We start from the raw sequence: 56815 nt of genomic DNA on the forward strand, positions 1-56815 counted from the left end.
GGAATCCACCAGGCGACGGTCGTCGGCCTGGTCGCCCACGTTGAGCGGCAAGGCGCCGAACACGCTGCCGGCGGACACCCGCTGCAGGCCGTTGACACGAATATCGGAGATGGTGAAGGACTCGGCGTGAACTTCAGCGATCATCAGTGCGGACATGACCGCAGTTAGCAGCAGACGTTTCATGAAGTCCTTTTATTCCAACTGGCAATAAACAACCCGCCGCATGGAGGCGGCCGGTTCGCAATTGAGCGAAGCTTTTATAGTCGACCCAGATCGTTGATCAGGGCGAGCAACATCACCCCTACGACCAAACTGATACCGATCTGGACCCCCCAACCTTGCACCCGATCCGACAGCGGACGACCGCGCGCCCACTCGACAAGGTAAAACAGCAAATGCCCCCCATCCAGTACCGGGATGGGCAGCAGGTTAAGAACCCCAAGGCTTATGCTCAGGTAGGCCAGGAAATTCAGGAAATCCCCCACGCCGGACTGGGCTGAAGCGCCCGCCACTTTAGCAATGGTTATCGGTCCACTCAAGTTTTTTACCGAGAGCTCCCCGAACAGCATTTTCTTCAGCGATTCGAGGGTCAGGACGCTCATGTTCCAGGTCCGCGACAGGCCCTCGCCCACCGCGTCCAGCGGCCCGTAACTGACCTCGCGGAGCATGTTGGCCGGCCATTCGGCACCTTTCACACCGGCGCCCAGGTAGCCACCAACCGCCTTGCCCTCGCCCTTGCGGGCCAGGGTGACGGGAACATCCAGTGCCGCGCCATCACGCTCGACACGCAGCACCACCTTGGCGTCGGGCCGGGCGCGCACGCTGTCGACCACCTGCTGCCAATCGCCAAGCACGGTGCCGTCGAGGGCCAGCAGCTTGTCGCCGGTCTTCAGGCCTGCAGCCGCGGCCGGGCCCTTGGGATCGATCTCGGCCAGCACTGGCGAGACCGCCGGGCGCCATGGGCGCAGGCCCAGGGACTGGATCGGGTCCGGTTCGTCGGCGCCCTTGAGCCAGCTGTCGAGCTTCACCTGCAACTGACGCTCGGCGCTGGCGCCCTCGTCGCGCACGCCGACCAACAGCGTGCCACTCTCGCCCAGGCGGCGAACCAGCTGCAAATTGACGGCCGACCAACCATTGGTCGCCTTGCCATCAATAGATACAATTTCCTGACCAGCGGCCATCCCGGCCGACGCCGCGAGGCTGCCCGACTCGACCGCGCCGATCACCGGACGGACCTGCTGGGTGCCGAGCATGGCCAGCAGCCAGAAGAACACGATGGCCAGCAGGAAGTTGGCGATCGGGCCAGCGGCGACGATCGCGATCCGCTGACCAACCGACTTGCGGTTGAAGGATTGGCCGGCCAGCGCAGGCGGCACGTCGCCCTCGCGCTCGTCGAGCATCTTGACGTAGCCGCCCAACGGAATCGCCGCCACCACGAACTCGGTGCCATGGCGGTCATGCCAGCGCAGCAGCGGCGTGCCGAAGCCCACGGAGAAGCGCAGCACCTTGACGCCACAGCGGCGGGCGACCCAGAAGTGGCCGAACTCGTGGAACGTGACCAGTACACCCAGGGCCACCAGGGTGCCGACAATCATGTAGAGCGCAGTCATATCCTTCTCCGAATGACGTTCAGCGAAACCCCTGGCACGCCAGGGTCAGCGACCGTGGCGTCGCAGCCACTCCCGGGACAGTTCCCGGGCGCGCTGGTCGGCGGCGAACACCGCATCCAGCGAGGGCAACGGTACCACCGGTTCCTGTTCGAGCACCTGCTCGATCATACCCGCGATCTCCGGGAAGCGGATACGCCGCTGGAGAAATGCCTCGACCGCAACCTCGTTGGCCGCATTGAGCACCGCAGGCGCACTGTTGCCGGCCTCGGCAGCCTGACGCGCCAGGCGCAGGCATGGGAAGCGCTGTTCGTCGGGGGCCTGGAAGTCCAGGCGGGCGATGGCGAACAGGTCCAGCGGGGCGACCCCCGAGTCGATCCGCTCGGGCCAGGCCAGGGCGTTGGCGATAGGCGTGCGCATGTCCGGGTTGCCCAACTGGGCCAACACCGAACCGTCGACGTAGTCCACCAGCGAGTGGATCACGCTCTGCGGGTGCACCACCACTTCGACCTTGGCCGGGGTCGTATCGAACAGCCAGCAGGCCTCGATCAACTCCAGGCCCTTGTTCATCATGCTGGCCGAGTCGACCGAGATCTTCCGGCCCATGGACCAGTTGGGGTGGGCACAGGCCTGCTCCGGAGTGACGTCGGCCAGCGCCGCCTGCGGCGCTTCGCGGAACGGGCCGCCGGAGGCGGTCAGCAGGATACGACGCACTCCCACCTGGCTCAGGCCGCGGGCATAATCGACCGGCAGGCACTGGAAGATCGCATTGTGCTCGCTGTCGATCGGCAGCAGGACGGCGCCACTGCGGCGCACGGCGTCCATGAACAGCGCGCCGGACATCACCAGCGCCTCCTTGTTGGCCAGCAGCACCTTCTTGCCCGCCTCGACGGCAGCCAGGGTCGGGCGCAGGCCTGCAGCGCCGACGATGGCCGCCATCACGGCGTCCACCTCCGGGGCGGACGCGACCGCACACAGGCCCGCCTCCCCTTCCAGCACCTCGGTGGCGCAACCGGCAGCGGCCAGGCCATCACGCAGGCGCGCGGCTGCCTCGCTGCCCGGCACCGCGGCATAGGCCGGACGGTGCCGCAGGCACAGCGCCAACAGCTCCTCGATACGCGAGTAGCCACTGAGGGCATGCACCTGATAGCGCTCGGGATGGCGCGCAATCACATCAAGGGTGCTGAGGCCGATCGAACCGGTAGCACCCAGCACGGTAATACGCTGCGGCGCGCTCACATCACACCCCATTCTGCGGCCCACAGCAGCACGGCGAAGATCGGGATGGCCGCGGTCAGGCTGTCGATGCGGTCGAGCACGCCACCATGGCCCGGCAGCAGGTTGCTGCTGTCCTTGATGCCTGCGCGGCGCTTGAACATGCTTTCTGTCAGGTCACCGACCACCGACGACATGACCACCAGCGCAGCCCCCATCAGGCCCAGCAGGATCTGGCCGAAACCCCAGTCGCGGCTGATGCCCACCACCAGGGTGATCACCAGGCTGACCGCCAGGCCGCCATACACGCCTTCCCAGCTTTTACCCGGGCTCACCTGCGGGGCCAGCTTGCGCTTGCCGAACGCACGGCCGGAGAAATAGGCACCGATATCGGCAGCCCACACCAGCGCCATGACCGACAGGATCAGCCAGTTGCCCAGTGGCCAGTGCTTGAGCAGGATCAAGCCCTGCCAGGCCGGCAGCAGGATCAACAGGCCGATCAGCAGCTTGCAGGCGGCACTGGCCCACAATTCGCTGCTGCGTGGATAGGTCAGCACCAGCCAGGTGGCCAGCGCCCACCAGATCACCGAAGCGCCGAGCACCCAGGGCGCCAGGTCCGGCATCAGGTGCAGCAACATCAGCGCCCCGGCTACCACGGCGGCGTAGGCGATGCGCAACGGCTGGGCCATCAGCCCGGCCAGGCGCGCCCACTCCCAGGCACCGAGGGTGACCACGAAGCCGATGAACAGGGCGAAGTCCCCGCCGTTGAGCAGGAAGAAACCACCCAGCGCGATCGGCAACAGGATCAGCGCGGTAATGATGCGTTGTTTAAGCATTAAGCACGAGCTCCAGCCTCGACCTGCTCGCTGGTCTTACCGAAGCGGCGCTGGCGCGAAGCGAAATCGGCCAGGGCATTGCGCATGGCCTCGTGTTTGAAGTCCGGCCAGTACAGGTCGGAGAAGTACAGCTCGGCGTAGGCCAGCTGCCACAGCAGGAAGTTGCTGATGCGGTGTTCGCCACCGGTGCGGATGCACAGGTCCGGCAACGGCAGCTCACCGGTGGCCAGGCAGGTCTGCAACAGGCCGGGGGTGATGTCGTCCGGGCGCAGGTGGCCGGCCTGGACTTCCCGCGCCAGGCGCTGGGCAGCCTGGGCGATATCCCACTGGCCGCCGTAGTTGGCGGCGATCTGCAGGATGAAGCGATTGCTGCCGGCGGTCAGGGCTTCAGCCTCGCGCATGGCGGCCTGCAGCTCAGGATGGAAGCGCGAACGGTCACCGATGATGCGCAGGCTGATGTTGTTCTCGTTGAGGCGCTTGGCCTCGCGGCGCAGGGCCGAGAAGAACAGCTCCATCAACGCACCGACCTCTTCGGCCGGGCGCTGCCAGTTTTCGCTGGAGAACGCGAACAGGGTCAGTACCTCGACCCCGGATTTCGCACACACCTCGATGACTGCGCGCACCGCATCGACGCCGGCCTTGTGCCCGGCAACGCCGGGCAACAGGCGCTTTTTCGCCCAGCGGTTGTTGCCATCCATGATGATCGCGACGTGACGCGGCACCGAGGACGGTGCCGCCAACTTGGACTTTTCCATTAAAAAACCCCGGCCTTAGACGGCCATCAGGTCCTTTTCCTTGGCTTTGTAAGCAGCATCGACTTCAGCAATGAACTTGTCGGTCAGCTTCTGGATCTCGTCCGCGGCACGACGCTCTTCGTCTTCGCTGATTTCCTTGTCCTTGGTCAGCTTTTTCAGGTCGCCCAGGGCATCGCGACGCACGTTGCGCACAGCCACCTTGGCGTCTTCGGCAACACCGCTGGCCTGCTTGGTGTAGCCCTTGCGGGTTTCCTCGGTCAGGGCCGGCATCGGCACGCGAATGGTGGTACCGGCGCTGGATGGGTTCAGGCCCAGGTCGGAGGTCAGGATGGCCTTCTCGATGGCAGCACTGAGGTTCTTGTCGTGGGCGACGATCTTCAGGGTACGGGCATCTTCGACGGAGATGGCCGCGACCTGGTTCAGCGGCATCTCGCTACCCCAGGCAGTGACCTTGACGGTATCCAGGATGCTCGGGTGAGCGCGGCCCGTGCGGATTGCCGCCAGGTTGCGACCCAGGGCCTCGAGGGACTTGGTCATGCGCTCCTGCGCGTCTTTCTTGATGTCGTTGATCATTTTTGAACTTCCTCGATCAGAGTGCCTTCCGCGCCGCCATGCACGATGTTCAGCAGGGCGCCGGGTTTGTTCATGTTGAAGACGCGCAGCGGCATCTTGTGGTCGCGGCACAGACAAATTGCCGTCAGGTCCATTACCCCCAGCTTGCGATCCAGCACTTCATCGTAGGTCAGATGATCGAACTTCTCGGCATGCGGGTCTTTGAATGGATCTGCAGTGTATACACCATCGACCTTGGTTGCCTTCAATACCACGTCGGCATCGATTTCGATGGCGCGCAGGCAAGCGGCGGAGTCGGTGGTGAAGAACGGGTTGCCGGTACCGGCAGCGAAGATAACGACTTCCTTGGCGTTCAGGTGGCGCATGGCCTTGCGGCGATCATAGTGATCGGTGACGCCAACCATGGAGATCGCCGACATGACGATGGCGGTGATGTTCGCCCGCTCCAGCGCGTCGCGCATGGCCAGGCCATTCATCACGGTGGCCAGCATGCCCATGTGGTCACCGGTAACACGGTCCATGCCGGCAGCACTGAGCGCCGCGCCACGGAACAGGTTGCCACCGCCGATCACCAGGCCTACCTGGACACCGATGCCGACCAACTGGCCGACTTCCAGCGCCATGCGATCCAGGACTTTCGGGTCGATCCCGAACTCTTCCGAGCCCATCAGGGCCTCGCCGCTAAGTTTGAGTAGAATGCGTTTATAGCGAGCCTGATGACCACTGCCCTGCTGAGCCATTGCGAATCTCTCCTGCGGCGTTTGTAAAATTCTGGCGGGCTGCGTAAGCCTGCATGTAACTCTAACGTGACGCAGCGACTGCGTCAGCGAACAGCGGCTTGGTAAACCGCTCCCGCTTTGACAAAGAGGCTGCGCGCGTGAGCGGGCAGCCTCTTCGGGGCGACAGACGGGACTGTCTTACTGCTTGGCAGCAGCTACCTGGGCAGCAACTTCGGCAGCGAAGTCGTCAACCGGCTTCTCGATGCCTTCGCCAACCTTGAAGTAGGTGAAGGAAACGATTTCAGCACCGGCTTTCTTGGCCAGCTCGCCAACTTTGACTTCTGGGTTCATGACGAAGGCTTGCTCTTTCAGCGAGGCTTCGGCCTTGAACTTGGTGATGCGACCGTTGATCATGTTCTCAACGATGTTTTCCGGCTTGCCGGCGATCTTGTCAGCGTTCAGCTGCAGGAAGACGCCCTTCTCGCGCTCGATGGCCTCGGCGGAGATTTCCGACGAATCCAGGAACTCCGGGTTCGAAGCGGCAACGTGCATGGCGATGTTCTTGGCCAGCTCGACGTCGCCGCCTTTCAGGACAACGGCAGCGCCGATCTTGTTGCCGTGCAGGTAGGCACCGACGACGTCGCCTTCAACGCGCACCAGGCGACGGATGTTGACGTTTTCGCCGCACTTGGCGACCAGGGCTTCACGAGCAGCTTCACGCGAGGCGATCAGCGGAGCAGCGTCGGTCAGCTTCTGGGCGAAGGCTTCTTCCAGGCTTTCGGCCACGAAGTTCTTGAAGTCGTCTTGCAGGGCCAGGAAGTCGGTCTGCGAGTTCACTTCCAGCAGAACGGCGACTTTGCCGTCGGTCTTGACGGCGATAGCGCCTTCAGCAGCGACGTTGCCAGCCTTTTTGGCGGCCTTGATGGCGCCCGAGGCACGCATGTCGTCAATGGCTTTCTCGATGTCGCCGCCGGCCTTTTCCAGGGCCTTTTTGCAATCCATCATGCCTTCGCCGGTACGCTCGCGCAGTTCTTTGACCAGCGCCGCAGTAATTGCTGCCATTTCAAAATCCTCTTGGAAAGTTTTTCAACCATTCCACCCGTTCGACACGGGCGTTAAATTCTGCAAATCGCTGCCTTCATGCCAGCTCGCCCATGATGCGGGGCCGTTGCTGACAGCAGGATTTCAAGGTGGCAAAAAGGGGGCAGAGCCCCCTTTTTGCGTGCCAAGCAGACGCTAGCGTCTATTACTCGGCAGCAGGTGCAGCCGCTTCTTCAGCGTAGACTTCAGTGCCGCCGGCAACGTTGTTGCGGCCGCGGATGATGGCGTCAGCCATCGAAGTCATGTACAGCTCGATGGCGCGGATGGCGTCATCGTTGCCTGGGATCACGTAGTCAACGCCTTCTGGGCTGCTGTTGGTATCGACAACGCCGATAACCGGGATGCCCAGCTTGTTGGCTTCGGTGATGGCAATGCGCTCGTGGTCAACGTCGATCACGAACAGGGCATCAGGCAGGCCGCCCATGTCCTTGATACCACCCAGGCTGCGGTCCAGTTTTTCCAGATCGCGCGAACGCATCAGGGCTTCTTTCTTGGTCAGCTTGGCAAAGGTGCCATCTTCGGCCTGGGTTTCCAGGTCGCGCAGACGCTTGATCGAGGCGCGGATGGTTTTGTAGTTGGTCAGCATGCCGCCCAACCAACGGTGATCAACGTATGGCGAACCCGCGCGAGCAGCTTGCTCGGCGACGATCTTGCCGGCGGAACGCTTGGTGCCGACGAACATGATCTTGTTCTTGCCCTGGGCCAGACGCTCTACGAAAGCCAGAGCTTCGTTGAACATTGGCAGGGTTTTTTCCAGGTTGATGATGTGGATCTTGTTACGCGCGCCGAAAATGTACTTGCCCATTTTCGGGTTCCAGTAACGGGTCTGGTGGCCGAAGTGCACACCGGCCTTCAGCATATCGCGCATGTTGACTTGGGACATGATAGTTCCTTGATAAGTCGGGTTGGGCCTCCACGCATCCCAATGACCAACCCACGGACGAATCCGGGGCACCCAGGCCATCGTGTCGACACGTGTGTGGGTTCAGGCTGACGGGGTCGTCCCCGAAAGCGGCGCATTTTATACCACAGACCGCGAGCGAACGGAACCCGGATAAGGTTGCGTCCGTCAGCGGCTTTTGCAGCACCCCGGCAAACAGGCCAGAATGCCCCCTATAGACAGCAGCATGGCCGCCTTTATCCCGACAGAATGCCGCCCCGCTCTGTTAGAATCCGGCCTTTCCCGTTTGTTCGCGCCGCCTGCGGCGCCGTAGAGAGCCTGTAATGACCGTCACCATCAAGACTGCAGAAGACATCGAGAAGATGCGCATCGCCGGCCGCCTGGCCGCCGACGTGCTGGAAATGATCGAGGAACACGTCAAGCCCGGCGTCACCACCGAAGAGCTCGACCGTATCTGCCACGACTACATCGTCAACGTCCAGCAGGCGATCCCGGCACCGCTCAACTACAAGGGCTACCCGAAGTCGATCTGCACCTCGATCAACCACGTGGTGTGCCACGGCATTCCCAACGACAAGCCCCTCAAGGACGGTGACACGCTCAACATCGACATCACCGTGATCAAGGACGGCTACCACGGCGACACCAGCCGCATGTTCCACGTCGGCACAGTGCCGCTGTGGGCCGAGCGCCTGTCGAAAGTCACCCAGGAGTGCATGTACAAGGCCATCGAGCTGGTCAAGCCGGGCTGCCGCCTGGGCGATATCGGCGAAGTGATCCAGAAGCACGCCGAAAAGAACGGTTTCTCGGTGGTCCGCGAATTCTGCGGCCACGGCATCGGCAAGGTGTTCCACGAAGAGCCGCAGATCCTCCACTACGGCCGCGCCGGCACCGGCATGGAACTCAAGGAAGGCATGACCTTCACCATCGAGCCGATGATCAACCAGGGCAAGGCCGACACCAAGGTGCTGGGCGACGGCTGGACCGCCATCACCAAGGACCGCAAGCTCTCGGCCCAGTGGGAGCACACCCTGGTGGTGACCGCCACCGGCTACGAGATCTTCACCCTGCGCAAGGACGACACCATCCCGCGCACCTCGGCCTGATTGCACCCGAGGCGACTTCTCAGACAGGACGCGACGCGATGCCCCAGGTGGATCCCGAGCTGTTCGACCGCGGCCAGTTCCAGGCGGAACTGGCCCTCAAGGCGAGCCCCATCGCCGCCTTCAAGAAAGCCATCCGCCAGGCCGGCGAGGTGCTCGACAAGCGTTTTCGCGCCGGCGCCGAGATCCGCCCGCTGATCGAAGCGCGCGCCTGGCTGGTCGACAACATCCTGCAGCAAGCCTGGAACCAGTTCGACTGGGGCGCATCGAGCGGCATCGCCCTGGTCGCGGTGGGCGGCTACGGCCGTGGTGAACTGCACCCGCATTCGGACATCGACCTGCTGATCCTGCTCGGCGGCGCCGAGCACGAGCAGTACCGCGATGCCATCGAGCGCTTTCTCACCCTGCTCTGGGACATCGGCCTGGAAGTGGGCCAGAGCGTGCGCAGCATCGACGAATGCGTCGAGCAGGCCCGCGCCGACCTGACGGTGATCACCAACCTGATGGAAAGCCGCACCGTCGCCGGCCCCGAAGACCTGCGCCAGCGCATGCTCGACGCCACCGGCACCACACACCTGTGGCCAAGCCGGGAGTTCTTCCTGGCCAAGCGCGCCGAACTCAAGGCCCGCCACCACAAGTACAACGACACCGAGTACAACCTCGAGCCCAACGTCAAGGGCTCGCCCGGTGGCCTGCGCGATATCCAGACGGTGCTCTGGGTTGCCCGTCGCCAGTACGGCACGCTGAACCTGCACGCCCTGGCGGGCGAGGGCTTCCTGCTGGAAAGCGAGAACGAGCTGCTCGCTTCCTCCCAGGACTTCCTGTGGAAGGTCCGCTATGCCCTGCACATGCTCGCCGGCCGCGCCGAGGACCGCCTGCTGTTCGACCACCAGCGCAGCATCGCCGCGCTGCTGGGCTACAGCGACGAAAACCCCAAGCGCGCCATCGAACAGTTCATGCAGCAGTACTACCGGGTGGTGATGAGCATCAGCCAGCTGTGCGACCTGATCATCCAGCACTTCGAGGAAGTCATCCTCGCCGATGACGACAGTGGTACCACGCAACCGCTCAATGCCCGCTTCCGCCTGCACGACGGCTATATAGAAGCCGTCAGCCCGAGCGTGTTCCGGCGCACCCCGTTCGCCATGCTGGAAATCTTCGTGCTGATGGCCCAGCACCCGGAGATCAAGGGCGTGCGCGCCGACACCGTGCGCCTGCTGCGCGAGCACCGGCACCTTATCGACGAGACCTTCCGCAACGATATCCGCAACACCAGCCTGTTCATCGAGCTGTTCAAGTGCGAGATCGGCATCCACCGCAACCTGCGGCGGATGAACCGCTATGGCATCCTCGGCCGCTACCTGCCGGAGTTCGGCCTGATCGTCGGGCAGATGCAGCACGACCTGTTCCACATCTACACGGTCGATGCGCACACCCTCAACCTCATCAAGCACCTGCGCAAGCTGCAGTACACGCCGGTGTCCGAGAAATTCCCGCTGGCCAGCAAGCTCATGGGCCGCCTGCCCAAGCCCGAGCTGATCTACCTGGCCGGGCTGTACCACGACATCGGCAAGGGCCGCCAGGGCGATCACTCCGAGCTCGGCGCGGTGGACGCGCAGAAGTTCTGCGAACGCCACCAACTGCCGGCCTGGGACAGCCGCCTGATCGCCTGGCTGGTGCAGAACCACCTGGTGATGTCGACCACCGCCCAGCGCAAGGACCTGTCCGACCCGCAGGTGATCAACGACTTCGCCCTGCACGTGGGCGACGAGACGCGCCTGGACTACCTCTACGTGCTGACCGTGGCCGACATCAACGCCACCAACCCCAGCCTGTGGAACTCCTGGCGTGCCAGCCTGCTGCGCCAGCTCTACACCGAGACCAAGCGCGCCCTGCGCCGGGGCCTCGAGAACCCGCTGGACCGCGAGGAGCAGATCCGCCAGACCCAGTCCGCGGCCCTCGACATCCTCGTGCGCGAAGGCACCGACCCGGACGACGTCGAGCAGCTGTGGTCGCAGCTGGGCGATGACTATTTCCTCAAGCACAACGCCGCCGACGTGGCCTGGCACAGCGATGCGATCCTGCAGCAACCGGCCGACGGCGGGCCACTGGTGCTGATCAAGGAAACCACCCAGCGCGAATTCGAGGGCGGCACGCAGATCTTCATCTACGCGCCCGACCAGCACGACTTCTTCGCCGTGACCGTGGCCGCCATGTCGCAGCTGAACCTGAACATCCACGATGCGCGGATCATCACCTCGAGCAGCCAGTTCACCCTCGACACCTACATCGTGCTCGACAACGACGGCGGCTCGATCGGCGACAACCCGCAGCGGGTCCGGCAGATCCGCGACGGCCTGACCGAAGCGCTGCGCAACCCCGAGGACTACCCGACCATCATCCAGCGCCGGGTGCCGCGCCAGCTCAAGCACTTCGACTTCCCGCCGCAGGTGACCATCCTCAACGATGCCCAGCGGCCGGTGACCATCCTCGAGATCACCGCGCCAGACCGCCCCGGCCTGCTGGCGCGCCTGGGGCGGATCTTCCTGGAGTTCGACCTGTCGCTGCAGAATGCCAAGATCGCCACCCTGGGCGAGCGCGTGGAAGACGTGTTCTTCATCACCGATGCCGACAACCAGCCGCTGTCCGACCCACAGCTGTGCAGCCGCCTGCAGGAAGCCATCGTGCAGCAGCTGCAGGCCGGCCAGGCCAGCGACGCCAGCCCGACCCGCGTGACCTTTTAACGACTAGACGATTGACGAGACCTTGCGCCGATGAACCATGCCTTGACCCAGCTTCAGCCCTACCCGTTCGAAAAGCTCCGCGCCCTGCTGGGCAGCGTGAAGCCCGCGGCGGACAAGCGCGCCATCGCCCTGTCGATCGGTGAGCCGAAGCACGAATCGCCGGCGTTCGTCGCCCAGGCCATGGCCGACAACCTCGACAAACTGGCCGTGTACCCGAGCACCCTCGGCCTGCCGGCCCTGCGCCAGGCCATCGGCCAATGGTGCGAGCGCCGCTTCGGCGTGCCGGCCGGCTGGCTGGACGCCGACCGCCACATCCTGCCAGTGAACGGCACCCGCGAAGCACTGTTCGCCTTCACCCAGGCCGTGGTCAACCGCGCCGACGACGGCCTGGTGATCAGCCCCAACCCGTTCTACCAGATCTACGAAGGCGCGGCCCTGCTGGCTGGCGCCACCCCGCACTACCTGCCGTGCCTGGAAGACAACGGCTTCAACCCGGACTTCGACGCCGTCCCGGCCGAGGTGTGGCAGCGCTGCCAGATCCTGTTCCTGTGCTCCCCGGGCAACCCTACCGGCGCCTTGGTGCCGATGGACACCCTGAAGAAGCTGATCGCACTGGCCGACGAGCACGATTTCGTGATCGCCGCCGACGAGTGCTACAGCGAGCTTTATTTCGACGAGGACGCGCCGCCACCTGGCCTGCTGACCGCTTGCGCCGAGCTGGGCCGCAGCGACTTCAAGCGCTGCGTGGTGTTCCACAGCCTGTCCAAGCGCTCCAACCTGCCGGGCCTGCGTTCGGGCTTCGTCGCCGGTGATGCGTCAATCATCAAGCCGTTCCTGCTATACCGCACCTACCACGGCTGCGCCATGCCGGTGCAGACCCAGCTGGCCAGCATTGCCGCCTGGCAGGACGAGGCCCATGTGCGCGAGAACCGCGACCAGTACCGCGCCAAGTACGATGCCGTGCTGGATATCCTGCAGCCGGTGCTGGACGTGCAGCGTCCGGATGGCAGCTTCTACCTGTGGGCCAAGGTGCCGGGCGACGACGCCACGTTTACCCGCGACCTGTTCGAGGCGCAGCATGTGACCGTGGTACCAGGCTCGTACCTGTCGCGTGAAGTGGACGGGGTCAACCCGGGCGCTGGCCGGGTGCGCATGGCGCTGGTTGCGCCGCTGGCCGAGTGCATCGAGGCGGCGGAGCGGATTCGCGCCTTCCTGCAAAACCGCTAACTGCCTTACGGCCCATTCGCGGGTAAACCCGCTCCCACAGATACTGCACCGCTTGTTCGGCTTGTGCTGTACCTGTGGGAGCGGGTTTACCCGCGAATGGCCCTAAGCAGATCTATCTGACCTGCCCCAGGTTCGCCTCGCTCATATCCAGCTCCCCCAGCACCTGCCTGACCACCTCATCCCCCACCAGATGCTGGCGATGCAGGTTATACAACTCAAGCCGCTGCGCCCGCAGCGCCCGCAAGCGCAAACGCCGCTCCAGCAAATCCATCTGCTCGGCCAGTGCCCGTGCCTCGGCCGTGTCGTTGTAGCTGTCCAGCTCATCCCGGTATTCGGCCATCAACCGCGCCTTCAGCTCGGTTGCCATGGCTGCCTGTGCCGCATCCTGGGGTGCGCTGGCATCGATCACTTCTTCCGCCTCCAGTGCATGGATCGCCGCCTCCGCAGTACGTCGCCAGGCCTCCTGCACCTCCTGGTGCAAACGTTCGTCAGGGCTCTTGGTAATCCCGCGCAACAACAGCGGCAAGGCAATGCAGGCACTGATCAGCGAAAGCAGGATCACACCCGCAGCAATGAAGATCAGCAGGTCACGCTCGGGGAACGCCTGCCCCGCGCCCATCAGCAAGGGCACCGACATCACGCCCGCCAGGGTCACCGCCCCGCGCACACCGCCGAGGGTCAGCAGCCAGCAGGAGCGCATGGTCGGCATCATCACCAGCGCCGGTTTGCCGCGCCAGCGGCGAATCACACCGATCGCGCGCCAGATGCTCTGCACCCAGACGAAGCGCAGCAGGATCAACGCCGCGAAGATCGCCAGCACATCCAGGCAGCGCCAGGCCAGGGTTGGCCAGACGGTAGCCTCATGGCTGACCACGGCCTTGATGATGTCCGGTAGCTGCAAGCCAAGCAGCAGGAAGATCAAGCCGTTGAACGCGAACTCCAGCAGCGACCAGACGCTGCGATTGAGCAGGCGGGTGCTGGTCTGCCGGGGCAGCAGGTCGAGCCAGCTCTGCATCATGCCGGCGGCCACCGCCGAGAGGATGCCCGACACGCCCAGGCGTTCGGCCAGCACATAGGCGGCGAAGGGCAGCAGCAGCATGAACACCACGTGGGTCGCCGGGTCATCCCAGCCACGGGCGATCATCCAGGCGCGCAGGCGGCCGATCAGCCAGCTCAACGCCACCCCTACCGCCAGGCCGCCGAGGGCGACCAGGACGAAGCTGAAACTGGCATCGGCCAGCGAGAACGCCCCGGTGATGGCCGCCGCCAGGGCGAACTTGAAGGTCACCAGGCCCGAGGCGTCGTTCATCAGCGCCTCGCCTTGCAGCATGTGCATCAGCGGGGTGGGCAGGCGATCCTGGGTGATCGCCGACACCGCCACGGCGTCGGTCGGCGACAGCACGGCAGCCAGGGCAAAGGCCACCGGCAGCGGGATGCTCGGCAACAGCCAGTGGATGAAGTAGCCCGCGCCGACCACGGTAAACAGCACCAGGCCCACGGCCAGGGCCACCACCGGGCCACGAATGCGCCACAGCTCGCGCTTGGGAATGCGCCAGCCGTCGGCGAACAGCAGCGGCGGCAGGAACAGGAACAGGAACAGCTCGGGGTCCAGGGCAACGTGCAGGCCCAGGGTTGGCCAGGCCAGCAGCGCGCCGGCGGCGATCTGCACCAGGGGCAACGGCAGCGGGATCATGCGCCCGACCAGTTTCGACACGCTTACCAGCGTCAGCAGGATGAGGACGGTGTAGGCGGACTGCATCCGTGAGGGCTTCCTTTGTGAACCTAGAACGATGGACAGGGCGAGAGATCGCCATTGAAACAATATGTTAGCGGGGACAGATGAATCGATACCGCTGCACGATAGTCGCAGGTGGCGGGTGAATATGTAACATGATGATACTTCGGCCTTGTGGGTTGTGCAGATTTGGCCACCTATTGGTCTGGAGGCATGCACACCCGTGGCGCTCAAACAATCGTTCCCGCATAATCCCGCGACTGACATTCGGAAATGGAGAGATTGGGGCAGCCTGTGGCCTCAATGCACACGATGACCTATACGCTCTACGGCATCAAAGCCTGCGACACCATGAAAAAGGCACGTACCTGGCTCGAAGACCAGGCCATCGCCTACGAATTCCACGACTACAAGACCCAAGGCATCGACCGTGACAGCCTGAACCGCTGGTGCGACGAACACGGCTGGGAAGTCATCCTCAACCGTGCCGGCACCACCTTCCGCAAGCTCGACGACGCCAGCAAGGCCGACCTCGACCAGGCCAAGGCCGTCGAACTGATGCTGGCCCAGCCGTCGATGATCAAGCGCCCGGTGCTCGACCTGGGCGAACGCACCCTGGTCGGCTTCAAGCCCGACCTGTACGCCACCGCGCTGGCCTGAGCCCCTACCCTATTTCGCACGAGGTAATCACATGTCCAATACCCTGTTCAGCCTGGCCTTCGGTGTCGGCTCCCAGAACCGCCAGGGCACCTGGCTGGAAGTGTTCTACGCACAACCCCTGCTCAAACCGAGCGCCGAGCTGGTCGCTGCGGTAGCACCAATCCTCGGCTACGAAGGTGGCAACCAGGCCATCGCCTTCAGCAACGCCCAGGCTGCCCAGCTGGCCGAAGCCCTGAAAGGCGTCGACGCTGCCCAGGCCGCCCTGCTGACCCGCCTGGCCGAGAGCCACAAGCCGCTGGTCGCCACCCTGCTGGCCGAAGACGCTGCGCTGTCCTCGACCCCAGAGGCCTATCTCAAGCTGCACCTGCTGTCGCACCGCCTGGTCAAGCCGCATGGCGTGAGCCTGGCCGGTATCTTCCCGCTGCTGCCGAACGTGGCCTGGACCAACCAGGGCGCAGTCGACCTGAGCGAACTGGCCGAACTGCAACTGGAAGCGCGCCTGAAGGGCGAGCTGCTGGAAGTGTTCTCGGTGGACAAGTTCCCGAAGATGACCGACTACGTGGTCCCGGCCGGCGTGCGTATCGCCGACACCGCCCGTGTGCGCCTGGGCGCCTACATCGGCGAAGGCACCACCATCATGCACGAAGGCTTCGTCAACTTTAACGCCGGCACCGAAGGCCCGGGCATGATCGAAGGCCGCGTTTCCGCCGGCGTGTTCGTCGGCAAGGGCTCGGACCTGGGCGGCGGCTGCTCGACCATGGGCACCCTGTCCGGTGGCGGCAACATCGTCATCAAGGTCGGCGAAGGCTGCCTGATCGGCGCCAACGCCGGTATCGGCATCCCGCTGGGCGACCGCAACACCGTCGAAGCTGGCCTGTACATCACTGCCGGTACCAAGGTGAACCTGCTGGACGAGAACAACGAGCTGGTCAAAGTGGTCAAGGCCCGCGACCTGGCCGGCCAGACCGACCTGCTGTTCCGCCGCAACTCGCTGAACGGCGCCGTGGAATGCAAGACCCACAAGTCGGCCATCGAACTGAACGAGGCGCTGCACGCCCACAACTGAGACGTGTCGGCCCCGTTGGCGAGCCTTGCTCGCGAACCGGCCATTCTCAGCGTCTGAAATGCTAAGATCGGGTCTGGCGCCAAAGTGCCAGACCCGATTTTCATTCCAGGCCCCGCGAACATGTTCCAGCCCTCCCCCTGGCGCGCCGATTTCCCCGCTATCGCCGCCCTGCAACGGCAGCACCAGACCTACCTGGACAGCGCCGCCACCACCCAGAAGCCCCAGCCCCTGCTCGACGCCCTGAGCCATTACTACGGCCACGGCGCGGCCAACGTGCACCGCGCCCAGCACCTGCCCGGCGCCCTGGCGACCCAGGCCTTCGAGGCCAGCCGCGACAAGGTGGCCGCGTGGCTGAATGCGCCAAGCTCAAGGCAGATCATCTTCACCCACGGAGCCACCTCGGCGCTGAACCTGCTGGCCTATGGCCTTGAATACCGCTTCGAAGCGGGCGACGAGATCGCCGTCAGCGCCCTGGAACATCACGCCAACCTGTTGCCCTGGCAGCAACTCGCGCAGCGGCGCAACCTGCGCCTGGTGGTACTGCCGCTGGACGATCATGGCCATATCGACCTTGACCAGGCCCTGCAACTGATCGGCCCGCGCACCCGCGTGCTTGCCGTCAGCCAACTGTCCAACGTGCTCGGCACCTGGCAACCGCTGCCCGCGCTGCTGGCCCATGCCCACGCGCAAGGCGCGCTGACCGTGGTCGATGGCGCCCAGGGCGTGGTGCATGGCCGCCACGACGTGCAACAACTGGGCTGCGACTTCTACGTGTTCTCCAGCCACAAGCTGTATGGCCCCGACGGCGTCGGCGTGCTCTATGGCCGCAGCCAGGCGCTGGCGTTGCTGCGCCACTGGCAGTTCGGCGGCGAGATGGTGCAACTGGCCGACTACCAGAGCGCCAGCTTCCGCCCGGCGCCGCTGGGCTTCGAGGCAGGTACCCCACCGATCGCCGGGGTGATCGGCCTGGGGGCCACGCTGGACTACCTGGCCAGCCTCGATGCCCACGCCGTCGAGGCCCATGAGGCCAGCCTGCACCAATACCTGCTGCGAGGCCTGGCAGACCGCGAGGGCATACGCATCCTGGGGACGCCTCAAGCAGCACTGGCCAGTTTCGTCATCGAAGGCGTGCATAACGCCGATATCGCCCACCTGCTGACCGAACAGGGCATTGCCGTGCGTGCCGGGCACCATTGCGCCATGCCGCTGCTCAAGGGTTTGGGCCTGGAGGGCGCGATTCGCGTATCGCTGGGGCTGTACAACGACAGCGATGACGTACAGCGCTTCTTCGAAGCGCTCGATCAGGGACTGGAGTTGTTGCGATGACGCTGCCGGAGCAAGCACGCCAGGCGCTGGAAGCGTTTGCACAGGGCAAGGGCTGGGAGCAGCGTGCGCGGCTGCTGATGCAGTGGGGCGATCGCCTGGAACCACTGGACGACGCCGAAAAAACCGAGGCCAACCGCGTGCATGGCTGCGAGAGCCTGGTGTGGCTGGTGGCCGGGCAGGTTGACGGCCAGTGGCGGTTCAAGGCGAGCAGCGATGCGCGCTTGTTGCGCGGGTTGCTGGCGTTGTTGCTGGTGCGGGTGCAGGAACTGGCCAGCGAAGAATTAGCCGCAGTTGATTTGCGTGAATGGTTTACACAGTTGGGACTGGAGCGGCAACTTTCACCTTCGCGCAGCAATGGTTTGCATGCGGTGTTGCAGCGGATGGCAGAGTTGGCAGCCAGCCGCTGAATCGGCGGCGCCTGCTTCGCGGGCAAGCCCGCTCCCACAGGGACAGCGCCAGGCCCAAGGGCAACGCTTTACCTGTGGGAGCGGGTTCACCCGCGAAGAAGCACATGCAATTTATTCAGGTTTGACCCGCTCCGAGGGCCGCCGCGCCCCGGCCACCAGCTTCTCGATCGCCTTGCTCGCCGCCACCATGCCAAAGGTCGCGGTGACCATCATCACCGCGCCAAAGCCCCCGGCACAGTCCAGGCGCACGCCCTCGCCGACGAAACTCTTCTGCAGGCAAACGCTGCCGTCACCCTTGGGATAACGCAGCTGCTCGCTGGAAAACACGCACGGCACGCCATAGTTGCGGCTGGTATTGCGCGAGAAGTTGTAGTCCCGGCGCAGGGTCGAGCGCACTCGAGAAGCCAGTGGGTCATTGAAGGTCTTGTTGAGGTCGGCGACCTGGATCTGTGTCGGGTCGATCTGCCCGCCCGCGCCGCCGGTGGTGACGATGGCGATCTTGCGCCGCCGGCACCAGGCGATCAGCGCTGCCTTGGCCATCACGCTGTCGATGCAGTCGACCACCGCATCCAGCTGCTCGGTGATGTGCTCGGCCATGCTGTCGCGGGTGACGAAGTCCGCTACCGCATGCACCGTGAGCGCCGGGTTGATCGCCCGCAGGCGCTCGGCCATCACCTCGACTTTTGGCCGCCCCACCTGGCCTTCCAGGGCATGCGCCTGGCGGTTGGTGTTGCTGACGCAGACATCGTCCAGGTCGAACAGGCTGATCTCGCCCACGCCACTGCGCGCCAACGCCTCGGCCACCCACGAGCCGACCCCGCCGATTCCGACCACGGCAACGTGGGCATTGCCCAGGCGCTGCAAGCCTTCGTCGCCATACAGCCGGGCAACGCCGGCGAAGCGTGGATCTTCTGTGCTCATGTGGATACCCCTTGGCGCCCTACCGCAAAAAACCGGCGCGCATTATAGGCCAGCCGCCGCATTGACCTCCACCGTTAGGAAAGACCCCACCATTGCTGCTTTAATGACCTACCACTTGGACAAAAACGGACCACAATGTCTTCTCGCAAATTCGGCCTCAATCTGGTGGTGGTCCTGGCCATCGCCGCGCTGTTCACCGGCTTCTGGGCGTTGATCAACCGCCCGGTTTCCGCACCTGCCTGGCCGGAACAGATCTCCGGCTTCTCGTACTCGCCCTTCCGCCTCGGGGAGAGCCCGCAAAAGGGCCAGTACCCCAGCGATGACGAGATTCGCCAGGACCTGGAGCAGATGAACAAGCTCACCGACAACGTCCGTATCTATACCGTCGAAGGCACCCAGGCCGAAATACCCCGGCTGGCCGAGGAATTCGGCCTGCGGGTGACCCTGGGCATCTGGATCAGCAAGGACCTGGAACGCAACGAACGCGAGATCGCCAAGGGCATCGAACTGGCCAACCACTCGCGCAGCGTGGTGCGCGTGGTGGTCGGCAACGAAGCGCTGTTCCGCGAAGAGGTGACGCCTGAGGAACTGATCCAGTACCTCGACCGCGTGCGCGCCGCCGTCAAGGTGCCGGTGACCACCAGCGAGCAGTGGCACATCTGGAAGGAACACCCGGAGCTGGCCAAGCACGTCGACCTGATCGCCGCGCACATCCTGCCGTACTGGGAGTTCGTGCCGATGAAGGATTCGGTGCAGTTCGTCCTCGACCGCGCCCGCGAGTTGCGCCACCAATTCTCGCACAAGCCGCTGCTGCTCTCGGAGGTCGGCTGGCCAAGCAATGGCCGCATGCGCGGTGGTGCCGACGCCACCCAGGCCGACCAGGCCATCTACCTGCGTACCCTGGTCAACACCCTTAACCGCCGTGGCTACAACTACTTCGTCATCGAGGCCTACGACCAGCCCTGGAAGGCCAACGACGAAGGCTCGGTGGGCGCCTACTGGGGCGTGTACAACGCCGAGCGCCAGCAGAAGTTCAACTTCGAGGGGCCGGTGGTGGCGATCCCGCAATGGCGTGCCCTGGCGGTGGCCTCGGTGGTGCTGGCGATGATCGCCCTGGCCGTGCTGCTGATCGACGGCTCGGCCCTGCGCCAGCGCGGGCGCACCTTCCTGACCTTCATCACGTTCCTGTGCGGCTCGGTGCTGGTATGGATCGCCTACGACTACAGCCAGCAATACAGCACATGGTTCAGCCTTACCGTCGGCGTGCTGCTGGCGCTGGGCGCGCTGGGCGTGTTCATCGTGCTGATGACCGAGGCCCACGAACTGGCCGAAGCGGTGTGGACGCTCAAGCGCCGCCGCGAATTCCTGCCGGTGCACGAGGACAGCGCCTATCGGCCCAAGGTGTCGGTGCATGTACCGTGCTACAACGAGCCGCCGGAGATGGTCAAGCAGACCCTCGACGCCCTGGCCGCGCTGGATTACCCCGACTATGAAGTGCTGGTGATCGACAACAACACCAAGGACCCCGCCGTGTGGGAGCCGCTCAAGGCCCACTGCGAGAAGCTCGGCGAGCGCTTCAGGTTCTTCCACGTCGCGCCCCTGGCCGGCTTCAAGGGCGGCGCGCTGAACTACCTGATCCCGCACACAGCCAAGGACGCCGAAGTGATCGCGGTGATCGACTCGGACTACTGCGTCGACCGCAACTGGCTCAAGCACATGGTGCCGCACTTCGCCGACCCGAAGATCGCCGTGGTGCAGTCGCCGCAGGACTACCGCGACCAGCACGAAAGCGCCTTCAAGAAGCTCTGCTACAGCGAATACAAAGGCTTCTTCCACATCGGCATGGTCACCCGCAACGACCGCGATGCAATCATCCAGCACGGCACCATGACCATGACCCGGCGCAGCGTGCTGGACGAGCTGGGCTGGGCCGAATGGTGCATCTGCGAGGACGCCGAGCTGGGCCTGCGGGTATTCGAGCAAGGCCTGTCGGCGGCCTACTCCCACAACAGCTATGGCAAGGGCCTGATGCCCGACACCTTCATCGACTTCAAGAAGCAGCGCTTCCGCTGGGCCTACGGCGCCATCCAGATCATCAAGCACCACGCCGGCGCCCTGCTGCGCGGCAAGGGCAGCGAACTGACCCGCGGCCAGCGTTACCACTTCCTGGCAGGCTGGCTGCCGTGGATCGCCGACGGCATGAACATCTTCTTCACCGTCGGCGCGCTGCTGTGGTCGGCGGCGATGATCATCGTGCCGCACCGGGTCGACCCGCCCCTGATGATCTTCGCCATTCCGCCGCTGGCGCTGTTCTTCTTCAAGGTCGGCAAGATCCTCTTCCTCTACCGCCGCGCGGTGGGGGTCGACCTCAAGGACGCCTTTGCCGCGGCGCTGGCGGGGCTGGCGCTGTCGCACACCATCGCCAAGGCGGTGCTCTACGGGTTCTTCACCAGCAGCATGCCGTTCTTCCGCACGCCGAAGAATGCCGACAGCCACGGGCTGCTGGTGGCGATCGCGGAAGCGCGGGAAGAGCTGTTCATCATGTTGCTGCTGTGGGGCGCGGCACTGGGCATCTTCCTGGTGCAGGGGCTGCCGAGCTCGGACATGCGTTTCTGGGTGGCGATGCTGCTGGTGCAGTCGTTGCCGTATCTGGCGGCGTTGGTGATGGCGTTTCTGTCTTCGTTGCCCAAGCCGGCGGAGAAAGCCGCAGAACCGCAGCAGGCTTGAGATTTTGGGGGCGCTTTGCGCCCCTTTCGCGACACAAGGCCGCTCCTGCAGAAACGCGCCCCTTGTAGGAGCGGCCTTGTGTCGCGAAAGGGCCGCAAAGCGGCCCCATTCCCCAGAAGGTTTGATATAAGATAACGCCCCTCAGATTTTCCCGCCTTGCCTTGCCCCGGAGTTCCCCATGACGGCCCCAGCCGAGCTCTCGCCTACCCTTCAACTGGCCTGCGACCTGATCCGTCGCCCCTCGGTCACCCCCATCGACGCCGACTGCCAGGCGCAGATGATGAACCGCCTGGGCGCCGTGGGCTTCCAGCTGGAGCCGATGCGCTTTGAAGACGTCGACAACTTCTGGGCCACCCACGGCAACCAGGACGGCCCGGTGCTGTGCTTCGCCGGCCACACCGACGTGGTCCCGACCGGCCCGGTGCAGCAATGGCAGCACGAGCCGTTCGAGGCGCTGATCGACGCCGACGGCATGCTCTGTGGCCGTGGCGCCGCCGACATGAAAGGCAGCCTGGCGTCCATGGTGATCGCCAGCGAGCGCTTCGTGCAGGACTACCCGGACCACCGCGGCAAAGTCGCCTTCCTGATCACCAGCGACGAGGAAGGCCCGGCCCACCACGGCACCAAGGCCGTGGTCGAACGCCTCAAGGCACGCAACGAGCGCCTGGACTGGTGCATCGTCGGCGAGCCGTCGAGCACCACCCTGCTCGGCGACGTGGTCAAGAACGGCCGCCGCGGCTCGCTCGGCGCCAAGCTGACCGTGCGCGGCAAGCAAGGCCACGTGGCCTACCCGCACCTGGCGCGCAACCCGATCCACCTGGCCGCGCCGGCCCTGGCCGAACTGGCTGCCGAGCACTGGGACGAAGGCAACGCGTTCTTCCCGCCGACCAGTTTCCAGATCTCCAACCTCAACTCCGGCACCGGCGCCACCAACGTGGTCCCGGGCGATCTGACCGCGCTGTTCAACTTCCGCTTCTCCACCGAGTCGACCGTCGAGGGCCTGCAGGCGCGGGTCTCGGCGATCCTCGACAAGCATGAGCTGGACTGGTCGATCGACTGGGCGCTGTCGGGCCTGCCGTTCCTCACCGAACCTGGCGAACTGCTCGACGCGGTGGCGGCCAGCATCAAGGGCGTCACCGGCCGCGATACCCAGCCATCGACCAGCGGCGGCACCTCCGATGGCCGCTTCATCGCCACCATGGGTACCCAGGTGGTCGAACTCGGCCCGGTCAACGCCACCATCCACCAGGTCGACGAGCGCATCCTGGCCAGCGACCTCGACCTGCTGACCGAGATCTACTACCAGACCCTGGTCCGGTTGCTCGCCTGATGCTTGCCTGCCCTCTCTGCCAGGCCCCCCTGGGCCTGCTCGACAACGGCGTGGTGTGCCCGGCCGGCCACCGCTTCGACCGGGCCCGCCAGGGTTACCTGAACCTGCTGCCGGTGCAGCACAAGAACAGCCGCGACCCGGGCGACAACCAGGCCATGGTCGAAGCCCGCCGCGACTTCCTCGACGGCGGCCACTACGCCCCGGTAGCTACCCGCCTGGCGGAACTTGCCGCCGAGCGGCAACCTGACGCCTGGCTCGACATCGGCTGCGGCGAAGGCTACTACACCGCGCAGCTGGCCCAGGCCCTGCCTGACGCCGACGGCTACGCCCTGGACATCTCCCGCGAGGCGGTCAAGCGTGCCTGCCGGCGTGCGCCCGAGGTCACCTGGATGGTCGCCAGCATGGCCCGCGTGCCCCTGGCCGACGCCAGCTGCCAGTTCATCGCCAGCGTGTTCAGCCCGCTGGACTGGGCCGAGGCCAGGCGCCTGCTGAGCCCCGGCGGCGGCCTGATGCGGGTCGGCCCGACCAGCGGCCACCTGATGGAATTGCGCGAGGTGCTCTACGATGAAGTGCGCCCCTACGCCGACGACAAGCACCTGGCCCTGGTGCCCGAAGGCATGGCCCACGCCCACGGCGAAATCCTCGAGTTCCGCCTGAGCCTGGCCGCACCCAAGGCTCGCGCCGACCTGCTGGCGATGACCCCGCACGGCTGGCGGGCCAGCGCCGAGAAGCGCGCCCGGGTGATCGACCAGCCCGAGCCGTTCGAGGTCACGGTTTCCATGCGTTATGACTATTTCGTGCGCCAAGACTGAGCACACCCGGAGCCCTTATGCGCCAACCTGATATCGAGATTTACCTGAAGGACGCCGACGTCGACCACCAGCAGATTGCCGCGTGGCTGGCCCAGGCGATCGGCCCGTGCAGCGAATGGAAGCAGAAAGGCCAGACCTACAAGTGCCAGGCCGGTAACATTCCGGTGACTTGGTTACCCAAAGCTGTAGGGAAATGGAACAGCCTGTACCTGGAAAGCGACCAGACCCCATGGGCCGATGACGTCGCCTGCGCCCGCGCCGCGTTCACCGCGCTGAACGTCGAAGTGCGTTGCGCGCCCGGTGGCTGGGTCGAGGAAGACGGTGAGGAAGATGCCGATCGCTGGATCCGCATAAGCGCCGACGGTGAAGAGGAAATCACCTGGCGTACGTCCTGAAGCAACACTGCGGTTTTCTGTAGGAGCGGCCTTGCGTCGCGAATGGGCTGCGGAGCAGCCCCGGCAATGGTGCGAACAACAGGATGACCCGGGGCCGCTTCGCGCCCCTTTCGCAACGCGAGGCCGCTCCTACAAAGGCCGCGCCAGGCGGCCTCTGCGACCAGAGGCTCAGAGCCCGACTACGTCTTCGGCTTGCAGGCCTTTCTGGCCCTGCACGCAGGCATACTCCACCCGCTGCCCTTCGACCAGGGTACGATGCCCCTCACCGCGGATCGCCCGATAGTGGACGAACACATCCGCACCACCTTCGCGCTGAATGAAGCCATAGCCCTTGGCATCGTTGAACCACTTTACATTCCCAGTCTCACGAGACGACATCTGAACTACTCCGGATTTTTATTGTGAAGATCGCCTTGTAGACACAGGGTGTCCTCCCCGTGCCGACGCCGCTTGCCGAAATATCCTGCAAGGGTCAGGCCGAGTATATGACAGAGATTAAAGAAATTTCATGACTCGCACGTTATTTGCCGTATTTTGCTGAACTTACGCCGATACGGCAGACTAAATGGCTGTCCATTCTCTGAAATTCCTACCAGGCACTCACCCATGACCCGTTCCCCCCTGCGCCGCCTGATCTTTGGCGCCCTGCGTCGCCTGATGTACCTGTGGGTGCGCTCCGAGACCATCAACCAGTCGTCCCTGACCCTGCAGCTCGACCGCAGCCGCCCGGTGTTCTACGCCTTGCCTTCGCCATCGCTCACCGACCTGGCCGTGATCGACCACGAGTGCACCAAGGCAGGGCTGCCGCGCCCGGTACTGCCGGTGGCCGTGGGCCCGCTGCACGAGCCGGCTGCGTTCTTCTACCTGACCCCGGAGCCGGACTGGCTCGGTCGCCAGGACAAGCGCGGCGCGCCGCCGACCCTGCAGCGCCTGGTCGCCACCATCAGCCAGCACGCCGAGGAAGACGCACAGATCATCCCGGTCAGCGTGTTCTGGGGGCAGACCCCGGCCAGCGAGAACAGCCCATGGAAACTGCTGTTCGCCGACAGCTGGGCGGTCACCGGGCGCCTGCGCCGGCTGCTCACCGTGCTGATCCTCGGGCGCAAGACCCGGGTGCAGTTCTCCGCCCCTATCCCGCTGCGCGAACTGGTGCAGCACAACAAGGGTCAGGAGCGCACCGTGCGCATGGCCCAGCGCCTGATGCGCGTGCATTTCCGCAACCTCAAGACGGCGGTGATCGGCCCCGACATCTCGCACCGGCGCAACCTGGTCAAGGGCCTGGTACATGCGCCGCTGGTACGCCAGGCGATCGCCGACGAGGCCCAGCGCGAGAACATCCCCCAGGCCAAGGCCGAAGCCCAGGCGCTGCGCTACGGCAACGAGATCGCCTCGGACTACACCTATACCGCCATCCGCTTCCTCGAAGTGATATTGAGCTGGTTCTGGAACAAGATCTACGACGGCATCAAGGTCAACAACATCGAGCAGGTGCAAGGCATCGCCCCCGGCCACGAAGTGATCTACGTGCCCTGCCACCGCAGCCACATCGACTACCTGCTGCTGTCGTACCTGCTGTTCCGCAACGGCCTGACGCCGCCGCACATCGCCGCCGGCATCAACCTCAACATGCCGGTGATCGGCGGCCTGCTGCGCCGTGGCGGCGCGTTCTTCATGCGCCGCACGTTCAAGGGCAACCCGCTGTACACCGCCGTGTTCAACGAGTACCTGCACACCCTGTTCACCAAGGGGTTCCCGGTGGAGTACTTCGTCGAGGGCGGGCGTTCGCGTACCGGGCGCATGCTGCAACCGCGCACCGGCATGCTGGCGATCACCCTGCGCAGCTTCCTGCGCTCGTCGCGCACGCCGATCGTTTTCGTACCGGTGTACATCGGCTACGAGCGCGTGCTCGAAGGCCGCACCTACCTGGGTGAACTGCGTGGAAAAACCAAGAAGAAGGAGTCGATCTTCGACATCTTCAAGGTCTTCTCGGCGCTGAAGCAACGCTTCGGCCAGGTTTCCGTCAACTTCGGCGAACCGATCCGCCTGGCCGGCTTCCTCGACCAGCAGCAACCCGGCTGGCGCGAACAGGACTTCGGCCCGCAGTTCCGTCCGACCTGGCTCAACGAGGCCACCACCCGCCTGGGCCAGACCGTGGCCCGCCACCTCAACGAAGCGGCGGCGGTCAACCCGGTCAACCTGGTGGCCCTGGCGTTGCTTTCCACCACCCGCCTGGCCCTCGACGAACGCGCCCTGACCCGCGTGCTCGACCTGTACCTGGCCCTGCTGCGCCAGGTGCCCTATTCGGCGCATACCACCTTGCCCGAAGGCGATGGCCAGGCGCTGATCGAGCACGTGCGCGGCATGGACCTGCTGGCCGAGCAGAAGGATGCCCTGGGCCGCATCCTCTTCCTGGATGAAGCCAATGCGGTGCTCATGACCTACTACCGCAACAACGTGATGCACATCTTTGCCCTGCCGGCGCTGCTGGCGAGCTTCTTCCTCAGCAGCTCGCGCATGAGCCGTGAACTGCTGGGGCAGTACGTGCACGCGCTGTACCCATACCTGCAGGCCGAGCTGTTCCTGCGCTGGACGCCGGAGCAGCTGGACGAGGTGATCGACCAGTGGCTGGCGGCGCTGGTCGAGCAAGGCCTGCTGCGCGTCGAGAACCACGTCTACCTGCGCCCGGCGCCCAGCTCGCGCCACTTCGTCCTGCTGACCCTGCTGGCCCGCAGCATCACCCAGACGCTGCAGCGCTTCTACATGGCCACCTCGCTGCTGCTCAACAGTGGCCAGCACACGCTCAGCGCCGAAGAACTGGAAGACCTGTGCGTGATGATGGCCCAGCGCCTGTCGATCCTGCATGGGCTCAATGCCCCGGAGTTCTTCGACAAGACCCTGTTCCGCCATTTCATCCAGACCCTGATCGAACAAGGCGTGCTGCACCCGGACAGCAACGGCAAGCTGGGCCACCACGACAAGCTTGGCGAACTCACCGAGGGCGTGGCCAAGCGCGTACTGTCGGCCGAGCTGCGCCTGTCGATCCGCCAGGTGGCGCTGCACCGTGAGGACGCGCTGGGCAGCGCGACCATCTGAGGCCCACGCTGTTGGGAAAATCCGCTAAAGTCCCTGGGCTTGGCCACAAGCCAGCCCAAAGGACACCGGAGATTCCATGAAAAAGCTCTTTATGCTGTGTTGCGCATCCCTGCTCGCAGCCTGTTCCAGCCACACCCCGTCCACCCAGGCCAGCCTGGAGGGCGAAGTCTTCTATGTGCAGCGCATCGCCCTGCCACCGGCCGCCACCCTCAGCGTCGAGCTGCAGGACGTGTCGTTGATGGACGCCCCGGCCGTGACCCTGGCGCGCCAGGCCGGCCCGGTCAAAGGCAATGTGCCGCTGCCCTTCCACCTCAGCTACGACCTGGCCCAGGTCAAGCCTGGCCACCGCTATGCGGTGAGCGCGCGCATCGAGCTCGATGGCAAGCTGCTGTTCATCAACACCGAGCACCATGGCGTCGCCCTCGACGGCAACGCCCCACAACCGCTGCGGATCAAGGTCGACCCGGTACGCTGAGCCCGAACATTTTCGTCTGACAAGGAATAGCCCATGATTCGCGCCTCCCTGCGCTTCACCACCCTGTGCACCGGCCTGTTGCTGTCGGCCAGCGCCCTGGCCCTGTCGCTCGGCGACCTGAGCCAGTCCGACGCCAGCGGTGGCCTGAAGGACGCCCTGACCCAGGGTGCCCAGATCGCCGTCAAACAGCTCAGCACGCCAGGCGGCTTCAGCAACAACCCCGACGTGCGCATCGAACTGCCGGGCAACCTCGGCAAGGCCGCCAAGGCCATGAAGATGTTCGGCAAGGGGGACCAGGTCGACGCCCTGGAAGCCAGCATGAACAAGGCCGCCGAAGCCGCCGTGCCACAGGCCCAGGCGATCCTGGTGGATGCCGTGAAGAAGATGACCGTGACCGATGCCAAGGGCATCCTCAGCGGCGGCCAGGATTCGGCCACCCAGTACCTGAACAAGAGCAGCCGCGAGCAGATCCGCGCCAAGTTCCTGCCGATCGTCAAGCAGGCCACCGACAAGGTTGGCGTGGCCCAGCAGTACAACGCCTTTGCCGGCCAGGCCAAGGGCCTGGGGCTGATCAAGAATGACGCCAACATCGAGAGCTACGTGACCGAGAAGGCGCTCGACGGCCTGTTCGAGATGATTGCCAAGCAGGAACAGAGCATCCGCCAGAACCCGGCGCAGGCGGCTACCAGCCTGGCCAAGAAGGTCTTTGGCGCGCTGTGATGGCCCTGGGGGGCGCTTTGCGCCCCTTTCGCGACACAAGGCCGCTCCTACAACGAACCGCGATCGTCAGTAGAAGCGGCCTTGTGTCGCGAAAGGAGGGCAAAGCCCTCCCCTGCGGTCTTCAGCCCTTCCTCACCCTGAACCAGGCCGCATACAACGCCGGCAAGAACAGCAGGGTCAACGCCGTGGCCACGATCAACCCGCCCATGATCGCCACCGCCATCGGCCCATAGAACACACTGCGCGACAGCGGAATCATCGCCAGCACCGCCGCCAATGCCGTCAGCACGATCGGCCGGAAGCGACGCACCGTGGCCTCGATGATCGCCTGCCAGCGGTCCAGCCCGGAAGCGATGTCCTGCTCGATCTGGTCCACCAATATCACCGAGTTGCGCATGATCATCCCCGCCAGGGCAATGGTCCCGAGCATGGCGACGAAGCCGAACGGCTGGCGGAACACCAGCAGGAACAAGGTCACGCCGATCAGCCCCAGGGGCGCGGTGAGGAACACCATCACCGTGCGCGAGAAGCTGCGCAGCTGGATCATCAGCAGGCTCAGCACCACCACGATGAACAGCGGCATGCCGGCGTTCACCGATTTCTGCCCGCGCTCGGAGTCCTCCACCGTGCCGCCCACTTCCAGCAGGTAGCCATCGGGCAATTTATCCTTGATCGCCTGCAAGGTCGGCAGGATCTGCCTGACCAGGGTCGCCGGTTGCTCCTTGTCGTAGATATCGGCACGCACGGTCACCGTCGGCAGGCGGTTGCGGTGCCAGATGATGCCTTCCTCGAAGCCGTATTGCAGGGTCGCCACCTGCGACAGCGCCACGCTCTGGCCGTTTTCGGTGGGCACCGCCAGGCTGCCGAGGTTGCCCAGTTCGCCGCGCTCCTGCTGGGTACCGCGCAGGAGGATCTCGATCAGTTCGTTGTCCTCGCGGTACTGGCTGACCGTGCTGCCGGTCAGCGAACTGCGCAGGAAGCTCGACAGCTGCGCGGTGCTCACGCCCAGGGCCCGGGCGCGCTCCTGGTCGATTTCCAGGAACACCGCCTTGCTCGGCTCCTCCCAGTCCAGGTGCACGTTGACCACATGCGGGTTCTCGCGCACCTTGTCGGCCACCTCACGGGCCAGGGCACGGGCCTTCTCGATATGCTCGCCGGTGACCCGGAACTGCACCGGGTAACCCACTGGCGGGCCGTTCTCCAGGCGCGTGACACGGGCACGCAGGTCGGGGAACTGCTGGTCCACCGTGGCGATCAGCCAGCTGCGCAGGCGCTCGCGGTCCTCCATCGACTTGGCCAGTACCACGAACTGGGCGAAGCTGGCGGCCGGCAGTTGCTGGTCCAGCGGCAGGTAGAAGCGTGGCGAACCGGTGCCGACGTAGGCCACATAGTTGTCGATGCCGTCCTGCTGCTGGAGCAGTGCCTCGAGCTGCTTGACCCGCTCGGCGGTGTTGGCCAGCGAAGCGCCCTCGGCCAGTTTCAGGTCGACCATCAGCTCCGGCCGCCCGGAGGCCGGGAAGAACTGCTGGGGCACGAAGCGGAACAGCAGGATGCTGCCGACGAACGCCGCGATGGTCAGCAGGATCACCGTCTTGCGCCGCCGCACGCACCACTCCACCACTCGCCGCACGCGCTGGTAGAACGGTGTGCCGTATGGGTCCGGTGCATGCCCGTCGCTGCCGTGGCGGGCGGCATGCAGCTTGGCCAGGTCCGGCAGCAGGCGTTCGCCCAGGTACGGCACGAACACCACCGCCGCCACCCACGAAGTCAGCAGCGCGATGGTCACCACCTGGAAGATCGAGCGGGTGTACTCGCCGGTGCTCGACGCCGCCGTGGCGATCGGCAGGAAGCCCGCCGCGGTGATCAGGGTCCCGGTCAACATCGGGAAGGCCGTGCTGCTCCAGGCATGGCTGGCCGCCTTGAGCCGGTCGAAACCCTGCTCCATCTTGATCGCCATCATCTCCACGGCAATGATCGCGTCGTCCACCAGCAAGCCCAGGGCCAGCACCAGGGCACCGAGGGAGATCTTGTGCAGGCCGATGCCGAAGTAATGCATGGCGGCAAAGGTCATGGCCAGCACCAGGGGGATGGCCAGGGCCACCACCAGGCCGGTGCGCAGGCCCAGGGAGAAGAAGCTCACCAGCAGCACGATCACCAGCGCCTCGACCAGCACCTGGACGAACTCGCCGACCCCGGCCTTGACCGCTGCGGGCTGATCCGAGACCTTGCGCAACTGCATGCCGGCCGGCAGGTTGCGCGCCAGGCGGTCGAATTCGCCCTCCAGGGCCTTGCCCAGCACCAGGATGTCACCGCCGTCCTTCATCGACACGGCCAGGCCGATGGCATCCTCGCCCATGAAGCGCATGCGCGGCGCGGGCGGGTCGTTGAAGCCGCGGTGCACGTCGGCGACATCGCCGATGCGCAAGGTGCGATCACCCACGCGGATCGGGAACTGGCGAATCTGCTCGACGCTGTCGAAGCGCCCGCTGACCCGCAGTTGCAGGCGCTCGCTCGGCGTTTCGAAGAAGCCTGCGGTACTGACCGCATTCTGCTCCTTCAAGGCCTGCTGCACCGCTGCCAGTGGCACCCCGAGGGTGGCCAGCTTGAGGTTGGACAGTTCGATCCAGATCTTCTCGTCCTGCAGGCCGACCAGCTCGACCTTGCCCACGTCCTTTACCCGTTGCAGCTGGATCTGGATGCGGTCGGCGTAGTCCTTGAGCACCGCATAGTCGAAACCGGGCCCGGTCAGCGCGTAGATGTTGCCGAAGGTGGTGCCGAACTCGTCGTTGAAGAACGGGCCCTGGATCTCCGGCGGCAAGGTGTGACGGATGTCCGCGACCTTCTTGCGGATCTGGTACCACAGCTCGGGGATGTCCTTGGAGTGCAGCGAGTCGCGGGCCATGAAGGTGACCTGGGACTCGCCCGGGCGCGAGAACGAGACGATCTTCTCGTATTCGCCGGTTTCCATCAGCTTCTTCTCGATGCGCTCGGTGACCTGGCGCGACACTTCCTCGGCCGTGGCCCCCGGCCACAGGGTACGAATGACCATGGCCTTGAAGGTGAACGGCGGGTCTTCGCTCTGCCCCAATTTGGTGTAGGACATGGCCCCGATGGCGGCCAGCAGGATCATCAGGAACAGCACGATCTGGCGGTTGCGCAACGCCCATGCGGAAAGGTTGAAACCCATCGCGACTTACTCCTTGGCCGTCAGGCTTACCACACGGTTGGTACGGTCCACCGGCCGCACTTCCTGCCCCTCGCGCAGCACATGGCCACCGGCGGCAACCACCCAGTCGCCTGGCGACAGGCCTTCGAGCACCGGCACGGTTTCGCTGCCGTAAGCCCCCAGGCGCACCATCACGCGCTCCAGGTGCGCGTCCGGCTTGACCCGCCAGACATAGGCCTGGCCGTTTTCCGCGGTCACGGCGGACAATGGCACCGCCAGTGGAATCAACCCGTCATGGGCGACGAACACCCGGGCACTCTGGCCCAGCTCGGCGGGCGCCTTGGCCGAGGTGAAGGCGATGCGTGCGGCAAAGGTGCGTGAACGCGGGTCCGCCGCCGGCGACAGCTCGCGAATGCGCCCCTCGAAGCGCTCGTTCGGGTGCGACCACAGCTCGACGCTGACCGTCTGGCCCACGGCGAAACGGGCGAACTGCTGCTCCGGCAGGCCAATGGCGACCTCGCGTTCGCCGTCGGCGGCCAGGGTGAACACCGTCTGCCCGGCGGCGACCACCTGGCCGACTTCGACCTGGCGCTTGGCGATCACCCCGGCCTGTGGCGCACGCAGCACGGCGTATTCGGCCTGGTTGCCGGCCACCTCGAACTCGGCCTTGGCCTGCTTGAGGCGGGCCATGCCGGCGCGGTAGAGGTTTTCGGCGTTGTCGAACTGGGAATGGCTGACCATTTGCCGGTCCAGCAGCTTCTGATAACGGTCGCGCTCGGCGCGCACCAGCGCCAGGTTGGCCTCGGCTGCCGCCAGCTGGGCGCGGTTGGCTTCCAGTTGCAGGCGCACGTCCTGCGGGTCGAGCTCGGCCAGCGGCTGCTCGGCCTTGACCCGCTGCCCCTCCTCCACCAGGCGCTTGCTGACCTTGCCGCCGATGCGGAAGGCCAGCTCCGGCTCGAGGCGCGCCCGCACTTCACCCGGGTAGCTATCGGTGGCAGCCTCGGCCGGCTGCGGCTGGACCACCAGGGCCGGGCGCGGCGCGGCGGGCGGGGCGGCTTCCTGGCCGCAGGCGGCGAGCAACAGCGCGGCAGCGGCGGACAGAGCGAGGGACAAGGCAGGACGCAACATGATGAATCCTTTCGCAGAGGGTGCTTCGAATATTTATACTGACGAGTATATTAAGTCAGGGAACCGGGGCCGGGAAGCGGGCGTCGGAAAGAAAATCAACATTAACCAGGGTCTCGACCTACAGCCGCCAGCCGTTCAAGCCGGTAAGATGGGCGCCCCTCCAGACCAGACGCGGATTCCAATGCCCAACGACGCACCCATCGGCCCGGGCCGGCCCAAGGACCTGGCCAAACGCGAGGCGATCCTCGAAGCGGCCAAGAGCCTGTTCCTCAGCCTTGGCTACGCCAACACCAGCATGGATGCGGTCGCTGCGGCGGCAGGTGTTTCAAAGCTCACGGTCTACAGCCATTTCACCGACAAGCAGACGCTGTTCGGCTCGGCAGTCATCGCGACCTGCCAGAACCAGTTACCGGACCTGATGTTCGAGTACCCCGAAGGGGCGGCGGTGGAGGAGGTGCTGCTGAACATCGCGCGCAACTTCCAGGCACTGGTCAGCAGTGACGAGGCGGTCAAGCTGAGCCGGTTGATCATGGCCCAGGGCAGCCTTGACCCAAGCTTTGGCGAGTACTTCTACGAAGCCGGGCCCAAGCGGGTGCTGGCGGGGATGGAAGCGTTGCTGCGCGGGATCGATGAGCGCGGGCTGCTGAGAATCGACAACCCGTTGCAGGCTGCCGAGCACTTCTTCTGCCTGGTCAAGGGCGCCCCGGATTACCGGCTGTTGCTGGGGTGTGCCGGGCCGCTGGAGGGGGATGAGATCGAGGCCCATGTGCGCGAAGTGGTTGGGGTGTTCATCCGGGCCTTCCAGCCCTGAGGCAGCCTGTACTGGCCCTTTCGCGGCTAAGGCCGCTCCCACAGGGAAATCACAAGGTCTGAAAACTGTGCAGTACCTGTGGGAGCGGCTTTAGCCGCGAAGGGGCCAGCACAGGAAATCAGGCTTTCAAGGCCTTCTTCGGGTAGATGTCATACCGGCTCGACTTGCCTTCCAGGCTATGGCTCGGCTTGGGCCCGTCAATGATCGGCGCCTTGCGCGGCCGCTTCACCACCACCCGGTGACTGGCCAGGGCCAGCGCCGCTTCGAGCAACGCCGGCGCATCCAGGTCATCCCCCACCAGCGGGCGGAACACACGCATTTCCTTCTTCACCAGCGCACTCTTGTCCCGGTGCGGGAACATCGGGTCGAGGTAGATCACCTGCGGCGCCTCGCCTTCCCAGGCCCGCATGCGCTCGATGGCATTGCCGGTCAGCAGGCGCATGCGGGCGACGATCGGCCCCACTTCATCATCGCCTCTGGCCCGCGCCAGACCATCCTCCAGCAGCGCCGCGATCAGTGGCTGGCGTTCGATCAGGGTCATCTGGCAGCCCAGGCTGGCCAGCACGAACGCATCCTTGCCCAGGCCTGCCGTGGCGTCCAGCACCTGCGGGCGCACGCCCTGGGCGATGCCCACCGCCTTGGCGATCATCTGCCCGTTGCCGCCCCCGAACAGCCGCCGGTGCGCGGCCTGGCCCTCGACGAAGTCGACCCGCACCGGCCCCGGTGCCTGCGGCCCCAACTGCTGGACCTGCAACCCTTCGGCGCCGACCTGCACGGCGAACCCGGCCGCGTCATCGACCAATGGCAAGCCCAGGCGCTCGGCCCATGTGGCGGCCTGCGCCGCGTATTCCGGCGCCAGCGCCTCGACTCTCAGACCTGCGCCCTGCTCCTGCTCTTCCATCGCCACACACACTCGAAAAAATTGATGAAGCCCTTAATGAATCACCGACCACGGCCGATACAGGCAATATCCCGCTATTCTGCCAGAGCACAGCGCGCACGACTGCCATGACAGATACTCTTCCCATCGGCTTGACCTATTTGTCGCCTGTCGGCAACTACGGTCGGCAGAATTCCCAGGCACTCGGGGGCGTCAGCCACCTGTGGCAGGACTTCTTCGCCCGCGCGATGGCCGAACAGCAAGCGGAAGAACCCGACAGCGTCAGCCAGGCGATGGTCCAGTACGACCAGGACAGCGGCGAGCCGATCGGCGGTGCCAAGGCCCTGGCGCTGATCGAAACCCAGCGTGCCTGCCCGGTGCAGGACACCGTGGTCGCGCCGCCCGAGCCGCTGTTCCTGCCCAAGGCGGAACTGCAGGCCAACCTGCTGGAGCCGGCCCCGGAGCCCTTCGGCACCGCCGAACTGATCCAGCAGCAACGTGACCTCGACCTCAGCAACAGCTGGCTGCGCCCGGTGGTCATGAGCCAGGGCCAGCCCCACGCCGACCCGGGCCCCGGCCCTTCCCCGCGCCCACTGCACCTGCCGATCGCCGAATTCGAGATGAACCTGCTCGACCCGGCGCCGGAGCCTTACGACGCAGCCACCCTGGCCAAGCAGCAGAACGACCTGGAGTTCGATACCCACTGGGCGCGCCCGGTGGTACTGAACAATGTCCGCGTGCACGCCTGAGATCAGCGGCAGACCTGCCAGCGGCCCATGTCCAGGTGAAAGTGGTTGTGATGGGCCGCGTTGTAGTCCGGCCCCAGCACGCTGCTGAAGCTCTCACAGGCCGCTTGGCGCACCGCCCGCAGAAACACCGCCTTCTGCCCTTCACCCTGCCAGTCCCGCGCCAGCACGATGCGCTGGCCGTCCTGCAGGCGAAAACCGCTGATGTCCAGGGCATTGGCCGTGGCGTGCTGGCTCAAGCGCCCCTGCTTGCGGTTGTAGACGTTGCGACAGGCGAAACTGCCAAGATGATCGACCTGTGCCACCGGCTGGCCAAACACCCGCTGCGCCGCCGGCTGCAGCCCGTGCACCTCGAACAGCGCGTAGGCCACCGCCAGCGGGCAACTGGCCAGGAAGCTGCTGCTCAGCCGCGCCTGCCCCTGCTCGATACGCCAGACGTTGTGCAGCGGGCAATCGGCCGAGGCCGGGCTGTCGGCCTGGGCCCGGTAGCGCAGGCCACTGGTCTGAAGCGCCTGGCGGCACAGCGTGGGGTCGTCGCGCAGGCGTGACAGTTTGTAGCGCGTCAACAGATTCGGCGGCTGGCGCACGTCCAGCGTCGACCAAGGGTTCCAGGCAGCCGGCGGGCGCCAGCCGAATTGCCAGGTCAGGCCTGCCGCCACCAGCAGCAGGCCGCCCAGCACGATCAGCCCACGCACGGCGCCTCAGCGGCGGAACAGGTCGTTGAGGTGGGCGAACGGCAAGGCCTGCTCGCCATAGCCGAAGGTGCCCTGGTCGCGGATTTCCAGGGCCGCACGCTGCAATGCCCCCAGCGCCGCGCGCGCCAGCGACGAGCCGACGCTGATGCGGCGCACGCCCAGGTCCTGCAGCTGGTTGACACTCAGCGGCACGCCCGCCATCCCCATCAGCACATTGACCGGCCTGGGCGCCACCGCCTGCACCACCGCGCGCACCTCGTCGGCACTGCGCAGCCCCGGTGCGTAGAGCACATCGGCCCCGGCTTCGGCGAAGGCCTGCAAGCGCAGGATGGTGTCGTCCAGGTCCATGCGCCCGTGCAGCAGGTTCTCCGCACGGGCGCACAAGGTGAACGGGAATGGCAGGCTGCGAGCCGCCTGCACTGCAGCGCGCACGCGAGCCACGGCCAGTTCGAAGTCGTAGATCGGCGCGTCGCTGCGGCCACTGGCGTCTTCGATCGAGCCGCCCACCAGCCCCGCCTCGGCAGCCCGCAGAATGGTCTGGGCGCAATCTTCGGGCAGGTCGCCGAAGCCGTTTTCCAGGTCGGCGGCCACCGGCAACGGCGTGGCATCGACGATCACCCCCGCGTTGTCCAGGGTCTCGTCCAGGCTCAAGGCGCCTTCGCCATCCGGGCGCCCGAGGCTGAAGGCCAGGCCCGCGCTGGTGCTGGCCAGGGCCTCGAAACCGAGGCTGGCCAGCAGCTTGGCGGACCCGGCATCCCAGGGGTTGGGGATGACGAAGGCGCCATCACGCTCATGCAACGCCTTGAAGGCTTCGGCTCGCAGGGTCTGTACATCCATGGTCGCAACCTCCGGCAGTCAGTGAAGGGTCAGAGTAGTCCCAGTTGTTCGACCTCGGGGGCGCGTGGCAATTCCGGCAGCGCAGCCAAGCCGGGCAGGCGGGCCATCAGGCGCTGGTGGAAGCGCTGGGCCAGGGCGGCGGCCAGGCGGTTGTCGGAGGTGTGCAGGAACACGTAGGGGCTGCGGCCCTCTTCGATCCAGGCGGCGACCTTGTCGATCCAGGGCGTGAGGAAGTTTTCGTTGGCTTCGAGTTCGGGGTGGCCGATGAAGCGTACCTGCGGGTGCTGGCTGAAGGCGGCCGGGCGCGGTGGCACCTTGGGTTTCTTCGACTGGGCGTGCAGCACCGCCGGGTCACGCGAGGTGCAACTGAACAGCGCGCGCGGGTCGAGGCAGATGCGCTCGACGCCGCGCTCGTGCAGCAGGCGGTTGAGCAAGCGCTCCTCCTCGCCCTTGGCGAAGAACGCCTGGTTGCGCACCTCCACGGCCACCGGCACGCCGATCTCGTCGAGGAAGCAACACAACTCGCCCAGCCGTGCCGGGCTGAACTGGGCCGGCAACTGCAGCCAGTAGGGCGAGACGCGCTGGCCCAGCGGGGCCATCAGGCGGGTGAAGTCGGAGGCCGGTTCGAGCTGGTCGCGCAGGTCACCTTCGTGGCTGATGTCCCGGGGGAACTTGGCAGTGAAGCGAAAGTGCTCGGGCATGACCTGCGCCCAGCGGGCGATGGTGCCGGGCGCGGGGCGGGCATAGAAGGTGGTATTGCCCTCGACGGCGTTGAATACCTGGCTGTAGTAGCCGAGCATTTCATTGCTGCTGGCGTCGGTGGGGTACAGGTAGTCGCGCCAGGCGTTTTCGCTCCAGGACGGGCAACCGAGAAAATAAGGCAGTGGCGATGGGTTCATCCCATCAAATGTACAGGTCGAGCCCCAGTACTTCCATGTCCCAGTCGGTGAAACCGGCGGTGCTCAGGTAGCTGGCCAGGGCCGTTGCGGTGCGCCGGTCACGGGCGCGGGGGAAGACCATGTCCTGCTGGCGGGCCGGCAGGCCGCCGGGGCGACGGCGAGCAGCGGGCTCCGCTGCGGCCTCGATGTCCTCGACGAACTCGGCGTCGTCGACGCTTTCGTCACGCACCGCTGCCTTGCGCGGCGTGCGCTTGATCGGGTAGGACTGCGATGAGAAACCGTCGATACGCATGAATGAGCACTCAAAACCGATGATGGCAATTTAGCAGCATCAGGGTTCCATCGCTAATGCTCGAGTGATAACTGGACCACAGTTCGCGCAGAAGGTTTATCGAAAACGGTAATAACCGACGAACAACACTCAGCGCGCCTTGGGCGTAGCTACATTATCGCGCAAATAAACCGGTTGCGCCTGTTCGGCGACGATTGCCTCGCCGCGTGCCCAGGCAAACGTGGCCAGGCTGAGGATATCCAGGGCATTGGGCAGTGCCGCCGGGTTGCTGGCGCTGGCCTGCACCGCCAGGCGTTCGGCATAGCCCCAGCCGGTGCCGGCACCGAACCAGTCGCCGCTGCTGCCTTCGGGCAAGGCCACGCGCTCTGGCGGCAGCACCGCCTCCAGGCCCTGCAGGCGCATTTCGCCAGCCTCGGCCTTGTAGCAGCCCCAGTACACCTCGTCCATGCGCGCGTCGATGGCGGCGGCCACCTGCTGCACGCCCTGCTCGCGCAGTGCGCCCTGGGCCAGCGCAGCCAGGTTGGACACCGGCAGCACCGGGCGTTCGAGGGCGAAGGCCAGGCCCTGGACCACGCCAATGGCGATGCGCACGCCGGTGAACGCGCCGGGGCCACGGCCAAAGGCGATGGCATCCAGGGCATTGAGCGCTACACCGGAGTCCGCCAGCAGCTGCTTGATCATCGGCAGCAGCTTCTGCGCGTGCATGCGCGGGATCACCTCGTAATGGCTGGTTACCTTGCCGTCATGCAGCAGCGCGACGGAACAGGCTTCGGTGGCGGTATCCAGGGCCAGCAGGGTGGTCATCGAACGGGTATCCAGGTGCGAGGGGAAAGAGCGGCAGTATAAACGACAACGGCCCGCAAGCGGGCCGTCGTGACACAAGGTCTGCGGATCAGCTCAGGGCTGCCAGCACCTTGGCGGTGATCGACTCGACCGAGCCGACACCTTCGATGTGGCTGTACTTCGGCTTGCCGGCGTTGGCGGCCGACAGCTTCTGGTAGAAGTCCACCAGCGGCTTGGTCTGGCTGTGGTAGACCGACAGGCGATGACGCACGGTCTCTTCCTTGTCGTCGTCGCGCTGGATCAGGTCTTCGCCGGTGACATCGTCCTTGCCTTCCACTTTCGGCGGGTTGTACTGGATGTGGTAGGTGCGGCCCGAGGCCAGGTGCACGCGGCGACCGGCCATGCGGCCAACGATTTCTTCGTCGTCGACGGCGATTTCGACCACCGCGTCGATGTCGACACCAGCGGCGACCATGGCTTCAGCCTGCGGGATGGTGCGCGGGAAGCCGTCGAACAGGCAGCCGTTGGCGCAGTCCGGCTGGGCGATGCGCTCCTTGACCAGGCTGATGATCAGATCGTCGGAAACCAGCTGGCCGGCATCCATGACTTTCTTCAGTTCCAGGCCCAGCGGGGTGCCTGCCTTGACGGCGGCACGCAGCATGTCACCGGTGGAAATCTGGGGAATACCGAACTTTTCGGTGATGAACTTTGCCTGAGTACCTTTACCGGCCCCGGGAGCTCCCAGCAGAATTACGCGCATCTCGTGCTCCTCAAATTTTTTTATGAAATTCAATGGATTCGGCGACCAGGGCCAAGTCCGGAAAATCGGGTATGACCATAAATTGGTCAGAAGGCTGCTCAAGATACACAGCGCCCGGCAGCCAGACAAGCGTCCCAAAGTTGCAGTATTGCGCCATTTGTTGCCAGGGGCGCAGGGGGTTGCGCCCGGCGCAACCACCCTTTTCGCCCTGTTCTGGCCCATTCCCTGCTAGCAATCCGCTGCAGTGCCTGCGGGCCTCAACCGGTGTTGCGCAGGCCGGCGGCAATGCCCGCTACGGTCACCAGCAAGGCCTGCTCCAACGGGCTGTCCAGAGCGGCTTCGCGGCTGCGCGATCGGGCCAGCAATTCGGCCTGCAGGCGGTGCAGCGGGTCCAGGTAGGTGTTGCGCAGGCTGATGAATTCCAGGGTCTCGGGGCTGTGCGCCAGTAGCACCGGTTGCCCGGTCAGGCTCAGCACCACCTGGCACGACTGCGACAATAGGTCGCGCAGATGCGCACCCAGGGGAAGCAAGCCCGGTTGCACCAGACGTTCGTCGTAGGCCTTGGCGATTTCCGCATCGGCCTTGGCCAGCACCATCTCGAGCATGTCGATACGGGTGCGGAAGAACGGCCATTGCTCGCGCATCTGCCCCAGCAGCCCGCCTTGGCCACGTGCCAGGGCGTTGCCCAGGGCGGTTTCCCAGCCCAGCCAGGCGGGCAGCATCAGGCGCGTCTGGGTCCAGCCGAAGATCCACGGGATCGCCCGCAGGCTTTCTATGCCGCCGGCGCGGCGCTTGGCCGGGCGGCTGCCCAGCGGCAGGCGGCCCAACTCCTGCTCCGGGGTGGACTGGCGGAAGTACTCGACGAAGTCCGGGTTTTCCCGCACCACGCCGCGATAGGCCTTCAGGCCGTCGGCCGCGAGCTGGTCCATCACTTCGCGCCAGGCCGGCTCTGGCGGTGGCGGCGGCAGCAGGGTGGCTTCGAGCACGGCGGCCAGGTACAGGTTGAGGTTCTGCTCGGCGATCCCCGGCAGGCCGAACTTGAAGCGGATCATCTCGCCCTGTTCAGTGGTGCGGAACCGCCCCGCCACCGAACCCGGCGGCTGCGACAGGATTGCCGCGTGGGCCGGGCCGCCGCCGCGGCCGACGGTGCCGCCACGGCCATGGAACAGCAGCAGCTCGACCTGGTGCTCGCGGCAGATGCGCACCAGGTTCTCCTGGGCACGGTACTGGGCCCAGGCGGCCGCCGTGGTACCGGCGTCCTTGGCCGAGTCGGAATAACCGATCATCACTTCCTGCGGGCCGCGCAGGCCGGCGCGGTAGCCTGGCAGGCCGAGCAGGCGCTCCATCACCGGGCCCGCGTTGTCCAGGTCGGCCAAAGTCTCGAACAGCGGCACCACGCGCATCGGCCGGGTCAGGCCGGCTTCCTTGAGCAGCAGTTGCACCGCCAGCACATCGGAGGCCGCACCGGCCATGGAGATCACGTACGAACCCAGCGACGCGCCGGGGGCTGCAGCGATCTCGCGGCAGGTGGCAAGCACTTCGGCGGTGTCGGCCTGGGGCTTGAAGTGCGCCGGCAACAACGGCCGGCGGTTCTTCAGTTCCGCCTGGAGGAACTCGATGCGGCGCGCCTCATCCCAGTCGGCATAGCTGCCAAGGCCCAGGTAATCGGTGATCTCGGCCAGGGCATCGCGGTGCCGGGCGGCATCCTGGCGCACGTCCAGGCGGCCGAGGAACAGGCCGAACGTCACCGCCCGGCGCAGGCTGTCGAGCAACGGGCCATCGGCGATCACGCCCATGCCGCATGCGTGCAGCGACTGATAGCACAGCTCCAGCGGGGCGATCAGGTCGCGGTTGTCGACCAGCACTTCGGCGCTGGCCGGCTGCGGGCCAGCCAGCGACGCCTGGGCCCAGGCGCGGGTGGCACGCAGGCGCTCGCGCAGCAGCTTGAGCAGTGCGCGATAAGGTTCGGCACTGTCGCCAACCCGTTCGCGCAGCGCGCTGCTGGCCTGTTGCATGGAGAGCTCGGCGGCCAGCCCATCGACATCACGCAGGAACAGGTCGGCCGCCATCCAGCGCGCCAGCAGCAGCACTTCACGGGTGACCGCAGCGGTGACGTTGGGGTTGCCGTCACGGTCGCCGCCCATCCACGAGGCGAAGCGGATCGGCGCGGCCTCCAGCGGCAGGCGCAGGCCGGTGGCCTCGAACAGCGCCGCGTCGACCTTGCGCAGGTGGCTGGGGATGGCGTGCCATAGCGAATGCTCGATCACCGCGAAGCCCCATTTGGCCTCGTCCACCGGGGTCGGCCGGGTGCGGCGGATCTCTTCGGTGTGCCAGGCCTCGGCGATCAGCCGGCGCAGGCGCTCGCGCACCTGCTGGCGCTCGGCGGTTGTCAGGTCGCGGTGGTCCTGCACGGCCAACTGGCCGGCGATGGCGTCGTACTTCTGGATCAAGGTACGCCGCGCCACTTCGGTGGGATGCGCGGTCAGCACCAGCTGGATATCGAGCTTGGCCAGCTGCCGGGCCAGGGCGTCGTCCTTGTGCCCGGCCTGCTTGAGGCGCGCCAGCAACTCCGGCAAGACCCGGTCCTCGAAGGGCTCGGGCTGCTCGCCATCGCGGCGGCGAATCAGCTGGTACTGCTCGGCCATGTTGGCCAGGTTGAGGAACTGGTTGAAGGCTCGCGCCACCGGCAGCAGGTCGTCCTCGGCCAGGTCGGCCAGGGTCGAGCTGAGCTGTTCGCCCGGCCCGCGGCGGTCGGCCTTGGCACTGTGGCGGATGTCCTCGATCTTCTGCAGGAATGCCTCGCCGTGCTGCTGGCGAATGGTTTCGCCGAGCAACTCCCCCAACACATGTACATCTTCACGCAAGCGCACGTCGATATCGGTCATTGGCCCTCTCTTCGGCGCGGTTCCTCCGCGCCCTGCTCAGGAAACAGCACGGGCCAAGAGTGCCCACAGCACAGGCGTGCTGGCAAGCCACGATGCGCAAAGCAAACTAAAGTGAAAACACCGCAGTCCGATGCAATGCAGCCTACGAAGGCGTTGACAGAGGTCACCATGAAAATCCGCGAACTCGCCCAGCACTGGGAACAGAATGCCGCCGGCACCCTGAGCCCTACCGGCCACGCCTTGCACCTGGACCTGGAGTCCGAGGCGCGCCTGGCCGCTTTGATCGACATGTACCCCAAGCGCACCGCCGAAGAACTGCTCGGCGAACTGGTCGCTGCCGCGCTCGAGGAGCTGGAAGCCAGCTTCCCGTACGTGCAGGGCCGCAAGGTGATCGCCACCGATGAGGAAGGAGACCCGTTGTTCGAGGACATCGGCCCTACTCCGCGCTTCCTGGCCCTGTCGCGGCGCCACCTGCACGACCTCAGCAACACCGGCGACGACAGCGCCAGCTGAGCGCCCACAGCCCTGTTCCGGGCCTGCAACAGGCCCGGAATACTCCGCCAGCGCCTGAAAGTTCAAGGCAAAAACCGCTGACCGGTTAGTCAGAAATAGCTACCCCAGGTCGGCAAATTTTTCTGAACTATTCAGAAAACGTCCAAGTCCGAGCCAATAGCCATCACGCTAAAACCCTGCACACCTGCCGTGTCGCACCGTTGAGCGAAAGCGCCCGCAGAGGCCAGGGATTGAGCGATGGACTGCTACGGACATCGACGTTATCAGGAGTGATCCAATGGAGCTGACCACCATGAACACCCGCACCGAGAAATCCTCGTCCCTCCCTGTGCGCGGGCTCAAGCTGGCCGCGCTGGCCCTGGGCAGTAGCCTGGTGCTGGCCGGCTGCGCAGGCAACCCGCCCACCGAGCAGTACGCCGTCACCCAGTCCGCGGTCAATTCCGCGGTCAGCGCCGGCGGTACCGAGTTTGCCGCGGTGGAGATGAAAGCGGCCCAGGACAAGTTCAAGAAAGCCGAAATCGCCATGCACGACAAGAAGTATGACGAAGCGAAGCTTCTTGCCGAACAGGCCGAATGGGACGCCCGCGTCGCCGAGCGCAAAGCCCAGGCAGCCAAGGCCCAGAAGGCCGTGCAGGACGCTCGCCAGGGCGTTCAGGACGTACGTGAGGAAGGCCTGCGCAGCGCCGAATGAGCGCCGCCTCGCCCGCCCATGCCTTCGCAATCGATCAAAGGATGAACACTATGCGCAACTACGTCATGATTCCCGCCCTGCTGGCCCTGAGCGTCGGCCTCGCCGCCTGCTCCCACGACCCGAACGCCAACCTGGAGTCGGCCCGCACCAACTTCTCGGCACTGCAGAGCGACCCGCAGTCGAGCAAGGTCGCGGCCCTTGAAACCAAGGACGCCCAGGACTGGCTGAACAAGGCCGACAAGGCCTACATGGACCGTGAAGACAGCAAGAAGGTCGACCAGCTGGCCTACCTGACCAACCAGCGGGTCGAAGTGGCCAAGCAGACCATCGCCCTGCGCGGTGCCGAAAACGAGCTGAAAAACGCTTCGGCCCAGCGTGCCCAGGCCAAACTGGACGCCCGCGACGCGCAGATCAAGAAGCTCCAGGACAGCCTCAACGCCAAGCAGACCGACCGTGGCACCTTGGTGACCTTCGGTGACGTGCTGTTCGACTTCAACAAGGCCAACCTCAAGAGCAACGCCTACCCGAACATCACCCAGCTGGCGCAGTTCCTCCAGGAAAACCCTGAGCGCAAGGTGATCGTCGAGGGCTACACCGACAGCGTCGGCTCGGCCAACTACAACCAGACCCTGTCCGAGCGCCGCGCCAACAGCGTGCGCATGGCCCTGGTGCGGGCCGGCGTCGACCCGGCGCGTATCGTCTCCCAGGGCTACGGCAAGGAGTACCCGGTGGCCGACAACGGCAGCAACTCGGGCCGGGCGCAGAACCGCCGCGTGGAGGTGACCATCTCCAACGACAACCAGCCGGTGGCGCCGCGTTCGGTGAGCCAGGTCAGCCAGTAAGGCCAATTGGCTGAAATGACAAAGCCCCGCGATCGATGCGGGGCTTTTCTTTTGCCTGTGCTGGCGCTTTCGCGGCTAAAGCCGCTCCCACAGGGGCTGGTTTACGCCCCGTAGGAGCGGCTTCAGCCGCGAAAGGGCCGGCGCAGATAGTAGAGGGCTCGGCTCACTGCACCTGCTGCGGCGTCTCTTCCCCCATGCAGCGCACCGCGCGCTTGCGACTGTCGACCAGCACCCCGGTCAGGCCCTTCTGCTCGGTGTCGAACAGCACCAGCACGCCATCCAGGCACTGGGCCACCTGCGGCGCCGGGTCCAGCGAAACCTTGTAGTCCTCGCCGGGGATGGTCTTGAGCATGGTGTACTCCTGCAGCAACAGCGCATCCTCGGGCTTGGCGAAATGCAGGTAGCCGTAGTACCAGAGGGCCCCCACCGTCACGATGATGCTGCCGACACCGGTCAGGATCAGGGGGATGGCGTTGCGTTCTTCACTCATTGCTTGTTCTTCTCATCGGGGTAGTTGGGCACTTCGGCAAGCCGCCGCAGGCCGTTGAAATGGCTCGGGTCTTCGAGGAAGCGCAGCATCACCTGGCGCCACAGCGGGTCGGCGAAGGTCTGCACGTGGCCGCCTCGGGTCAGTTGCAGCACCCGCGGCGGCGGCGCGTGCTGGTAGAGGCGGATGACGCTGTCCATGGGCACCAGGTCGTCGTCGATGCTGTGGAAGAACAGCTTCGGCGGGCTGCCCAACTGCTCGACCGAATGGATCGCGCTGTCGCTGTCGGGCACCAGCCACGACAGCGGCACCTGCAATGGCCAGGTCAGCCATGACGTGCTCAGCGCATAGCGGCCAACGGCACGGTAACTGGCCGGTACGCCATCGAACACCAGTGCGCTGAAACGCTGGCGCTGCTCGGAGTGGGCCGCCAGGTAATGGATCGCCATTGCCCCGCCGAGGCTCTGGCCGAGCAGTACCAGGGGCTTGCCCTTGACCTCGGGCGCGCTGTCGAGCCAGGCCATGGCGGCGTCGATGTCCTGGTAGACCGCGGGCAAGGTCGGCGTACCCTGGGACAAACCGTAGCCACGGTAGTCGACCATCAGCACCTGGTAGCCCTGCTCCGGCAGCCAGTAACTGGCACCCAGATGCCCCGGCAGGTTGCCGCCGTTGCCGTGCAGGTGCAGCACCGTGCCCTTGACCGCGACACCGGCCTTGGCCGGCAGCCACCAGCCATGCAGGCGCACGCCGTCGGCGGTGGTGAGGGTGAGGTCGTGGTAGTCGAGCCTGGCCCGCTCCGGCGTGAACGCCTGGCCCGGCTCGGGGTAGAACAGCAGGCTGCTGCAACCGACCAGCCCCAGCAGCACCAGGCCCAGGGCGAGCAGGCGACAGCATTCAGAGAATGTTCGCGTAGTCGGCTTCAATGCGATCCAGGCTCAGGTGGTTGAGGAAGTTGGAGAAGCACATCCAGGCCGACAGCGCGTTGAGGTCGCGGAACTGTTCCGGCAGGTACTTGGGCGGCTCCACCAGCCCCTCCTCGACCAGCTGGCGCAGGGTGCGCATGTCTTCCAGGGTGGTCTTGCCGCAGAACAGCAACGGGATCTGTTCGAGCTTGCCCTTCTTCACGGCCAACTGAATGTAGTTGTAAACCATGATGAAACCCTTGAGGTAGGACAAGTCCTTGGTGAATGGCAGGCCATTGGGCACCGAGCCGCGGAACACCCGGCTGGCGTTGCTGTAGCTCTGGGCCATTTCGAAGCCCTGCTCGCGGAAGAAGTTGAACACCTGCAGGAAGTCCGCGCCCTCCTCGACCATGTGGATGGCGCGGGTGCGGTTGGTCAGCTTGCGCAGGCGGCTGGGGTAGGAGGCGAAGGCGATCACTTCCATGAGGATCGCCAGGCCTTCCTGGGTCACCGTCGACGAGGGCGGGCCCTTGGCCAGGAAGGTGCAGATCGGCTGGTTCAGGCCGTTGAGCGTGGTGCCCACGTGCACCAGCCCCTCGTGCACCTCCAGGGCGCGCACGTCGCGGCTGTTGAACATGGCGTCGGCACGCACCTTGATGTAGTCGGCACCGGCCGCGGCGTCGGCGACGATGCCATCGGACTCGAACACGCGGATGGTTTCCTCGGCCTCGCCGAACACCTTGTTGAGGCGGCGCTGGAGGATGTCCACGGCCTCCTTGGCGGTGAGGTTCTTCGGCTCGTCCTTGAGGTCGCCGCGGCCGTCGATGTTGTTCAGGTAGTCCGAGAGCATCAGGCCCAGGTCGGCCAGGGTCGGGTCACCGGCGTGGAAGGCGTCGGAGGCGGCGCCGTAGAGCTCCTGGGAGATCAGGCCGAAGTCCTCGGTACCGCGGGCTTCGAGCATGCGCACCACCATGCGGTACTCGCGGCACATGCGCTTCATGATCTGCCCGACCGGGTTGAACTGGCCGAGCTGGCGGATGATGTCGCGCTCGATGCCCTGGAACTCGGCCTTCACCGCGCTGGAGTCGAAGCCCAGGGCGCGGGCCTGGTAATAGGCGCGGTCGACGGCGGGCGGCTCCTTGCCCTTGGCCTTGAGGAAGCCCTGGCGAATGTTGTCGTCCCATTTCACCGCGTCCAGCACCCGGATCGGGGTCTGGGCCGCGACGATGCGGTCGGACAGGGCGCGGATGGTTTGCTGGTATTCGTCCACCGGGGACTCCTTTCTTGAACAAGATACCTGTACCGGCCTCTTCGCGGCTAAAGCCGCTCCCACAGGGGCATCACCGTTTTCAGACCTGCCGCTGTACCTGTGGGAGCGGCTTCAGCCGCGAAGAGGCCAGCACGGTCATTTGCCGCTGCGCTGGAAGCGCGCCACCTCGACGAACAGATCGGAATTGGCCGGGTCATCCAGGTAGGCCAGCACCCGCGCCGGCGGGCTGTCGATCAGCACGCCTTCGCCGTTTTCTTCCGGCACCTGGACCGTGCGCCCGGTCAGCTCCTTGTGTTCGACCGCCTGCTGCACCTGCTCGACATCGAGGTTGTAGAGCACCAGTTCCTTGCCATCGACGATGTCGAAGCCACCGATCAGGAAGTTGCCACCCTGGCGCTTGGGCACGCCGGCCGACAGGTACCAGCGGTTGCCATGGCGCGACACGGTGAAGGTGTACTCCTCGGGCGCCTTGCCCTTGGCCGTGGCCACGGCCTTGTAGGCATCGCCGCCGCTGCGGCTGATGGTCAGCTTCAGCGGTTCGCCCCAGGCGTCCTTGCTGCTCCACTTGCCGAGCAGGGCCTTGGGTGCCGCCTGGTTGCTCGGCAGCGGTTCGTGGAAGGTCACCAGACAACCGCCCAGCAGCAGGAATGACAAGGTCAACAACACCACACGCCAGGCTTTCATCAGGTTCTCCTTGAAAATTCGGTCTCAGCTCAAGCCGATGCCAACACCAGGTGCAGGTAACGGGTAAGCATAGCGAGCATCTGCCCATCGGCTTGCGCGTCGGCATCCTTGAGCAGGCCCTGATATTCCATCTGCACGATAATCGCCGTCAACATCTGGGCGTCCTGCTCCGGCTGTTGCGAGCCCATCACCTGCAGCAGGTGACGTGCGCCGTGCAGCAGAATCTGCTCATGGGCGCAGACCAGCTCCGCCAGGCGCGGGCACAGCAGCGCCTCCTGGCGGAAGGCCTGCTCGGCCATGATGAAGTCGCGGCGGGTCAGCAACTGGCGCGAAACATAGTCGGCGACGATGTGGGCTATGGCGTCCGCCAGGCGCGCCCGCGACGCCACGCTGCCGTCATCCTTGGCCAGCAGCTCGCGCAGCAGCACCTCGGTGCTGGCCCAGAGCTTGGCCATGTAGGCGGCGCTGCGCTCGACGTACTGGGCGAAGGTATCGGTCAGCAGGTCTTCGATGTCCTTGAAGTAGTAGGTGGTGGCCGACAGCGGCACACCGGCCTCGGCGGCCACCGCACGGTGGCGCACGCCACGCACGCCATCGCGCACGATGATGCGCATGGCGGCGTCGAGGATCAGCTGGCGGCGCTGCTCGCTGCCTTGACGGGCGGTCTTGCGACCCTGGTACTGCACGCTTTCGGCGACGGCGGTGGCGATGCCGGCGGCGCCTTGTTGGGCGATTGCGGGTGTCACGGGGCGGTACCTCACAAACAGGGGGTTGTCAGTGCCGGCCCTTTCGCGGGTAAACCCGCTCCCACAGGGTTCACCACAGCCCTCAGGATCGGTGCAGATCCTGTGAGACCAGAGAATTCACCACATGTGCAAATCCCTGTGGGAGCAGAGAATTCACCACATGTGCAAATCCCTGTGGGAGCGGGTTTACCCGCGAAAGGGCCGGTACAGCCAATACAAGTGTACAGGCAAGAAAAAGCCGCCTCGAAAGGCGGCTTGATCATTTCACTCAGGCCTGTGGACGCATGTGCGGGAACAGGATCACGTCGCGGATCGACGGCGAGTTGGTCAGCAGCATCACCAGGCGGTCGATGCCGATGCCTTCACCGGCGGTCGGCGGCATGCCGTATTCCAGGGCGCGGACGAAGTCGGCGTCGTAGTGCATGGCTTCGTCGTCACCGGCGTCCTTCTCGGCCACCTGGGCCAGGAAGCGCTCGGCCTGGTCTTCGGCATCGTTGAGCTCGGAGTAGGCGTTGGCGATCTCGCGGCCACCGATGAACAGCTCGAAACGGTCGGTAACGGCCGGGTTGTCGTCGTTGCGACGGGCCAGCGGCGAGACTTCGAACGGGTACTCGGTGATGAAGTGCGGCTGCTCCAGCTTGTGCTCGACCAGCTCTTCGAAAATCATCACCTGCAGCTTGCCCAGGCCTTCGTGGCCGAGCACCTTGGCACCGGCCTTCTTGGCGATGTCGCGGGCGCGGTCGACGTCCTGCAGGTCGGCGGCGGTCAGTTCCGGGTTGTACTTGAGGATCGAGTCGAACACCGACAGGCGCACGAACGGTTCGCCGAAGTGGAACACCTTGTCGCCGTACGGCACGTCGGTGCTGCCCAGCACCAGCTGCGCCAGCTCGCGGAACAGTTCCTCGGTGAGGTCCATGTTGTCGCGGTAGTCGGCGTAGGCCTGGTAGAACTCGAGCATGGTGAATTCAGGGTTGTGACGGGTCGACACGCCTTCGTTACGGAAGTTGCGGTTGATCTCGAACACTTTCTCGAAGCCACCGACAACCAGGCGCTTGAGGTACAGCTCCGGCGCGATGCGCAGGAACATGGCCATGTCCAGGGCGTTGTGGTGGGTTTCGAACGGCTTGGCCGCGGCACCGCCCGGGATGGTCTGCAGCATCGGCGTCTCGACTTCGAGGAAGTCGCGCTCGATGAGGAACTTGCGGATGTGCGAGATCACCTGGGAACGCACGCGGAAGGTGTGGCGGGTTTCCTCGTTGACCATCAGGTCGACGTAGCGCTGGCGGTAGCGCTGCTCGGTATCGGTCAGGCCGTGGTGCTTGTCCGGCAGCGGGCGCAGCGACTTGGTCAGCAGGCGCACGTTGGTCATTTCGACGTACAGGTCGCCCTTGCCGGAACGTGCCAGGGTGCCTTCGGCGCTGATGATGTCGCCCAGGTCCCAGGTCTTGACCGCGGCCAGGGTTTCTTCCGGCAGGGTCTTGCGGTTGACGTAGACCTGGATGCGCCCGGTCATGTCCTGGATGACCATGAACGAGCCACGGTTGAGCATGATGCGACCGGCAACCTTGACCGGGATCGCGGCTGCTTCCAGCTCTTCCTTGGTCTTGTCCGCGTACTGCTTCTGCAGGTCGTTGCAGTAGCTGTCGCGACGGAAGTCGTTGGGGAAGGCGTTGCCCTTGGCGCGCTCTGCGGCAAGTTTTTCCTTGCGCAGGGCGATCAGGGCGTTTTCTTCCTGTTGCAGGTCTTGCGATTCGGTCTTCAGGTCGCTCATGTCGTCATTCTTTCCATCAGGTATTCGTTGCCCGTTCCGGGCAGGGCGCGCGCTACCGGCGGCTGGCCGGGTAGCGCGGCGGTGGTGTACGGCTTACAGGCCCTGCTTGAGGCTCGCTTCCAGGTACTGGTCGATGTCGCCGTCCAGCACCTTGTTGCAGTCGCTGCGCTCGACGCCGGTCCGCAGGTCCTTGATGCGCGAGTCGTCGAGCACGTAGGAGCGGATCTGGTGGCCCCAGCCGATGTCCGACTTGCTGTCTTCCAGCGCCTGCGAGGCGGCGTTGCGCTTCTGCATCTCCAGCTCGTACAACTTGGCCCGCAGCATTTTCATGGCGGTGTCCTTGTTGGCGTGCTGGGAACGTTCGTTCTGGCAGGCCACCACGGTGTTGGTCGGCACGTGGGTGATACGCACCGCGGAGTCGGTGGTGTTGACGTGCTGACCACCGGCACCGGAGGAGCGGTAGGTGTCGATGCGCAGGTCGGACGGGTTGATCTCGATCTCGACCTTGTCGTCGATCTCGGGGGACACGAACACCGCCGAGAACGACGTGTGGCGACGGGCGCCGGAGTCGAACGGGCTCTTGCGCACCAGGCGGTGCACGCCGATTTCGGTACGCAGCCAGCCGAAGGCGTACTCGCCCTTGATGTGCACGGTGGCGCCCTTGATGCCGGCGACCTCGCCCTCGGACAGCTCGATGATGGTGGCGTCGAAGCCGCGCTTGTCGGCCCAGCGCAGGTACATGCGCAGCAGGATGTTGGCCCAGTCCTGGGCCTCGGTGCCGCCGGAGCCGGCCTGGATGTCCAGGTAGGCGTTGTTCATGTCCATCTCGCCGCTGAACATGCGACGGAACTCAAGCTGGGCCAGGGATTCTTCCAGGGCCTGCAGCTCGGTCTCGACATCGCTGACAGCACCTTCGTCACCTTCCTCGACGGCCATGTCGAGCAGGTCCTTGCAGTCGCTCAGGCCGTTGGCCATCTTGTCCAGGGTCTCGACCACCTGGGCCAGCATGGCGCGCTCGCGGCCCAGGGCCTGGGCGTACTCGGGCTTGTTCCAGACGGCGGCGTCTTCCAGCTCGCGGTTTACTTCGACCAGGCGATCAGCTTTGTGATCGTAGTCAAAGATACCCCCGAATGGACTGGGAACGCTCGGTGAGGTCCTTGATGGTGTTGAGGATCGGTTGGATTTCCATGGGCGGGCAGCTCTCGTGCGAATTCGGTGAAAAGCCCGCGAGTATAACCCATCCTTGGAACAGCGGCAGCCCGTTGGGCAGCCGCCCCCGCCTCAGGCGCTACCGACCTGGTTGCGGCCGTTGTTCTTGGCCAGGTACAGGCCCTTGTCCGCCGCCGAAATCAGCTGCCGGCAGTGGCTGCCGATCGCCGGGGTCAGGGTCGCCAGGCCGATGCTCACGGTCAGGTGCGAATCGGCCTGGGGCGCGGTGTGTGGAATGTTCAGGCCGAGGATGGTCTGGCGCAGCTTCTCCGCCACCAGCCGCGCCCCGCCCGGGGAGGTGTTGGGCAGGACCAGGGCGAACTCCTCGCCGCCATAGCGCGCCGGCAGGTCGGTGGGCCGCGCACAGGAGCCGCGGATGGCTTCGGCGACCTGGCGCAGGGCCTCGTCGCCGGCCAGGTGGCCGAAGCTGTCGTTGTAGGCCTTGAAGTAGTCGACATCGATCATCAGCAGCGACAGTTGCTGCTGTTCGCGCATTGCCCGGCGCCATTCCAGCTCCAGGTATTCGTCGAAGTGGCGGCGGTTGGACAGCCCGGTGAGGCCGTCGGAGTTCATCAGCCGCTGCAGCATCAGGTTGGTGTCGAGCAACTGCTGCTGGCTCACGCGCAGGGCGCGGTAGGCCTCGTCGCGCTGCAGCAGGGTCAGGTAGGAGCGCGAGTGGTAGCGGATGCGCGCCACCAGTTCGATGGTGTCGGGCAGCTTGACCAGGTAGTCGTTGGCCCCGGCGGCGAAGGCGGCGCTCTTGACCAGCGGGTCTTCCTTGGTCGACAGGACGATGATCGGGATGTCCTGGGTGGCCGGGTTGTTGCGGTACTCGCGCACCAGGGTCAGGCCGTCCAGGCCGGGCATGATCAGGTCCTGGAGGATGACCGTGGGCTTGATGCGCATGGCCTGGGCCACCGCCTGGTGCGGGTCGGCGCAGAAGTGGAAGTCGATGTTGTCCTCGTGGGCCAGGCCACGCCGCACCGCTTCGCCGATCATCGCCTGGTCGTCGACCAGCAGGACCATCGCCGAGTTTTCGTTGGGGGTCGCAAAGCCTTCGATCGGTAGATCAGTCATTCGAATTCACCTGATCACTGCCGCCCGCGCGGCGCGATTCAATACATATCGTCATTTGGCAAAGATTTCCAGCAAGCGCCCGGCAATTCGCTCCAGCGGGCGGATTTCCACCGCTGCGTCGATGGCTGCGGCGGCCTTGGGCATACCGTAGACAGCGCTGCTCTGCTGGTCCTGCGCGATGGTCAGGAAGCCTTGCTGGCGCATGAGTTTGAGGCCCTGGGCGCCGTCGCGGCCCATGCCGGTGAGCAACACGCCCACCGCCTCGCCGCTCCAGTAGCGCGCCACGCTCTCGAAGAACACATCGATCGAGGGGCGGTAGATTTCGTTGACCGGCTCGGCGGTGTAGGCCAGCTGGCCGTTCTGCAGCAGGCGGATATGGTGGTTGGTGCCGGCCAGCAGCACCTGCCCGGGCTGGGGCGGCTCGCCTTCGCGGGCCAGGCGCACCGGCAGCCCGCTGGCGCTGGCGAGCCATTCGGCCATGCCGGCGGCGAACACCTGGTCGACATGCTGGACCAGCACGATCGACGCGGCAAAGCCCCGCGGCAGGCCCTTGAGCAATACCTCCAGCGCCGCCGGCCCGCCCGCCGACGAGCCGATGGCCACCAGGCCGCTGCGCTGGGACGCTTCACGCAGCGGCGCGGCGACGGTCGCCTTGCTGGCCCCGGGACGCTGCTGACCGATCAGCCAGCTGATGTTGAGGATCTTGCGCAGCAGCGGCGCCGCCGCCTCGCGCGCATCGCCGGCGCCCAGCGCCGGGGTGTCGACCACATCCAGGGCACCGTGGCCCATGGCCTCGAACACCCGGTGCACGTTCTGCTTGCGGTCGACGGTGACGATGACGATGGCGCAGGGGCTTTCGGCCATGATCCGCCGGGTCGCCTCGACGCCGTCCATCACCGGCATGATCAGGTCCATGAGGATCAGGTCCGGGGTGTCTTCGGCGCTCTTGCGCACGGCATCGGCACCATTGCCGGCCACCCAGATCACCTGGTGCGCCGGCTCGAACGCCAGCGCCCGGCGCAGCGCCTCTACCGCCATGGGCATATCGTTGACGATCGCGATCTTCATCCCTGAGCCCCTCCGATCAGTTCGACCACGGCATCCAGCAACGCATCGTCGTGGAAGCTGGCTTTTGCCAAATAGTAGTCGGCGCCGGCGTCCAGGCCACGTCGGCGATCTTCTTCGCGGTCCTTGTACGACACCACCATCACCGGCAACGACTGCATCCGCTGATCGCGACGCACCAGGGTGACCAGCTCGATGCCGTCCATGCGCGGCATGTCGATGTCGGTGATCAGCAGGTCGAAGTCCTCGCCGCGCAGGGCGTTCCAGCCGTCCATGCCATCCACCGCCACCGCCACGTCGTAGCCGCGGTTGCTCAGCAGCTTGCGCTGCAGCTCACGCACGGTCAGCGAATCGTCGACCACCAGCACGCGCTTGCGACTGACCCCGCGCCCTCCCTGGCCGCCACGCTCGATTCGCTCCAGGCGGCCAGTGCTGAGCAGCTTTTCCACGGAACGCAGCAGGTCCTCGACATCGATGATCAACACCACCGTGCCGTCATCGAGCAGCGCGCCGGAGGAAATGTCCTGGACCTTGCCCAGGCGCGGGTCCAGCGGCATCACCACCAGCACCCGTTCGCCGACCAATCGCTCCACCGCCACGCCATAGAGCTGTTCGCGCTCACGGATCACCACCACCCGCAGGCTGCTTTCCTCGCCCCCGGCAGTTGGCCGGTCGAGCAACTGGCTGGCCGCCACCAGGCCGATGTGCCGGCCCTCGTGCCAGAAATGCTGGCGGCCCTCGATCTGCACGATGTCCTCGGCGGCCACGTCCAGGGTGCGTTCGATATGTGCCAGCGGGAAAGCGTAGGCCTCGTTGCCGACCTCCACCACCAGGCTGCGCACCACCGACAGGGTCAGCGGCACCTCCAGGTGGAAGCGACACCCCTGGCCGGCGACCTGGGTCAGCTCGATCGCTCCGCGCAGGTCGCGCACCATGTGCTGCACCGCGTCCAGGCCAACGCCCCGGCCGGACACCTCGGTCACCTTGTCGCGCAGGCTGAAGCCTGGCAGGAACAGGAAGGTCAGCAGCTCCGCCTCGCTCATCTGCGCCACGGTCTCGGCCGGCGACAGGCCGCGTTCGACGATGCTGCGCTGCAAGCGCGGCAGGTCGATGCCGGCGCCATCATCGGTGAGCTCCAGCACCAGCATCCCGGCCTGGTGCGAGGCGCGCAAACGCAGGGTGCCCTCCTCCGGCTTGCCCGCCAGCAGGCGCCGCTCGGGCGACTCGATGCCATGGTCGACGGCATTGCGCAGCAGGTGGGTCAGTGGCGCTTCGAGCTTTTCCAGCACGTCGCGGTCGACCTGGGTCTTGTCGCCCTCGACCAGCAGGCGCACCTGCTTGCCCAGCGAGCGGCCCAGGTCACGGACCATGCGGACCTGGCCGCTGAGCACATCGGCGAACGGGCGCATGCGGCAGGCCAGCGCGGTGTCGTAGAGCAGCTGCGCGCGCTGGCTGGCTTGCCAGCCGAATTCGTCGAGGTCGGTAGCCTGCTGCTGCAGGATCTGCTGGGTCTCGGCCAGCAAGCGCTGGGTCTGGGCCAGGGCCTCGAGCACTTCGCTGTCCTGGCCGCTGCCTTCGAGCTGGGTCTTCAGGCCATCCAGGGCGCGCATGCCCTGGCCGTGCATGCGCTTGAGGCGCTGCAAGGTGGCCAGGTAAGGCTTCAGGCGCTGGGTCTCGACCAGCGATTTGCTCGACAGGTCGAGCAGGCTGTTGAGGCGATCGGCGGTGACCCGCAGCACCCGCTCGCTGCCTTCACCGCCGCGCTTGCCAGGCTTGCGCAGCGCGGCGGGCAGTGCTTCGGGCTCCGCCATGGCCAACTCGGGCTCGACCACAGGCGTTGCCGGCGGTGCTGGCGGCGCAGCGGGCACGGGGGCAGGCAGCGGCGTTGCGCCGGGGTCGAGCAGGCCGGCCATGTGGGCCAGGAAACCCGGCACCGCCGCTTCGCCATTGGGGTCGCCGGGCGTGGCGATGTGCAGCAGCAGGTCGGTGCCGCGCAGCAGCGCGTCGATATGCTCGCCACGCAGCAGCAGCCGACCCTCCTGGGCCGCCACCAGGCAGTCCTCCATCACATGGGCGACACTGACCCCGGCGTCGATGCCGACGATCCGCGCCGCCCCCTTGAGCGAGTGGGCCGCACGCATGCAGGCCTCCAGCTGGTCGGCCTGGGTCGGGTTACGCTCCAGCGCCATCAGCCCGGTGCTTAGCACCTGGGTCTGCGCCTCGGCCTCCAGGCCGAACAGTTCGAGCAACGATGCGTCGCGCATTTGCTCAGGGGTCATGACAGGCTCCGCTGCACGGCAGACAGTAAATGGTGATCGTCCAGTACGCGCACACTGCGCCCGCGCCACTGCAGCACCGCAGCGGTGAACGGCGCGGCATCTTCGCCAGCGCCCGGCAGCGTGGCGTCGAGGCGATGGATGCCGTCGACCTCGTCCACCGTCATCACCACCGGGCCGCCCTCGGCCGCCAGGATCAGCATGCGCGGCATCGCCCGACCGCTGCGTGCCTGTTGCGGCTGCTGATCCACGCCCAGCAAGTCGCCCAACGACAAGCACGGCACCAGCGCGCCGCGTACATTGGCCACCCCTTGCAACACTCGCGAACGCTGGTGTGGCAGCGAATGCACCGCCTGCACAGGGGCGATCTCGGCCAGGCTGGCGGTGGCCAGCGCCAGCCATTCCTCGCCCAGGCGGAACAACAGCAGCGAGCGCCCAGCGCTGGTCTCGGCCGGTGCGGCCTGGAGCGCATCACTGGCCTCGACCAGGGCGTAGCGGTCGAGCAGGCGCGTGGCCGCCGCCGCGTAGACTTCGCAGTTGCGGCAGTGAATGTGCCGCTCCAGCAGCGGGCACTGCTTGTCGCCGTGCACGCCGATGCGGTTCCAGCAATCGTCGATGCGCTCATCGTTGTCGGCGAGCAACTCGATCGCCTGTTCCACTTTCATCGTTCAGACTCCCGGCCAGCACGCGCTGCCCGTTCCTGCAGGCGCCGGGCCCCCACGTCGTCGCCCTGGGCGGCCAGCAAGGTCGCCAGGTGCAGCAGCGCCTCGGGGTGCTGGGGCTCCAGGTACAGGGCCTTGCGGTAATGGGTCAGGGCTTGCCGGGCATCGCCCTCGGTATCGCTGAGCAAGCCCAGCCAGTAATACACCTGGGCTTTGGGCGTGAACTGGCGCAGGTAACGCTGGCAACTGGCACGTGCCTGGGCGCTGTCGCCGGCGTTGGCCTGGCGGGC

General features: G+C 65.6%; 52 protein-coding genes and 1 pseudogene (1 of these 53 cut by a window edge). 19 read left to right on the plus strand and 34 right to left on the minus strand.

Annotation, left to right across the window (positions count from 1 at the left end; all coding sequences use genetic code 11):
- The 9 genes and pseudogenes from ACIP21_RS16630 to rpsB all read right to left on the minus strand — a co-directional run.
- Positions 1-183, minus strand: a pseudogene (locus tag ACIP21_RS16630) (outer membrane assembly protein); the annotation flags it as partial.
- Between the two features lie 74 nt (positions 184-257).
- Positions 258-1610 carry an RIP metalloprotease RseP gene (gene rseP, locus ACIP21_RS16635; RefSeq protein ID WP_400689512.1) on the minus strand — a complete coding sequence of 451 codons (1353 nt, stop codon included), beginning with the start codon at positions 1608-1610 and terminating at the stop codon, positions 258-260.
- A 45-nt stretch (positions 1611-1655) separates the two neighbouring features.
- Positions 1656-2846: a 1-deoxy-D-xylulose-5-phosphate reductoisomerase gene (gene ispC / locus ACIP21_RS16640; RefSeq protein ID WP_400689515.1), complete on the minus strand. Its 1191-nt coding sequence runs from the start codon at positions 2844-2846 to the stop codon at positions 1656-1658.
- Complete coding sequence (locus tag ACIP21_RS16645) at positions 2843-3658, minus strand: phosphatidate cytidylyltransferase (protein ID WP_400689518.1); 816 nt, start codon at positions 3656-3658, stop codon at positions 2843-2845. The genes ispC and ACIP21_RS16645 overlap by 4 nt, the downstream gene beginning before the upstream one ends.
- Complete coding sequence (uppS, locus tag ACIP21_RS16650) at positions 3658-4413, minus strand: polyprenyl diphosphate synthase (protein WP_400689520.1); 756 nt, start codon at positions 4411-4413, stop codon at positions 3658-3660. Before uppS ends, ACIP21_RS16645 begins: the two co-directional genes overlap by 1 nt.
- A gap of 15 nt (positions 4414-4428) precedes the next feature.
- Positions 4429-4986 carry a ribosome recycling factor gene (frr, locus tag ACIP21_RS16655; RefSeq protein WP_400689523.1) on the minus strand — a complete coding sequence of 186 codons (558 nt, stop codon included), beginning with the start codon at positions 4984-4986 and terminating at the stop codon, positions 4429-4431.
- On the minus strand, positions 4983-5726 hold the full coding sequence (gene pyrH / locus ACIP21_RS16660; protein WP_027920035.1) for a UMP kinase: 744 nt from the start codon (positions 5724-5726) through the stop codon (positions 4983-4985). Before pyrH ends, frr begins: the two co-directional genes overlap by 4 nt.
- 177 nt (positions 5727-5903) lie before the next feature.
- Positions 5904-6767 (minus strand): translation elongation factor Ts, encoded by an 864-nt coding sequence (tsf, locus tag ACIP21_RS16665; RefSeq protein WP_400655720.1) that lies wholly within the window; start codon positions 6765-6767, stop codon positions 5904-5906.
- 184 nt (positions 6768-6951) lie between these two features.
- Complete coding sequence (rpsB, locus tag ACIP21_RS16670; protein ID WP_060512637.1) at positions 6952-7689, minus strand: 30S ribosomal protein S2; 738 nt, start codon at positions 7687-7689, stop codon at positions 6952-6954.
- A 341-nt stretch (positions 7690-8030) separates the two neighbouring features.
- On the opposite strand from rpsB, the gene map reads away from it, so the two are divergent.
- The 3 genes from map to dapC are packed head-to-tail and all read left to right on the plus strand — an operon-like array spanning position 8031 to position 12781.
- Positions 8031-8813: a type I methionyl aminopeptidase gene (map, locus tag ACIP21_RS16675; RefSeq protein ID WP_400689526.1), complete on the plus strand. Its 783-nt coding sequence runs from the start codon at positions 8031-8033 to the stop codon at positions 8811-8813.
- A gap of 38 nt (positions 8814-8851) precedes the next feature.
- Positions 8852-11554 carry a [protein-PII] uridylyltransferase gene (locus ACIP21_RS16680; protein WP_400689529.1) on the plus strand — a complete coding sequence of 901 codons (2703 nt, stop codon included), beginning with the start codon at positions 8852-8854 and terminating at the stop codon, positions 11552-11554.
- A 30-nt stretch (positions 11555-11584) separates the two neighbouring features.
- Positions 11585-12781 carry a succinyldiaminopimelate transaminase gene (gene dapC, locus ACIP21_RS16685; protein WP_400689532.1) on the plus strand — a complete coding sequence of 399 codons (1197 nt, stop codon included), beginning with the start codon at positions 11585-11587 and terminating at the stop codon, positions 12779-12781.
- A gap of 112 nt (positions 12782-12893) precedes the next feature.
- On the opposite strand, the gene ACIP21_RS16690 is transcribed toward dapC, so the two are convergent.
- Entirely contained in the window at positions 12894-14540 is a 1647-nt protein-coding gene (locus ACIP21_RS16690) for a Na+/H+ antiporter (RefSeq protein WP_400689534.1), read from the minus strand.
- A 288-nt stretch (positions 14541-14828) separates the two neighbouring features.
- On the opposite strand from ACIP21_RS16690, the gene ACIP21_RS16695 reads away from it, so the two are divergent.
- The 4 genes from ACIP21_RS16695 (at position 14829) to ACIP21_RS16710 (ending at position 17975) form a co-directional block, all read left to right on the plus strand.
- Positions 14829-15176 (plus strand): ArsC family reductase, encoded by a 348-nt coding sequence (locus tag ACIP21_RS16695; RefSeq protein ID WP_400690218.1) that lies wholly within the window; start codon positions 14829-14831, stop codon positions 15174-15176.
- Positions 15177-15207: 31 nt separating this feature from the next.
- Complete coding sequence (gene dapD / locus ACIP21_RS16700; protein WP_400689537.1) at positions 15208-16242, plus strand: 2,3,4,5-tetrahydropyridine-2,6-dicarboxylate N-succinyltransferase; 1035 nt, start codon at positions 15208-15210, stop codon at positions 16240-16242.
- Positions 16243-16362: 120 nt separating this feature from the next.
- Positions 16363-17568, plus strand: a complete 1206-nt coding sequence (locus tag ACIP21_RS16705; protein ID WP_400689540.1) for a cysteine desulfurase — start codon at positions 16363-16365, stop codon at positions 17566-17568.
- Positions 17565-17975, plus strand: a complete 411-nt coding sequence (locus ACIP21_RS16710) for a SufE family protein (RefSeq protein WP_400689542.1) — start codon at positions 17565-17567, stop codon at positions 17973-17975. Before ACIP21_RS16705 ends, ACIP21_RS16710 begins: the two co-directional genes overlap by 4 nt.
- A gap of 111 nt (positions 17976-18086) precedes the next feature.
- Here ACIP21_RS16710 and tcdA read toward each other — a convergent pair whose 3' ends face one another.
- Positions 18087-18896 carry a tRNA cyclic N6-threonylcarbamoyladenosine(37) synthase TcdA gene (gene tcdA / locus ACIP21_RS16715; protein ID WP_400689545.1) on the minus strand — a complete coding sequence of 270 codons (810 nt, stop codon included), beginning with the start codon at positions 18894-18896 and terminating at the stop codon, positions 18087-18089.
- Between the two features lie 135 nt (positions 18897-19031).
- On the opposite strand from tcdA, the gene ACIP21_RS16720 reads away from it, so the two are divergent.
- The 4 genes from ACIP21_RS16720 (at position 19032) to ACIP21_RS16735 (ending at position 24160) form a co-directional block, all read left to right on the plus strand.
- Positions 19032-21623 carry a glycosyltransferase gene (locus ACIP21_RS16720; RefSeq protein WP_400689548.1) on the plus strand — a complete coding sequence of 864 codons (2592 nt, stop codon included), beginning with the start codon at positions 19032-19034 and terminating at the stop codon, positions 21621-21623.
- A gap of 178 nt (positions 21624-21801) precedes the next feature.
- Complete coding sequence (dapE, locus tag ACIP21_RS16725) at positions 21802-22953, plus strand: succinyl-diaminopimelate desuccinylase (protein ID WP_400689550.1); 1152 nt, start codon at positions 21802-21804, stop codon at positions 22951-22953.
- Positions 22953-23765 (plus strand): putative RNA methyltransferase, encoded by an 813-nt coding sequence (locus ACIP21_RS16730; RefSeq protein ID WP_400689553.1) that lies wholly within the window; start codon positions 22953-22955, stop codon positions 23763-23765. Before dapE ends, ACIP21_RS16730 begins: the two co-directional genes overlap by 1 nt.
- A 17-nt stretch (positions 23766-23782) precedes the next feature.
- Entirely contained in the window at positions 23783-24160 is a 378-nt protein-coding gene (locus ACIP21_RS16735) for a hypothetical protein (protein WP_400689554.1), read from the plus strand.
- A gap of 168 nt (positions 24161-24328) precedes the next feature.
- Here ACIP21_RS16735 and ACIP21_RS16740 read toward each other — a convergent pair whose 3' ends face one another.
- Positions 24329-24538: a cold-shock protein gene (locus tag ACIP21_RS16740; RefSeq protein ID WP_003252255.1), complete on the minus strand. Its 210-nt coding sequence runs from the start codon at positions 24536-24538 to the stop codon at positions 24329-24331.
- Positions 24539-24766: 228 nt separating this feature from the next.
- Between ACIP21_RS16740 and plsB the strand changes: the two genes are divergently transcribed.
- The 3 genes from plsB (at position 24767) to ACIP21_RS16755 (ending at position 28448) form a co-directional block, all read left to right on the plus strand.
- Entirely contained in the window at positions 24767-27253 is a 2487-nt protein-coding gene (gene plsB / locus ACIP21_RS16745) for a glycerol-3-phosphate 1-O-acyltransferase PlsB (protein WP_400689557.1), read from the plus strand.
- Positions 27254-27329: 76 nt separating this feature from the next.
- Positions 27330-27728, plus strand: coding sequence for a YbaY family lipoprotein (locus tag ACIP21_RS16750; protein ID WP_400689559.1), 399 nt, complete (start codon positions 27330-27332; stop codon positions 27726-27728).
- A gap of 33 nt (positions 27729-27761) precedes the next feature.
- On the plus strand, positions 27762-28448 hold the full coding sequence (locus ACIP21_RS16755) for a DUF4197 domain-containing protein (RefSeq protein WP_400689561.1): 687 nt from the start codon (positions 27762-27764) through the stop codon (positions 28446-28448).
- A 121-nt stretch (positions 28449-28569) separates the two neighbouring features.
- On the opposite strand, the gene ACIP21_RS16760 is transcribed toward ACIP21_RS16755, so the two are convergent.
- Together ACIP21_RS16760 and ACIP21_RS16765 are read right to left on the minus strand one after the other, a co-directional pair.
- Positions 28570-31635: an efflux RND transporter permease subunit gene (locus tag ACIP21_RS16760; protein WP_400689564.1), complete on the minus strand. Its 3066-nt coding sequence runs from the start codon at positions 31633-31635 to the stop codon at positions 28570-28572.
- A gap of 6 nt (positions 31636-31641) precedes the next feature.
- On the minus strand, positions 31642-32742 hold the full coding sequence (locus ACIP21_RS16765) for an efflux RND transporter periplasmic adaptor subunit (protein ID WP_400689567.1): 1101 nt from the start codon (positions 32740-32742) through the stop codon (positions 31642-31644).
- 181 nt (positions 32743-32923) lie between these two features.
- On the opposite strand from ACIP21_RS16765, the gene ACIP21_RS16770 reads away from it, so the two are divergent.
- Positions 32924-33553, plus strand: coding sequence for a TetR/AcrR family transcriptional regulator (locus ACIP21_RS16770; RefSeq protein WP_400689570.1), 630 nt, complete (start codon positions 32924-32926; stop codon positions 33551-33553).
- 118 nt (positions 33554-33671) lie between these two features.
- On the opposite strand, the gene ACIP21_RS16775 is transcribed toward ACIP21_RS16770, so the two are convergent.
- Positions 33672-34454 (minus strand): class I SAM-dependent methyltransferase, encoded by a 783-nt coding sequence (locus tag ACIP21_RS16775; RefSeq protein ID WP_400689573.1) that lies wholly within the window; start codon positions 34452-34454, stop codon positions 33672-33674.
- 107 nt (positions 34455-34561) lie between these two features.
- Here ACIP21_RS16775 and ACIP21_RS16780 point away from each other — a divergent pair, with 107 nt between their 5' ends.
- Positions 34562-35182: an energy transducer TonB gene (locus ACIP21_RS16780; RefSeq protein WP_400689575.1), complete on the plus strand. Its 621-nt coding sequence runs from the start codon at positions 34562-34564 to the stop codon at positions 35180-35182.
- 2 nt (positions 35183-35184) lie between these two features.
- Here ACIP21_RS16780 and ACIP21_RS16785 read toward each other — a convergent pair whose 3' ends face one another.
- From ACIP21_RS16785 to ppc, 7 genes are all read right to left on the minus strand, one after another.
- Positions 35185-35874: an extensin family protein gene (locus ACIP21_RS16785; RefSeq protein WP_400689578.1), complete on the minus strand. Its 690-nt coding sequence runs from the start codon at positions 35872-35874 to the stop codon at positions 35185-35187.
- A 6-nt stretch (positions 35875-35880) separates the two neighbouring features.
- Positions 35881-36711, minus strand: coding sequence for an oxaloacetate decarboxylase (locus ACIP21_RS16790; protein WP_400689581.1), 831 nt, complete (start codon positions 36709-36711; stop codon positions 35881-35883).
- 29 nt (positions 36712-36740) lie between these two features.
- Entirely contained in the window at positions 36741-37610 is an 870-nt protein-coding gene (locus tag ACIP21_RS16795) for a DUF72 domain-containing protein (RefSeq protein ID WP_400689584.1), read from the minus strand.
- A 4-nt stretch (positions 37611-37614) separates the two neighbouring features.
- The gene (locus tag ACIP21_RS16800) at positions 37615-37902 is read right to left on the minus strand and encodes a hypothetical protein (RefSeq protein WP_400689587.1); all 288 of its coding nucleotides are present in this window, start codon (positions 37900-37902) and stop codon (positions 37615-37617) included.
- A 129-nt stretch (positions 37903-38031) separates the two neighbouring features.
- A complete protein-coding gene (gene tsaB / locus ACIP21_RS16805; protein ID WP_400689590.1) occupies positions 38032-38706 on the minus strand; it encodes a tRNA (adenosine(37)-N6)-threonylcarbamoyltransferase complex dimerization subunit type 1 TsaB in 675 nt (224 codons plus the stop codon).
- 88 nt (positions 38707-38794) lie between these two features.
- Positions 38795-39445, minus strand: a complete 651-nt coding sequence (adk, locus tag ACIP21_RS16810) for an adenylate kinase (RefSeq protein ID WP_060512611.1) — start codon at positions 39443-39445, stop codon at positions 38795-38797.
- 257 nt (positions 39446-39702) lie between these two features.
- A complete protein-coding gene (gene ppc, locus ACIP21_RS16815; RefSeq protein WP_400689593.1) occupies positions 39703-42330 on the minus strand; it encodes a phosphoenolpyruvate carboxylase in 2628 nt (875 codons plus the stop codon).
- A gap of 168 nt (positions 42331-42498) precedes the next feature.
- Here ppc and ACIP21_RS16820 point away from each other — a divergent pair, with 168 nt between their 5' ends.
- The 3 genes from ACIP21_RS16820 (at position 42499) to ACIP21_RS16830 (ending at position 44376) form a co-directional block, all read left to right on the plus strand.
- Positions 42499-42843: a pilin assembly protein gene (locus ACIP21_RS16820; protein WP_400689595.1), complete on the plus strand. Its 345-nt coding sequence runs from the start codon at positions 42499-42501 to the stop codon at positions 42841-42843.
- Positions 42844-43120: 277 nt separating this feature from the next.
- Positions 43121-43534, plus strand: a complete 414-nt coding sequence (locus ACIP21_RS16825) for a DUF4398 domain-containing protein (RefSeq protein ID WP_400689598.1) — start codon at positions 43121-43123, stop codon at positions 43532-43534.
- A 50-nt stretch (positions 43535-43584) separates the two neighbouring features.
- On the plus strand, positions 43585-44376 hold the full coding sequence (locus tag ACIP21_RS16830; protein ID WP_400689601.1) for an OmpA family protein: 792 nt from the start codon (positions 43585-43587) through the stop codon (positions 44374-44376).
- A 163-nt stretch (positions 44377-44539) separates the two neighbouring features.
- Here ACIP21_RS16830 and ACIP21_RS16835 read toward each other — a convergent pair whose 3' ends face one another.
- The 12 genes from ACIP21_RS16835 to ACIP21_RS16890 all read right to left on the minus strand — a co-directional run.
- Positions 44540-44866: a hypothetical protein gene (locus tag ACIP21_RS16835; protein ID WP_400689603.1), complete on the minus strand. Its 327-nt coding sequence runs from the start codon at positions 44864-44866 to the stop codon at positions 44540-44542.
- The gene (locus tag ACIP21_RS16840; protein WP_400689606.1) at positions 44863-45786 is read right to left on the minus strand and encodes an alpha/beta hydrolase; all 924 of its coding nucleotides are present in this window, start codon (positions 45784-45786) and stop codon (positions 44863-44865) included. The genes ACIP21_RS16835 and ACIP21_RS16840 overlap by 4 nt, the downstream gene beginning before the upstream one ends.
- On the minus strand, positions 45758-47035 hold the full coding sequence (locus ACIP21_RS16845) for a flavohemoglobin expression-modulating QEGLA motif protein (protein WP_400689609.1): 1278 nt from the start codon (positions 47033-47035) through the stop codon (positions 45758-45760). Before ACIP21_RS16845 ends, ACIP21_RS16840 begins: the two co-directional genes overlap by 29 nt.
- Positions 47036-47170: 135 nt before the next feature.
- Positions 47171-47719 (minus strand): hypothetical protein, encoded by a 549-nt coding sequence (locus ACIP21_RS16850; RefSeq protein WP_400689612.1) that lies wholly within the window; start codon positions 47717-47719, stop codon positions 47171-47173.
- Positions 47720-47748: 29 nt separating this feature from the next.
- Entirely contained in the window at positions 47749-48453 is a 705-nt protein-coding gene (locus ACIP21_RS16855) for a TetR/AcrR family transcriptional regulator (RefSeq protein WP_400690220.1), read from the minus strand.
- Positions 48454-48733: 280 nt separating this feature from the next.
- The gene (gene lysS, locus ACIP21_RS16860) at positions 48734-50236 is read right to left on the minus strand and encodes a lysine--tRNA ligase (protein ID WP_012270790.1); all 1503 of its coding nucleotides are present in this window, start codon (positions 50234-50236) and stop codon (positions 48734-48736) included.
- 93 nt (positions 50237-50329) lie between these two features.
- A protein-coding gene (prfB, locus tag ACIP21_RS16865; protein WP_400689614.1) for a peptide chain release factor 2 occupies positions 50330-51425 on the minus strand; the annotation gives its coding sequence in 2 pieces (ribosomal slippage) (positions 50330-51352 and positions 51354-51425; 1095 coding nt in all).
- 92 nt (positions 51426-51517) lie between these two features.
- Positions 51518-52522, minus strand: a complete 1005-nt coding sequence (gene wspR / locus ACIP21_RS16870; protein WP_400689617.1) for a Wsp signal transduction system regulator diguanylate cyclase WspR — start codon at positions 52520-52522, stop codon at positions 51518-51520.
- 51 nt (positions 52523-52573) lie between these two features.
- Positions 52574-53590 carry a chemotaxis response regulator protein-glutamate methylesterase gene (locus ACIP21_RS16875; RefSeq protein ID WP_400689619.1) on the minus strand — a complete coding sequence of 339 codons (1017 nt, stop codon included), beginning with the start codon at positions 53588-53590 and terminating at the stop codon, positions 52574-52576.
- The gene (locus ACIP21_RS16880; RefSeq protein ID WP_400689621.1) at positions 53587-55866 is read right to left on the minus strand and encodes a hybrid sensor histidine kinase/response regulator; all 2280 of its coding nucleotides are present in this window, start codon (positions 55864-55866) and stop codon (positions 53587-53589) included. Before ACIP21_RS16880 ends, ACIP21_RS16875 begins: the two co-directional genes overlap by 4 nt.
- A complete protein-coding gene (locus ACIP21_RS16885) occupies positions 55863-56528 on the minus strand; it encodes a chemotaxis protein CheW (protein WP_400689624.1) in 666 nt (221 codons plus the stop codon). The genes ACIP21_RS16880 and ACIP21_RS16885 overlap by 4 nt, the downstream gene beginning before the upstream one ends.
- On the minus strand, positions 56525-56815 hold the end of the coding sequence (locus ACIP21_RS16890) for a CheR family methyltransferase (protein ID WP_400689626.1). It continues 957 nt past the right edge of the window; only the last 291 of its 1248 coding nucleotides appear in the window; its start codon lies off the right edge, out of view; its stop codon occupies positions 56525-56527. The genes ACIP21_RS16885 and ACIP21_RS16890 overlap by 4 nt, the downstream gene beginning before the upstream one ends.

This window comes from Pseudomonas sp. NPDC089401, assembly GCF_044749485.1.
Lineage (GTDB): Bacteria > Pseudomonadota > Gammaproteobacteria > Pseudomonadales > Pseudomonadaceae > Aquipseudomonas.

Bases quoted from the DNA above. Each gene is read 5' to 3' on its own strand.
- ACIP21_RS16850 (WP_400689612.1), bottom strand. From the start codon at position 47,719: ATGAAAGCCTGGCGTGTGGTGTTGTTGACCTTGTCATTCCTGCTGCTG.
- pyrH (WP_027920035.1), bottom strand. From the start codon at position 5,726: ATGGCTCAGCAGGGCAGTGGTCATCAGGCTCGCTATAAACGCATTCTA.
- ACIP21_RS16760 (WP_400689564.1), bottom strand. From the start codon at position 31,635: ATGGGTTTCAACCTTTCCGCATGGGCGTTGCGCAACCGCCAGATCGTG.
- ACIP21_RS16885 (WP_400689624.1), bottom strand. From the start codon at position 56,528: ATGAAAGTGGAACAGGCGATCGAGTTGCTCGCCGACAACGATGAGCGC.
- ACIP21_RS16820 (WP_400689595.1), top strand. From the start codon at position 42,499: ATGAAAATCCGCGAACTCGCCCAGCACTGGGAACAGAATGCCGCCGGC.
- ACIP21_RS16740 (WP_003252255.1), bottom strand. From the start codon at position 24,538: ATGTCGTCTCGTGAGACTGGGAATGTAAAGTGGTTCAACGATGCCAAG.
- ACIP21_RS16755 (WP_400689561.1), top strand. From the start codon at position 27,762: ATGATTCGCGCCTCCCTGCGCTTCACCACCCTGTGCACCGGCCTGTTG.
- ACIP21_RS16775 (WP_400689573.1), bottom strand. From the start codon at position 34,454: ATGGAAGAGCAGGAGCAGGGCGCAGGTCTGAGAGTCGAGGCGCTGGCG.
- ACIP21_RS16800 (WP_400689587.1), bottom strand. From the start codon at position 37,902: ATGCGTATCGACGGTTTCTCATCGCAGTCCTACCCGATCAAGCGCACG.
- ACIP21_RS16705 (WP_400689540.1), top strand. From the start codon at position 16,363: ATGTTCCAGCCCTCCCCCTGGCGCGCCGATTTCCCCGCTATCGCCGCC.
- ACIP21_RS16730 (WP_400689553.1), top strand. From the start codon at position 22,953: ATGCTTGCCTGCCCTCTCTGCCAGGCCCCCCTGGGCCTGCTCGACAAC.
- ACIP21_RS16825 (WP_400689598.1), top strand. From the start codon at position 43,121: ATGGAGCTGACCACCATGAACACCCGCACCGAGAAATCCTCGTCCCTC.
- ACIP21_RS16695 (WP_400690218.1), top strand. From the start codon at position 14,829: ATGACCTATACGCTCTACGGCATCAAAGCCTGCGACACCATGAAAAAG.
- ACIP21_RS16765 (WP_400689567.1), bottom strand. From the start codon at position 32,742: ATGTTGCGTCCTGCCTTGTCCCTCGCTCTGTCCGCCGCTGCCGCGCTG.
- rseP (WP_400689512.1), bottom strand. From the start codon at position 1,610: ATGACTGCGCTCTACATGATTGTCGGCACCCTGGTGGCCCTGGGTGTA.
- wspR (WP_400689617.1), bottom strand. From the start codon at position 52,522: ATGACTGATCTACCGATCGAAGGCTTTGCGACCCCCAACGAAAACTCG.
- ACIP21_RS16795 (WP_400689584.1), bottom strand. From the start codon at position 37,610: ATGAACCCATCGCCACTGCCTTATTTTCTCGGTTGCCCGTCCTGGAGC.
- uppS (WP_400689520.1), bottom strand. From the start codon at position 4,413: ATGGAAAAGTCCAAGTTGGCGGCACCGTCCTCGGTGCCGCGTCACGTC.
- adk (WP_060512611.1), bottom strand. From the start codon at position 39,445: ATGCGCGTAATTCTGCTGGGAGCTCCCGGGGCCGGTAAAGGTACTCAG.
- ACIP21_RS16770 (WP_400689570.1), top strand. From the start codon at position 32,924: ATGCCCAACGACGCACCCATCGGCCCGGGCCGGCCCAAGGACCTGGCC.
- ACIP21_RS16735 (WP_400689554.1), top strand. From the start codon at position 23,783: ATGCGCCAACCTGATATCGAGATTTACCTGAAGGACGCCGACGTCGAC.
- plsB (WP_400689557.1), top strand. From the start codon at position 24,767: ATGACCCGTTCCCCCCTGCGCCGCCTGATCTTTGGCGCCCTGCGTCGC.
- ACIP21_RS16790 (WP_400689581.1), bottom strand. From the start codon at position 36,711: ATGGATGTACAGACCCTGCGAGCCGAAGCCTTCAAGGCGTTGCATGAG.
- ACIP21_RS16720 (WP_400689548.1), top strand. From the start codon at position 19,032: ATGTCTTCTCGCAAATTCGGCCTCAATCTGGTGGTGGTCCTGGCCATC.
- rpsB (WP_060512637.1), bottom strand. From the start codon at position 7,689: ATGTCCCAAGTCAACATGCGCGATATGCTGAAGGCCGGTGTGCACTTC.
- ACIP21_RS16710 (WP_400689542.1), top strand. From the start codon at position 17,565: ATGACGCTGCCGGAGCAAGCACGCCAGGCGCTGGAAGCGTTTGCACAG.
- ACIP21_RS16835 (WP_400689603.1), bottom strand. From the start codon at position 44,866: ATGAGTGAAGAACGCAACGCCATCCCCCTGATCCTGACCGGTGTCGGC.
- tsaB (WP_400689590.1), bottom strand. From the start codon at position 38,706: ATGACCACCCTGCTGGCCCTGGATACCGCCACCGAAGCCTGTTCCGTC.
- map (WP_400689526.1), top strand. From the start codon at position 8,031: ATGACCGTCACCATCAAGACTGCAGAAGACATCGAGAAGATGCGCATC.
- ACIP21_RS16780 (WP_400689575.1), top strand. From the start codon at position 34,562: ATGACAGATACTCTTCCCATCGGCTTGACCTATTTGTCGCCTGTCGGC.
- ppc (WP_400689593.1), bottom strand. From the start codon at position 42,330: ATGACCGATATCGACGTGCGCTTGCGTGAAGATGTACATGTGTTGGGG.
- dapD (WP_400689537.1), top strand. From the start codon at position 15,208: ATGTCCAATACCCTGTTCAGCCTGGCCTTCGGTGTCGGCTCCCAGAAC.
- ACIP21_RS16645 (WP_400689518.1), bottom strand. From the start codon at position 3,658: ATGCTTAAACAACGCATCATTACCGCGCTGATCCTGTTGCCGATCGCG.
- tsf (WP_400655720.1), bottom strand. From the start codon at position 6,767: ATGGCAGCAATTACTGCGGCGCTGGTCAAAGAACTGCGCGAGCGTACC.
- tcdA (WP_400689545.1), bottom strand. From the start codon at position 18,896: ATGAGCACAGAAGATCCACGCTTCGCCGGCGTTGCCCGGCTGTATGGC.
- ACIP21_RS16830 (WP_400689601.1), top strand. From the start codon at position 43,585: ATGCGCAACTACGTCATGATTCCCGCCCTGCTGGCCCTGAGCGTCGGC.
- dapC (WP_400689532.1), top strand. From the start codon at position 11,585: ATGAACCATGCCTTGACCCAGCTTCAGCCCTACCCGTTCGAAAAGCTC.
- lysS (WP_012270790.1), bottom strand. From the start codon at position 50,236: ATGAGCGACCTGAAGACCGAATCGCAAGACCTGCAACAGGAAGAAAAC.
- ACIP21_RS16875 (WP_400689619.1), bottom strand. From the start codon at position 53,590: ATGAAGATCGCGATCGTCAACGATATGCCCATGGCGGTAGAGGCGCTG.
- ACIP21_RS16680 (WP_400689529.1), top strand. From the start codon at position 8,852: ATGCCCCAGGTGGATCCCGAGCTGTTCGACCGCGGCCAGTTCCAGGCG.
- ACIP21_RS16880 (WP_400689621.1), bottom strand. From the start codon at position 55,866: ATGACCCCTGAGCAAATGCGCGACGCATCGTTGCTCGAACTGTTCGGC.
- frr (WP_400689523.1), bottom strand. From the start codon at position 4,986: ATGATCAACGACATCAAGAAAGACGCGCAGGAGCGCATGACCAAGTCC.
- ACIP21_RS16750 (WP_400689559.1), top strand. From the start codon at position 27,330: ATGAAAAAGCTCTTTATGCTGTGTTGCGCATCCCTGCTCGCAGCCTGT.
- dapE (WP_400689550.1), top strand. From the start codon at position 21,802: ATGACGGCCCCAGCCGAGCTCTCGCCTACCCTTCAACTGGCCTGCGAC.
- ACIP21_RS16690 (WP_400689534.1), bottom strand. From the start codon at position 14,540: ATGCAGTCCGCCTACACCGTCCTCATCCTGCTGACGCTGGTAAGCGTG.